The sequence below is a fragment of the Desulfosporosinus sp. FKB genome, from assembly GCF_002196705.1.
Taxonomy (GTDB): domain Bacteria; phylum Bacillota; class Desulfitobacteriia; order Desulfitobacteriales; family Desulfitobacteriaceae; genus Desulfosporosinus.
This window is the reverse complement of record NZ_NADJ01000039.1, coordinates 402,441-459,849: the sequence shown is the minus strand read 5'-3', so window position 1 is coordinate 459,849 and position 57,409 is coordinate 402,441. Positions and strand designations below refer to the sequence as shown.

Below are 57,409 nucleotides of genomic sequence, written 5' to 3'. Positions count from 1 at the left end.
GTAGAATTCTCCTTCTCTGCCTCCTACACCGCCCGTTGAGAGGAAATATTCAATAAAACCTAATTGAAACCGTTGAAAACCTAAGCCGACTTTCCCGCCACTACATGTTGTGGTCTTGTTCTCAAATGCGGCAACACGACCTTTGGCTGCGGCATTTAACATAGAAATTGCGCAGCCCCATTTCCCTTCCTTAAACTGCAATGCTCCCTCTGGTTTAGAGTCGGAACGGAATACGGCAACAGGTTGATACTTAAGTTTTATAGCATCGGCGATCTTACTTTTCATAGTGACCCTCCTTATTCTTATTTCAGTTATTAATCGGCAGGTCATAGAAATCAGGTTATTTCGTGCTAAGTTAAAACAACTAGCGATTGATCATGCAAACGTTATTTATTTAACCGGCTTCGTTATTAGTTCCTCCTTTCCCATTTCCTTTAAGACTTATTACCAAAGCCATTATCATTATGGTTGTCACGACAACTATAATGATAAATAATAACTAATCGAGATTATCATAGATTTGATTTAATAGTTTTATCAAATCTGCAGCTTTCTGTTTTTCTATTCCCAAGGTAGCTTCCTCCAGTAATTGCCTAGCTTTAGGAATTAATTCATCTCTTAATGCCCAGCCACTATTTGTCAAGAAGATCTGATAAGCTCTTTTATCGACGGGATGAGGCTTTCGGACAATCAAATTTTTCATTTGTAACTTTTCAAGAATGCGATTAGTATTTGGTTTATCTTTAAAGATGATATCTGCCAACTCTTTAGGGGTAAGACCTTCTTGTGCCCATAAACAATTTAGTACAGACCATTGTTCCGGCGTAACATTATATTCATTAAATCGTTGAAATAACCTATTTTTAAGTTTTGTATTCGCCTTATTTAGAATAAACCCCAATGAATCCTCTAACTTAAATTCCATCTGCTATCACCTCAGTTGTTACGACAACTATATTATATACGCGTCGTAATTTTCAGTCAATACATAAGTCAGCCTCTCCATTGCTTTCAGCCAATCGTGAGACTCCTACTTTTATAAGTGGGAGTATGTTCAGTTTTAGCTAACGAGTTCACTGGGCAGGAGGTGCTGAATCGGGATAACTATCTCAGTTGATGAGGTAGTTATTTGGCAAATACTTTGTTATATATTTCCCATTGACCCCATTACCCTGGAGGGGTATAATATAAATATCTTAAGTGCTTATTATCACAAGTACGTTCACAGAAAATTGCAAACGGCTATAAAGTTTGCAGTTAAAAGATCAAACTAAAAATATGTAAGATTTATGGAGGAATTTATGATGAAAAAGGTACTCATAGTCGGTGGAGTGGCCGGGGGAGCTTCGGCTGCTGCACGGTTGAGAAGACTGGATGAAAAAGCTCAGATCATCTTGTTTGAAAGAGATGACTATATTTCTTTCGCCAACTGCGGTCTTCCCTATTATATCGGTGAAATGATTAAGGAAAGAGAGAAGCTTCTCGTTCAAACTCCTGAGGCTATGAAAGCAAGGTTTAATATTGATGTAAGGATCAATAGTGAAGTCATTGGTATCGATACGGAAAAGAAACTGGTTACCGTCAGAAGTAAGGAGCAAGGGATTTACGAAGAATCTTATGACGATCTTGTACTTTCACCGGGAGCCAAAGCTCTCCGGCCAAATATTCCAGGGATAGAAAGCACAAAGATATTTACCTTAAGAAACATTCCGGACACAGACAGAATTAAGGCCTATGTTGATCACAAGGGCATAGATAGTGCTATAGTTATCGGCGGAGGTTTCGTCGGGGTCGAAATGGCTGAGAATCTGGTCGAGAGAGGCTTGAAGGTTACTTTAGTTGAAGCCGCTCCCCACATTTTAGCACCTTTTGATTCAGACATGGTGGTCATGGCTGAAAAGGAATTAGTCGAAAATGGCGTGGATCTTATCTTGGCTGACGGCGTTAAAGCCTTTAAAGAGGTTGGAAGCCAAATCGAAGTAACGTTGGGCAGTGCAAAAATGGTTTCTGCCGATCTAGTCATACTAGCCATCGGGGTAGCTCCTGATACTGCTTTTCTAAAAGGCTCGGGTTTAAAGTTAGGGCCGAAAGGTCATATCGTCGTTGATGAAAGAATGCAAACCAATGTCGACGGTGTTTACGCAGTAGGAGATGCTATAGAGGTTGTCGACTTTATTACGGGGGAAAAAACGGCTGTTCCTTTGGCAGGGCCGGCAAACAAGCAAGGAAGAATCGCTGCCGATAATATTGCGGGTTTGAATTCGATTTACAAAGGTACTCAGGGAACCTCGATTCTCAAAGTTTTCAGTTTAACGGCGGCCAGCACAGGAGCAAATGAGCGCACTCTGCAAAAAGCAAATCTGCCTTACCGGGTCGTCTACGTTCATCCTGTGGCTCACGCATCTTATTACCCGGCTGCTTTACAGCTAACCTTAAAGCTGATTTTTAATGATCAAGGCCAAGTATTGGGAGCGCAGGGAATCGGTTATGATGGCGTTGATAAACGAATCGATGTTATTGCTGCTGTCATTCGCTTAAAAGGCACAGTAGACGATTTAGCAGAATTGGAATTAGCCTATGCTCCGCCCTTCTCATCGGCCAAAGACCCTGTAAATATGGCTGGATTTCTGGCTCAAAACGTTCTGTCCGGAAGAACTCATGTGGCAGCCTGGAAGGATATAGAGCTGCCTGAACTTAAAGATACAATCCTTTTGGATGTCCGAACGGAAGAGGAATTCAGCAATGGACACATCCCCGGTTCTCTCAACATTCCTCTCGATAGCTTAAGAGACAGAATGGCTGAGCTCGATAAGAGCAAACAAATCATTGGTTACTGTCAGGTAGGTTTAAGGGGTTATGTTGCTGACAGGATCTTAAGCCAAAATGGCTATAAGGTATTAAATATTACCGGCGGCTATAAGACTGTCTCCCTGCAAGAATTCCAGCCTCAGAACCCGGGCTCTGAGAACCGGCAGTCTGATTCAGGAGTTGGCGAGGTGAATACGCCTCAGGGGTATTTTGATAAAAGTATTGATGCCTGCGGGTTGTGCTGTCCTGGACCATTGATGCAGGTAAAAGCCGCTATGGACACTTTACAGCAGGGCCAGGTACTCAAGATTTTGGCATCTGATCCGGGTTTTTATGAGGATATTAAAGCTTGGACGAAAAGAACTAATAATCAATTGATCGATGTGGCCAAGGCCGGGGGTGTCATTTCAGCCTTCATCAAAAAGGGCACGCAAAAGGACCCGCTTAAGCAAGAGCCGGCAGCAGCTTTAAAGGACAATAAGAGCATGATTGTTTTCAGCGGAGATTTAGATAAGGCCATAGCATCCTTTATTATTGCCAATGGGGCTGCGGCTATGGGGAAAAAAGTAACGATGTTTTTCACATTTTGGGGCCTGAATATCCTGCGTAAACATGAAAAAGTCAACACTCAGAAGGGTTTTATGGATAAGATGTTTAGTCTGATGATGCCGAGAGGAAGCAAACGCCTTAAGTTATCTAAGATGAATATGCTGGGCTTGGGCGGAAAAATGATCAGAAAAGTTATGAAGGATAAAAACGTTTCTTCCCTCGAAGACCTCATCAAGGCCGCAATGTGCAATGGAGTAGAGATAGTAGCCTGTCAAATGTCAATGGATGTCATGGGGATCAAACAAGAGGAATTACTCGACGGCATTAAAGTTGGCGGAGTTGGTTATTATTTAGGAGAAGCAGAGGATTCCAACGTAAATTTGTTTATCTAAGCTTGCAGTTTAAAGCCTGTAAGGCCCGACCGTCATTATATATGACAGTCGGGCCTTTTCTGCGAATTGGGGCTATTTTTATCCACGTTAAGAGAATTTATACTATTGACATAACATCCCAACAAGAAATTATTTTCTTGAAATCACGAATGTGGCAGGGGCTTAGTCCAAATTGTTGAATTCTAAGTTAGAGGAATTAATGGCTTCACATTTATCCAGACTTTGTACCGAATTTTGTTAATAAGCTTGTCTTTAAGGAGATGGTATCTTTGTTGATAGCGGCAATCAACGGCAGCCCCAACCGGGATGGTAACACAGCCTTGCTCCTTCGGGAGGCCTTGTCGGCGGCTCAGAAACTAGGAGCGGAAACCCAGTTAATCAATGTGGCTGAAGTGTTGAATGATCTCGCCCAGCCTTTCTGTGATAGCTGTACCTATCCCTGCAACGCTTCCTGCGCCAAAGGCAACAAGCTGGGCGAGGCGCTCGCAATACTCAGACGGACAGACGGATTGATCATCGGGAGCCCAGTCTACTACGGCACCATCAGCGGGCAGCTGGCGGCTTTCTGGGACAAAACCAATACGCTATGGCAGAGCAAGGCACTTCTGAATGTGGTGGGGGGAGCGGTAACGGTTGCGATGGCTCGCTTCGGCGGTCAGGAAACCACTCTGAAGGCAATCCATGACCTAATGCTGGTACAGGGGATGATCATTGTCGGAGACGGTCACCGGGATTTCGACTGCGGGCATCAAGGAGTCTGCGCTCAGCAGCCGTCCAGGGAAGACGTCAATGCGATAGAACGGGCGCACATTATGGTTCGACGCATTGCGGAGGTAGCCGGAGCAACTCAATCACTTCGTTATCGGTCATGAGAGAAGGATAATTGGCTTGAGTAATAGGAACCAATAGAAACGGATAAGTACAGCCCCTAATACCAAAAACGGCATTAGGGGCTGTTTCACCAGATAATCTTACCAATACCAAGGGCGGCAATAACATGGATAACAACATCTGTAGCCAAAGATTCTATTACCCCAGCACCAAGGATACATATTTGCCATCTCCTTTCATCTGAGATGACAGAAGATAAGATTTCCTAGAATAATTTACGTAGTATGTCCGAGCATTGTGACAAAAATTGATGCTTAATTTGCTTTTTGCTTAGCTACTATACAGCGATGCGATGGCAAGAAAGCACTTATCAATAACTATAATTCTCGATGGCCGAGTAAGTTGCTTTGGCTCCGATATTATCGATGATTTTATTATAAGAGAAGCAGTGGCTATTAATAATATGACGAGATATACAGATCATTTTGATTGACAAAATAGATAATATGACCTACAATTCCAATATACCCATACGGGGTATATTGAGTCTTTATTAATATTATAAAGGGAAAGGATACAGTATGAACCAGACAATAACTATATCCATTATAGTTGGAGTAATAATAATCTGGCTATACGGTAAGTACTCCGACAAAGAAGTTAATAAATTGCGGATCGATCCTTCAGAAGCAAAAAAGAGACTGGATACTGAGAAGGGTATCATTCTTCTGGATGTCAGGACCGAACAGGAATATGTCGAGAACCACATTCCTCGAAGCACGTTGATCCCTTTGAACGCTCTGGCAAGAGAAGCCGGCAAAAAACTTCCCAACAAGCAAGCTACTATTTTTGTTTATTGTAGAAGCGGAAATCGAAGCAAAGCTGCTGTAAAGATGTTATTAAAGCTTGGGTATTCTAATCTTTACAATTTGGGCGGCATAATACGCTGGCCATATAAGACTGTATCCGGTAAGAAGTAGAACAAAGTTTAGGCGCCAATCAGATTTATAGACTGAATGGCGTCTTTTCATAGTTGCCGGAAAATTCGGTGATCGGTGGAAGGAAAAGCGGGAAGTTCGGCGAAAAAGAAAAGTATGAGTCAAAGGTTGCCCGTTTCATTGAGTAAGACGTAGAACTATAATTTACCTAAGATTGATACAGTACCTCTGCCACCATCTACTAGCACTCTATCCCCCGTTTTTAGTTTCAACATTGCATTGCCACAGCCCAAAACTGCAGGAATCCCTAATTCGCGCGCTATCACAGCGGCATGAGAGAGCGGAGCCCCTACATCAGTAATTATCGCACTCGCGCGAGGGAAAAGTGGTGTCCACGCAATATCAGTTTGAGATGTCACAAGAATCTCGCCTTTTTGGAGTTTATCTCCTTCCGTAATACTTTTTAAGCAACGCACAATTCCTTCTGAACGGCCAGCCGATCCCGGTGAACCAACTATGATATTCGTTTTTGATTCTTCAAAATTTGTAATAATATTACTTGAATTTGCATCAAAATAATCATTTCTTTGATTAGGATTTGAAGCCCACTCATACGGATCAAAATGCCCGCAGATCACAGATGGGTAAGCAGGTAGTGCACAATATTTTTGATAGGTATGCTTACGGGCAGGGATTAATTTTATGATGTGCTGACTACCGGTGAGAACATCGAGTAGTTCATCAATGGTCAAGAAGAAAATATCCTCTCTAAGTCCTGTCAATTCTCCGGCCCGAAGTGCAAAATATCGAGCTAACCAGCGATCGCGTACGTACTCGGAGCGGACAGCTTCACGTATGCGGCCCTTTGCCGTGATTTTTTTAATCTGATTTAGCTTACTCTTTGCTTTTCGGGGATACTTTTTTGCAAAACGTCTCCAAGTTCTCTCAAACTCCGATTGCCTTTTGCGTAATAGTTCCTCTACGTCAATCGGCGATGTGTTAAATTGATTTAGCTGGTCATCAAACCAATTTGCATCTTCTGCTGGACGGGGAACAGATAATTCAAATTCATTGGGTCCTCGATGTCCGTAACGCCTTAAATAATCAGTTCGGCTAATCTGCCCTGCTGCAACCTTCGATATACCGAGAACCGGTCCTAAACTCTCTAGGAACTCAGAATTACCATCTATGCTAATACTGCTGCTTAGTCCGGAAATTAGCCTATCGGCATCATCGCTGCCAACCAATTCTGTCATTTCACGACGCAATCTCAGCGCATTATTAGAGAATTGAGTTACACTGCTCATTACAAACCAAACTGTATTTTTAAGATGAGGTAACAGTTCACGTTGCCATAATAAGATGAGATCATTATTAGTTGTGCTCGACTTAATCTTTACTTGCATCCGCTCACAATATTGTTCATTGGATTGTATAAACGATGATGCTGTTTTTTGAGCCTGCCTTTGTTTATAGACAATTTTTACGAGATTACACAGGGCCTGCAAAATTGATAATTTGGTTAGTTTGATAACTGGAATATCAACGCATTCGGGAAGTTGTGTATATAATAACCCTTCAAGAAAACGTAAAATATTGTCTTTACTTCGTCCTAAGCTATGTAAAATAGAGGCAAAGATACTTAAGTTTAGATAAATTCTCCCCCCAATGTTTCCGGAAGAAGGGTATCCAGGGAGAAGTGTCCACGATTCATAAATCTCACGTTGCACCGTCCAAGTCAGCGGTGTCATCACTTCGGGAATCGCCTCGCCAAAATTAACATTTGACCAAAGGAAATTTCCTTTTGCGCTATCATTCCATTCCCCTGTGGCTGGATTATAGCCAATCAGCGTAGTAATTGGTCGAGATTGCAATACATAAAGCGTCTTATCAGCAATGGCCCATTCGATATCTTGCGGGCATCCCAGTTCTTTTTCTAATTGCTTGCCAAGATTTTGTAATTGATGTGCAAATTGTTTAAGTTCTTTTGGTACAGATTGAATAAACCGAGTTCGATCTAATGTAAATGTATATGGATTCACTTTGCCCGAAACAAGGTCTTCTCCCAATCCAAAAACAAAATTCCCCGACATTTCATGGCGATTGCCCGTCACAGGATTAGCCGTAAATAAAACACCGGATATCTCTGCTTGAACCATCATTTGTACAACGATCGACATTTCATGGCACCCATCAATTCCTTTGACCTTGCTATAGATTTGCGCTTCTTTGCTATTCCGCGAGTGACGTATCGTTTCAATACCTTCCTTGATTTCGTCATCAAGGTGCAGGTTAAGTACAGTATCAAACTGACCGGCAAAGGAAGCTGCGATTGAATCCTCGGCAAGGCCTGAAGAACGTATGGCAAAGGACTCTTCCCTAAACTCCTTGCGCAAGGATATAAGGTAATCCTTGATTTGTTTCCATGCCTCCGGCTTTAACTCATCTTGTTTAAATGCCGATGGCAGAATAACAAAACCATTCGGCACTTTATATCCTTTTTGAAATAAGAAGGCCAGTGTGCTGCCTTTTCCGCCAGCAAGGTGCCTATTTTCAACGCTTATTTCACTGAACATATAAACATGAGTCATGTGCTTTCTCCTCTTAGATTATTCTTTTTTAGCCACTTTTTCCGATTCTCTTGGTTTTTGGCATATCAGGTTCTCAATGAGTGTTTGTAATGCCCATTCTAAAGCGTTTTCAGTTTGATTTGCATTCAGTTCAAAACGTTGCCGAAGCGTAATCCATGTCAATGAACTATGAAGATGAGAAAGGATAGCTGCCCGCTGTTTGGCTACATCAGTTGGTATATCTGGAATACGTTCAATTATCAATTCCATGTATTTCTGGTCCCGCTCACGCCTACTCTGAGGCTGAATATTCTGCATAGCCAGTGCTGTGGTAAAGGCCTGAAGAATCAACGAATGTTCCTCAAAGACTTCGGCTGTTCTTTTAGTCACTTCTGGTAGTAGCTCGATGTTTAGTGACTTTAGTGTCAATTTCTGCCCCACAATTCCAGATGCAGATTCATATAGTGCTTCTAAAAGAGATTCTCGTGTTGGAAAATGCTGATAAACGGTGCCATAGGAAACACCGGCTCGATCCGCCACTTCTTTCACACTGAAAGTAAGTATACGCCCTTCGTTAATAATCTCTACTAATGCATTCATGATTTGGTTTCGGGTAAGCTCTCGTTGTTGGCTCCGTAAGGGACTTTGATAATGACGTTTCGGTTCTTGTTTATCCATAGGATCAACTCCGTATAAATTAAATAGTGATATCCTATAATTAATTATGAACTCCTAGTGTAAAATATGCAATAAGAACTTTAATTATAAAATACGGTCATCCTGTTTCAACTGAGTGACCGCTTAAACTATAAAAACCACCACTTGAGACATAGGGTGGTTATATCTGGTAAGGGGAGGCAATAAAATGGGTGAGTTAAAAATTATGAGTCAATTGACTATGCATTGTAAAATTTATTCACATTCTTATTAATCCTGTTATCTCCGCTAAGTACGTCAACACTACTGGCAAGGCTTATGTTCTTTGCCTTCGTTATGAGTTCCCGTAACATAAATTTAATTAACAAAACTTCTCAGGGGTAACGTTGGAATTCATTAAATCGATATCACTTAATGAGATGTACTCTTTCATCGCCTACCAGGTAGATAATGATGTTCTTACCGTGATAGGAAAGGGTAACAAGGAACGAAAGATTTATTGAACCCCTGCCGCAAAGAAGTCAATCAATATATGGTTTCAGATATGAAATAGCCTTGATGTATCAACCAAAGCTTTATTTATTTCACGAAACAAAAAGCGGTCGACAGATGACCAACAATTGCAATCTGCTGTAAAGTACGGTGCCTGATAGACCCTAGTTATTACATAAAAGGCAGACCTGAATTATCTTCAAGTCTACCTTTTAAATATGTGCCATCATGATCGCCATATTGAACTATGAACACTAGAAATCTGTCAATATTCTGCTTGGATTCATCGTTCGGTTGATTTAGGTTTAATGTCCTTGTCTTGGGTACTTCATTGAGTAATTTTGATAAAATCGGAAAGATAGACTTCGTTTCGCACTTTTACATCCCTAGAATTTCGTCGATTATGATAATCTCAGCATCAACACCTTTCATCTTCTTTAGATGAATATTAAGTGTATTGCATATCCGATCAGGACTTGAGCAATTATAGCAGCGATCCCCTTTGACTGCACAAGGTGTTTTATAGCCAAAACGTTTTGCGTTTTGTGGAGCTGCGATATTACGAGCACGCCATATGGCCTTCTCAAGAGTAGGCTCAATTTTATTTGTCCCAAAAACAAAGAAAACTTTTTTGTGTCCGAATAGCGAGCCGGCTATTCGATTCCCTGTCCCATCTATGTTCACCAACTCACCAGTTTCAGCTACGCCATTCACCGATGTGAAAAAAACATCGGTTGTAAGTGTTTTCTTGGCAATTTCGTTAAATTCTAATCCGGAATATTTTGACGGATCGACAACAGAATTATGTTCTGATAATAGCTCTGCAAAATTAATTGAGGCAAGCGTTGCAGAATCACCAAACCCAACAGTAACTCCACTTATGTTTTCCACAACATAGTTTGCTGCATCGTCTGAAGCTTCAAAAAATGAAACCTTATATCCGTTATGTGTCAATGATTGAATTATTTTTTCGTACTTCATAGCTACTCTTCTCCTTTTGAAATAAATTAATCATGTTGACTGAGACCATTCCTAATAAAATCAGAAGTGTTCCCGAGATTCCTGCCAATCCTAATTTTTCTTTTAAGAATATATTCCCCAAGATTGCTGCACCTGCAGGGCTAAGGGCACAAAACAATCCGGCACGTTCAGAAGTTGTACCGCTCTGGGCAAGCGGCTGGAGTGTAAATCCAAAACCACTGCATACGATGGCTAAGGTAAGGATAATTTCCCACTCAGAAAAGGTTGTAGGTAACTGCGGAGTTTCGAATATAAAGGCAGCTATCATACTGTATATCCCCATAAATCCCACCTGCAAAATCCCAAGAGTCAGCGGATCATCTTTTCGGCTGATTCGATCAGTCAAGATAATGGAACAAGCATAAAACACTGCTGCCAATAGGCTTAAACATTCTCCTGCCGACAAAGAGAACATACCGCCTTCCAGTGTTAGCAAGGCTACTCCGCTTAGGGAAATCATTGCACTCATAATTATGGGGAATTTGGGAAAATTCTTGTGCAGGGCTGCTTCAAATAACGGAACTAATATAATTGCGGTATTCTCCAGAAATGCAGTAGTTGATGCATTCGTTGTCTTTAGCGATGAAACTTCGGCGGCCATAACTGCAAAGAAGGATGCTCCCAGCAACATTCCTCTTAGCAATGTTCTACCTGAGACATGGCTCAGTCGCTTCCATGCAAATGGCAGCAGGAAAAGAAATGCTGTCAGAAATCGTACTCCAAGAAGCGAAAAGGTTCCCATATCATGAAGCCCGATTTTAGTCATTACATAAGAAGTGCTCCTGGCTAAAATTACGAGAGCAAGCAATATTTCTGCTTGCCTTCTTGAAAACACTCTACTTCTAATGCCATATCCCTCCCTTACTTTCTTGACAATAGTATATAACCAATATAAATTTGAATAAAACGAAAATTTGTCAATTCATATTTGACAAATCATCAATTAGCGAGGGAGAATATGGACACTGAAAAATGCAAGGCATTACTATGTATATTGGAAAATGGAAGTTTATCGAAGGCAGCAGAGAAATTGGGGTATACGCCTTCGGGAATTAGTCGTATGATTGCTTCATTGGAGCAGGAAACCGGATTTCCACTTCTGGTTCGCAGCCGCCGTGGAATTGTCCCTACTGCTGAGTGTCACAAACTCCTCCCAATTTTTCGCGAACTTAACCATTGGGGGGAACACTACTCTCAAATGTGTGGTCAAATACGAGGGGTGGAACTAGGTGAAATTTGTATAGGAACATCTTATCGAACATACTATCCCTGGCTCACTCAGTTGATTTCGGCTTTTATTCAGTCTTATCCGGAAATAAAAATTCACATTATAGAAGGAAGCAGCAGCGAACTCACTCTTGCCATGGAGAACCACAATGTGGATTTTTGCATTATTAGCCAGCGTGAAGGGGATTTTGTATGGATTCCATTACAAGAAAACCCGGTCGTTGCATGGCTGCCTCCGAATCATCCTAACGCTGATGCGGATTGCTTTCCGCTTAGCGCTTTTGAATCTGAACCTTATATTGACACATATCCGGATCAGGATACGGATAATGCAAGGATATTTAGAAGAAATCATGTCAAACCCAATATTCGGTTTTCAACCACCGATAACCAGGCAACATACAGTATGGTAGAAGCAGGGCTGGGAATCAGCTTGAACAATGGGTTGAACTCTGGTGGGTGGAATGGCAGAGTTGTGATTAAGCCGCTTGATCCACCACAAAAAGTAATGATTGGCATTGCCGTGCCCTCTCTGGGTTCAATTTCTCCATCTGCTAAAAGGTTTATTTCCCTTGCTAAAGAGAGGTTTGACGGCGCAACCAATTAAGAGAATAAAATACTCATGTAAACTTACAAATAGAGATAAAGTACTTTGAGCAATATTGCGCGGAAACGGTCAGCCCCTAATAGCCGAAAGATTAGGGGCTGATTAATCAGATATTGTTTTTGAGACCTGTTTTTGAGAAATAGGGAATACTGAATGAAGGGATATCTTTGTCGATATATTTTCTTTCAGAGGGTTGGTCCTAGTAGTCTGTGGTGAGGACTCATTTAGCGATGGTAGAAAAGGGGGGAGAGTTATTAGTATGAGCATTGAATCTGTGGTTCAAATTCAAACAGAAGCCCAGCTCGAACAGTTAAAGTCCGAAGAAGAATTGATGATTCTTTATTTTTCCTCGAAAACTTGTAATGTCTGCAGGGCTGTTTTTCCTAAGCTGATGGATCTCGTTGCGGGGTATCCGGTTAAGGTCGTCACGATATCTATTGATGAACAGAGGGAAATAGCCGGGCAAGCCTTGGTATTTACAGTGCCGACAGTTTTAATAGTTCATGAAGGCCGGGAAATTCTGCGGGAAAGCAGATTTATTGATTTCCAGAATATAGAGAGAATCTTAAATCATTTTACCTGAAACTACCTGCACGAGCATAACCGGCTTAAAATTCAATTAGACATTCTCATCTGCTTAGTCAATGCGGGTTCTTTAGGACCTGCATGTATAGTTTTGAACCGGAAAAAGGGCTTATTTCCCATAAGTTTCCGGAGATAGTATAATGAATGTCGTCTATTTGTATCCGAAAAATGACAGAATCCCCGAAAGTGGTTTTAGCAGAGCTGCAAAACGAGGTATAATTGAGGAAATGGTAAACCATGGAGGGAGAACTATGAAACAGAAAGTCCTAAAAAAACAACAAAATAGTAGAAAGTGCTTAGTCTGTGGCTTAAAGAATGATATTGGATTAAAAGCTTCTTTTTATGAAACCGACAATAGTGAAGTTGTCGCTATATTTACTCCCCTTGAAGAACACCAAAGTTATCCGGGAAGGCTGCACGGCGGAATTGCCGGAGCAATCCTGGATGAAACGATTGGCAGAGCAATCATGATCCAGGATGATACGATTTGGGGAGTTACCGTTGAATTAAATTTAAAATATAAAAAGCCTATTCCTTTAGATGAAGAATTACGGGTCGTGGGCAGAATTACGAAGGATTCAAAACGATTGTTCGAAGGGACCGGAGAAATAGTATTGCGTAACGGGGATATTGCTGCTACAGCTTGGGGTAAGTACATGAAAATGCCAATCGAGAAAATAGCAGACTTTAACGAAGATGAACAGGAATGGCAAGTTGTGTCCTCAGATAATGACCCCAGTGAAATAGAGATCTAACAACAAGCAAGCCACCGTTCACAGAAAACGGTGGCTTGTCGAAGTTCCAGGCTCTTAAATCAGCAGTTAAAATTTAATGATTTTGGGTTCACCTGCAAAGGAAGCAATCGTAGCTACGGCATCTTTCAAATATAGTACCAGTGTGTTGTCATCGGTTGCGGAATACCGGGATTGAAGTGAAGGATAGCTGTCAAGCATACTTTGCTTTGCTTCAATACGTTCATCCTCTACAGCAAGGGCTTGGATACGAATCCATTCCTGGCCATTAAAAGCACAAATTTCAATTTTGGGATGGGCCATGATTTGTTTGGCAACGTCCTTTACCTTACCGGTCTGAATATAAAGCTTACCTTCAAAAATGTTGGCAGTTCCGAAGGGACGAACCCGTGGCTGATCTCCATCCAGGGTTGCTAAGTAATAAGTCTGGCACTTTTTCAGAAAATCCAAAACTTCTTGCATAAGTTATCCCCTTTCAAAATTCATTACAATAAATTTATAATAAAAGTCTTGAAATGGCAAGTACGACTGTTTATGATATATAGTATTCGAAAAGATACTATTGGGAGGAGATTATGGAGACAGAGAAGGATTTATTTGGGAAATGTCCTTATACAACAGCACAGAAGGTTCTTTCGGGTAAATGGTCAATGCTTATTCTTTACCATCTCGGTAAAAGGACCATGCGTTTTGGAGAATTGCAGCGGCAGTTGCCTGATTTAACCCAGTCAACGCTGACGAAGCAGTTGCGCACTTTGGAAGAGAATGGATTGATCGAAAGAAAGATTTATCCGCAAGTCCCACCGAAGGTTGAATATTCTTTAACTGATATAGGCATAAAGTTTAAAAAAGTGTTAGCTGAATTAGCAATTTGGGGTAACGAATATATCAAAACCTTGAAGGACAAGAATTTACAAATTTAATACCTTTAGATTATAAAGGTCAAATCTCTTGACCCCTAATTGTCTTTACGGTATTTGTTAAGAATGAATTCTGTGAATTCTGCAAGCGATTTTTTCGCTTCTTCGGGCAGATCATCCAGGGGGTCGTCTGAACGGTGGGCGGCTAAAGTACTGTAATCTTGCTGGCTTTCAAGTAAATAAGGTCTTGGGTCAGTGATTCGCCCGAGAAGAAAGTCAACAGAACAATTCAGGCTTTCTGCCAAGATGTTCAAAGTAGAGGGGGTGGGGTATTTTTCGCCTGTTTCAAATTGGGATATGTCGGTTGGAGGTATGTTAAGATTTTCGGCTAATTGGTTTAGGGAGATACCATTTAGTTCACGTATCATCTTTAGTCTGCTGGGAAAATTATTTTCTTCAAGGACAGAATGTTCTGTCCGTCCTAATAAGAAATCGGTAGAGACCTTAAAATAATCCGCAATTCTTTGCAGAGTATCATAATCAGGTTTACGTCTGTCTACTTCATATTGGGCATACGTACTTCGGGACATACAAAGTATTTTTGCCAGCTCCTCTTGTGTGAGTTTAATCTTATTTCTTAGATATAGCAGCCTTTTTCCTAACACTTCAAGCATACCTCCTCTCCTCTATAGTATAGTCGCAATAAGCGACATTTAAAATAAGTGTCGCGAATCTCAACAAAAACATTGACAGTCGCGAATCGCGACTGTATTATTAAGATAAATTTAAGTCGCGTTATGCAACGGGATAAAGGGGGGGAATTGTGGCTGAATTTGGCAAGACGAGGCTGTGGCTGATAAAATATCGGGGGAATTTAACACAGCAGCAAGTTGCAAATAAAGCAGGAATAAGTAGATCATATTATGCAGAAATAGAGTCAGGCAACAAAAACCCTGGTGTCAAAACTGCGAAAAGACTTAGCAGCGTTTTAATGTTTGATTGGACTATTTTTTATAAATCATAAGAATTATGTATCAAAGTAAGGTTCTCATAGTATTAAACTAAAATCTCATCTGAATAAGGGGATAGGTTGAACTGGAGTTAGTGATGAAGAACGTAAAAAAATATATAATATAGAGTCCTCGGAATTGCCGGGGACTTGATTTTTTGGGCGCACTAATCCCCAAATAAAAATTAACGGAGGATAGTATGTCTGAGATCGACGAATTAATAAAGCAAATTGAAGAATTACGCTTGAACCTGATTAATACAAAAGAGGGAAGGGCTTATACAGATGCGGTAGTTGTAACTGCAAGTCAGGAGTTGGATAAAGTATTAAACAGGTATCAAGAGCTGCTGATGGAAAAAGCGGTACCAACAAATGTTTAATAATAGCCGCTGAACAACATCTGAACAGACACTGGGTAAGAGAAAATTTACAACTAGAAATAGGTTCAACAGTCTAAACTCTGCTGAACCTATTTCTGGTTTATGAGAAACATTAAATTATATTATCTGTTATTTCAAACTGAATATATCAATGATAAGCATCTGTTTATGAGATGCTTTTTTGCTAATATTTAACTAGTGTTTGTATTTGTGAAGTTAAACAAACTTATAGACCTATTTTTACAATAAACTGTATGAGTTTACTTAAATAATTTGGCAATAAAACCGCATAAATAATAACTATAATGCAATGTCCATTAATGAAATTGGATTAATCTACAAATTGACCGCTATATTTTACTATGCTATTATAGCGAAGCAACAAAAAATAGAATAAAACAAATAAAATTATAAATAATTCTCAATAACCTTGATTTCACTGAGGTGAACTATGAAAAAAATCCTTTTTATCTTAGCTTTGGTTTTAGTCATGCTAAGTTCAATTGTGGCAGGAACATTGGCTATGTATACTGTCTCCATTGACAACCTGGCTGAAGGCAGTGTCGTTGCTAAAGAGTTCATCTTTGTAGGGGGAGGTACTGATACCTTTCAGCAGGGATTGAAAATAGCGCCGTCTGAGACAACTCAGTGGCAGTTCAAAGTCAAAAACTATGAGGGTGATACAGTATCTGAAACTGATATGTACTACAAACTTACGTTTAATGTGCAAGCCTCGTCAGGAAAAAAGGCAATAGCCCCTTTAGAAATTACCGTTAAAGACTCGAAAGGTAATGCGCTGAACAGTGTGACTGGTGTAGGCACCTTTGATGTTCTGGGATCATTTCCTCTTGCAGTTAATGGGCAGGAGCAGGACTACTTTGTGCAGATATATTGGCCGGATAATGGTTCTTCTGACGCAAAGTATGCAGGCAGTGATTATGGAACGATGATCAATGTTAATGCTGTTGCTTCTCAGATTCCTTTTAGTACATCTCCATCCCAGGGGAAGCAGGTCAGCGTTCACTATGAAACGACAACTCCATGGCAAAACGGACAAAGCGGTGTTTATCAATATAATTATAAAGTTACAATCACTAATAATACCTCTCAGCCAATCAACAATTGGAGCATTGGCTTCTACCTTCCTACGGACACCCTGACCGGCGTCTGGAGTAATGCCAAATTAGTGTCCACCTCGCCGCCGGGAAACTACCAATTCCTTAACCCTGGTTATAACAATCAGGCGACAGATGATATCTTGCCGGGACAAAGCGTTTCCTTTGGAGGTCCGGCACTGGGTATGGGTACTGCGGCAATCCAAAGTATTAGTGTTGGCGGAAGCAATATCAGCGATATTACGAATGTGGATTTAACATGTCAATTTGGCAAGGCATCCTTGAACTAAGGATCCTGGCTGGATTATATGGATGAGATGAGGGAGGGAAAATGAGAAAAAAACTTTTCTTAATTCTTGTTTTGTGTGCCATAGCATTTGTTTCTTTAACCGTGGGCACTCTTTCCAACTATACGAGCGTTACCAGTTTCGGTACAACTATTTACCCTGATTTGCACAAGATAAATAACCACTGAGCCGGAATTTGATCAATAATCAATTGGAATTGGAGGAGAAATGATCTAATGAAAAAAGCACTGACAATTATCGCCCTTATCTTGGTTCTGTCCACGTCTATAGTCGCCGGAACCTTAGCTATGTATACGACAACGATCGATAATGTTGCTGAAGGCAGTGTCGTTGCCAAAGAATTTACCTTAATAAAAGGCGGAACAGATACGTTTACGAAGGATGTAAAAATAGCACCGTCTGAAACAACGAGTTGGCAGTTCAGCGTTAAAAACTATGACGGTGATGTAATAAGTGAGACTGCCATGGGCCTGAATTTTGCTGTGGATGTTGAAGCAGAGGCGGGTAAGAGTGTGATAGCCCCGTTGGTAGTGACTGTCAAAAACTCTGACGGTGATACTGTTGGTACAGTTAACTCAAGTGGCAGAATTGTATTTAACGATGCCTTTGCGCTGAGCCCTACCGGACAAGAGAAAACCTATACGGTATCAGTGAACTGGCCTGGCGACAATAACTCAGATATCAATTATGCGGGAGCAAATTATGGAACAGACGTTAAGGTGTCTGTTACCGGGACTCAGCAATAAATAAGATAATTTATTAATATTTCAACAGGGCGCGAGAGTTAGTATAGTTCTCGCGCCCTGTCTGTTTTCGACGCGCGATGCTTTGATTTTTTACATAGCCATAGGACATAATAAGAAAATCAATCGTTGAGCTGGGCACTATTCCCCTAAAAGAAGGTGAATCCATGACACCAACAAGGTATACGACCCAGGAACAAATCGAAGCAATGCGCCAGGAAATCCTGCATGAAAAAGAAAAACTGGCGGGAATATCTTCTGGAAAAGCCCCGTCTGAGAGCCGGCTGCCCCACGGAAGAAGGGCTTTGAAAACAGTGAGTGGAGCGGCATTTTTAGCGTTGTGTCTACTTCTGGTGTGGTCTATTATTTCCATCCAAATTACCAAGGGCAGGGGAGGAATTCCTAATGTCCTGGGTTTTCAGGTTTTTGCCGTGGAGTCCGGCAGTATGGAGCCTACGCTGGAAGTTGGAACAATGATTGTCAGCCGCATACCTAAAGACCCGGGAAATCTTAAAGTCAATCAAATCGTGACATTCAGAACCTTATCCAACGCTATTGTTACCCATCGGATTATAGAGGTTATTAATAACAACGGCAGTAAAGCTTACCGCACAAAGGGGGATAATCCGATAAATTCACCGGATCAGGATCTGCTCACGCCCAATCGGGTGATCGGGGTATTTTTTGCCAAAATACCGTTTTAACATAAAGCAGACTTAATGGGAGAAATAAACATGGAACATGTTCCGGAGCAGATTGTAGTAATGGAAGGTGTCGCGTCAAGTGAACATTTTTTGGTCGGAGGTGAGAAGCCCCGGCGGGTGCTGGATGATATCAACCTGTTGATCAGAAGTGCGGAAATCTGGGGTATCAATGGGACGTCACTGTTTGAAATCAAGCTGTTGTTGGAAATTATGGCAAATATCAGACCCTATGACAAGGGAAAATGCGTGTTGATCGAGCGTGGCATGATGAGGCTCAAACGGGTGATTCTCAAGCATGTATTTTATATCGGGGGCTCTGAGATGCTTTATAACAATATGAATGTGCTGGAATTTTTGATGTTCGCTGCCGCTAAATCTAAGATTAATCGGGTGGAGCTGCAGGAAGAGATTTTTGAATTAATCATAGCAATCGGATTGGGCCACCTTTCCTTGACACCCAACTATATGCTGACCAAAGAGGAAAAAGCCGTCATTACTTTAATTGCGGCTGCTTTCTCCGACAGCTTGATGATCGTCTTTAATCTTCCTAAATACGTTTGGGATGAAGTGCTTATTGATGCAATCTCCAAAATGACAAGTTTTATTAAGGAGAAAAGAAAAACCTTAATCCTCGCCACACAGAACTGCCTTCTGATCGAGAAGGCCTGTTCGCATACGGCAATAACGAAGAATGGACTATTAATCTACAGCGGCACCGTTGAGAATTTTCGTTTGAGCTTTGACAAGGTGGAAGTGATTATCCGGGATAAAGCCGTTGAGTCAATGAAAGAAAAACTTACCCTGCTGCTTCCAGGTTATGAGCTGGACGTTAAAGGCGGCAGTCTGATGATCAGCCGCAAAACTTCAGAAGTCAGTGACCATGGTATTATTTATAAAAAAATCATAGAGTCCGGCTTTACACCAGATTCTATAGAGATTAATTCTAAAACAGTGCAAAATGCCTATGAGGAGCTTATACGGCAGCATGATTTACAAGAATAGCTATTTCAAAAAAGAACTTCGCCAAGCCTACATGGGAAATAAAATCAGCACAAATCGAAAAATGACCTCGGCTTTGTTTTTGGGTCTTGTTTCATTTGCCCTTTACTTTGTGTTTCAAACATTACAGAAAAGCGTACTTTCTGATGTCGTTCCCGAAATCATGCAAGCCAGTTACTTTTCCACAGTTTACCTTTATATTCACATAGCAGTCGTTTTTAACATTATCTATTTCATTGTCTACTACGATTATCTTTTTTTCTCAGAGATCAGAAAAAACTCCTGGTATCTTCTGATTCAAATGGGCTATCGGCCAATGAGCATGCTTGTTTCCAAGTTTGCCGCTTTAATGTATTCTGTACTGCTAATTTATACCGTTGGTTTTGCGGTTACGATAATCCTCACTTTTTTTCTGAAATACACCTTCATAGCCGCTTATCTGCCAACCCTCTACCTGGTGGGGGTCGGAGACCTGCTCCTCATGACAATCCTTTCTATGACGTTTTCACTTTACGCCAAGACAGTAATTAACGGCCGATATTGGACCTTCTTAACTGCTGTGATTATTTTCGTGATGAAAATAACGTTGGGACAGTATGCAATTATTTCTAATCGTGTATTAATGCAGAATATTTTTATCCTGTTCGATCTGAAGCTTTCATTGTATTGGCCGGTCGAGGCGGCGGCTATGCTGGTCTGCGGGCTGATATGTTTGTTGCGGGGCAAAAATCTGGCTAAGTATTATAATCTTCCTTCCGACTCAGCTATCATTCCGGCAGGTGTAAATTTGGTGGAAATCGATTCCAGAACGGGCAGGCAGAAATTGATTAGCGGCAAGGTGAAAGAAGGATGGCGCGGCAGAATTGTCGATACGGTGACTACTTTATTCCTGATTGCTTTTATTTGTGCCGCCCTGGCCTTCAATGTCTTCATTATCCTGATTAATTCTTCCACCCCAGGTCAAGAGGTCACCATACGTGGAGTGATCCCTTTTGTCTTTAGTACCAGTACTATGGAACCGGAGATTATGATCAATGATCTGGCCTATTTTCAGAAAGTCGATGTCCAGTACCCGATTGTGAAAGGACAAATCATCCTTTTTGAAGAAAATAATGTGCTCTTTGTAGAACGGGTTATCAAGGCAGGAAATCCACTAACCGTGGATATCGACAATTACCCCCCTATGTCCCAAATAGGAGCCATGAAGAAAACCGTCACACGACAGGCGGTCCATGGACTATATTGCGGCAGGAACCGCTGGTTGGGAGCACTGATTCTCTTCGCCAATACTATTGTGGGCAGGATTCTATTCTTGCTGGTTCCAGCCGTTCTGATCTTTTATCAGGGGCAAATTTATAAGTATTTTAGTAAAGAGAATACGTAATGGGCAGGAATGTGGCAACCAAATACTTTGAAGGTGTTATTATAACAATCCTCAGGTGGCCAGAGCCAATGGCGTGGAATTTTCGGATGTCCGGCGCTATGATCCCTTTATTATGTCCCAGAATAAAGGCAAGGGGAAAAAGGTTGTGGTGGTCGGCCATTTTCCATACTTGGAGAATCTGCTGGAACCGGTCTGCGATTTTTCCATCATCGAATGGGAACCGTTAGAGGGAGACTACCCTATGCCGGACTCTGAATATCTGCTGCCCGAAGCGGATTATGCCTATCTAACTTCCTTATCTGCCGTTTTCCGCTTTGATTTTGGCTCTCAGGCTTATATTCCTCACCGTTCCAAGGCCGTCGAACTTAATTAAGTAGGCAGCTTTGTCACGGTTGATATCAATGACTTCGCCGGCACCCATGATGTCGTGCACGATACGGTCGCCGGGTCGGAAAGGAAACTCTGAAGACTTCGCTTCTATTAACTTCTCGCTGCTGGTGATATGCCAATTTGATTCCTTGACCAGACCTTCATCAAGTTCTGCCGTGTAAACCAGCAGATCCTTGGCTACATTGAAAATGAAACGGGACGGATAGCGATAGGAACCGTCCAAGTTCCGTCCCTCCGCATCCGTCAGGTACAAAGCTTTTTCCGCACGGGTGAAAGCGACAAAGGCAAGCCGCCGTTCTTCTTCCATGGCTTCAAGCGTCTTGGTCTTTTTTGAGGGAAACACGCCTTCCCCAAGACCGCAAAGGAACACATAGGGAAACTCCAGGCCCTTCGCCGTATGTACGGTCATCAGTTTAACCGTATTTTTGTTGGAAGCTATATCGGTATTTGTGAGCAGCCCTATATGAGACAAATAGTTTTCTAAGGTGTTTTCCTCTCCGCTTGTGGTCTCGTATTCATAAACCGATTGTTTGAGCTCTGCCAAATTGTCCAGCCGCTCCTGACTTCCTTCCGTCCGGAGCATTGCCTCATAGCCGCTTTGGTCAAGGAGCGAATTTAACAAGTCGGAAATCGGCATCGTCTGATAACCTGTGAAAAAATGCTCGATTAAATTGAGAAAACCCTTGGCCTTCGTGCCCTTGAAAATTTCCTGGTCAATCGTTCTTTCGAGAGCGTTGTAAAGGGAACATTGATTTTGGACGGCATAATCTTGCAAAAATTTCATGCGCCGCACGCCGATATTGCGTTTTGGCACGTTAGCAACCCGCAGGAAGGACAGATCGTCCTTATAGAGAATGAGCCGGAGATAAGCGAGAGTATCTTTGATCTCCATCCGGCCAAAAAATTGTACGCCGCTATAGATCGTGTAGGGAAGTTTTTCTTTCAGAAATACCTCCTCCAGCGTCCGGGAGATGAAATGGGCGCGATAGAGGATTGTCATGTCGCTTAGTTTTACGCCCTGAGCAAGCAGCTCCTGGATTTGCAGCGCGACCCAGCGGGCCTCCGCCTCCGCTGTTTTGGCATGATGGTAAACAACCGGAACCCCGTCCGGCAGCGTAGGAAGCAAGACCTTGTCGATGCGTTTTTTATTGTTTCTAATTAAAGAATTCGCTGCAGCGAGAATCTGCGGTGTTGAGCGATAATTCTCCATCATCATGATGGTGCGGACCTGGGGGAATTCCTGGTCAAAGTCCAGCAGATATTTGAGCCGGGCACCGCGCCAGGTGTAGATCGTCTGATCCGGATCGCCTACGATAAAAAGGTTTTTGTGATAATCACACAGCACCTTCATCAGCCGGTACTGCAGTTCGTCAATATCCTGATACTCGTCAATCATGATGTATTCCAGCCGCTGCTGCCACTTCAGCCGGATCGCAGCGTCCACACTGAAGATGTAGAGTACATATTTAATCAGGTCGTTGTAGTCGAGTCCGAAACATTTCTTTTCCTGATACAGGTATCCCCAGAAAATAATGTCCTCCGCTTCCACGGCATTCTGATACTTGAGGTACAGCTCTTCAAGGGAAAGAGAAACCATAAATTTGTAGTACTCCGGATCTTTAAACAGCTTGCGGATTTCGATCATGTCTCTCGCCTTAGAGAAGGTCATATGCCGCAAGGTGAGGCCCCGTTCTTCATAAATGATCTTCAGCATGTCGTTGATATCAGAATTATCAAGAACAAGAAAGCTTTTCGGATAGTGGACAGCGTTGATGTCCTCCTGCAAAACTGTTACACAGAAGCTGTGGAACGTGCTGATATAGCCGGTATCGTTGTCGCCGCAGAGCAGGCGGATGCGATGCTTCATCTCCTGAGCGGATTTATTGGTAAATGTGACACAGAGGATGTTGGACGGCATAATGCCAATCTCATTGACAAGATAGGCAAAACGATGCGACAGCGCGCGGGTTTTACCTGACCCCGCACCCGCAATCACGCGTATGAAGCCTTCCGTGGCAGTTACTGCCTGTCGCTGCTGTTCATTAAGTCCCGCCAAGATGTCACTCATCCTGTTCGTCACCACTTTCTTCAACTAAATTCATGCATACGTTTGTTTAACCGGTGCAAGCATACAAAATTAAGCTTGCCTATCGAACATGCGTTTGTTATTTTTATTATACATTACTTTGCAAGAACCATCTATAACTTAAACCTTTGCTTGAAGTAGTTTTGCCAACTTAGAAGGGGATAATCAAATGGGTATAAACATCAGAGCCAGTATTTTTGCTAAAAATGGTTATGGTGATATGGGCTGTAATGAGCATTGAAGCCTACGAACGAAAGCTATTCGAAAATGAAATTTACTATAAATTTAAAGAAGCAGAATTGGAAGCAAGATCTACCAATGTGCGCTATACGCACGAAGAAGTATTTTCAGATTTGAGAAGAAGCTTGGTCATATCCTTGGGGATGAAATTTGATGATGAAGATGAGAATCAATTTTTGAAGAATATAGGTTTTAAAATTCAATTTCTTCGGAAGCAGCGAGGTCTTAGTCAGAGTGAGCTGGCCGAAAAATTGGAGTTGAGTTATGCTGCCATTAGCCATCTTGAAAGTACGTCTGTCTATGGTTTATCTGTTATTGCCATTTACAGAATCGCTAAATCCCTTGACGTCGATCCGAGCCAACTTCTAATGTTTAAGTAGTTATTTAGGTTAACGCTTTAATTTGCTATTATTAGTTTGAATTATAAATTGAACTCGGTTTCTGACCGTTACGAAGCTCTACGAATATAAGGGAGTAAGATTTAGTGTAATCTTACTCCCTTAAAAGCATAGGCCTCGCGCCCTTCGGCGCGAGGCCTATGCTGGTGGTGTCATTACTATAATTCTTGGGAGGGAAGGTATCAGCAAGGGGGGGCAGAGTAATTCTAAGCCTTGTCAAATTTGTATCTTTAGTAGATTGCTCAAAAAACTCCATGTATGGATTGTCTGCTTTTGTTTTTGGCGGAGAAGGATATAATTTTAATGTAAGATTAGAAGGAATATTCGGAAAAATGCAGAACGCTTGAAGAGTATTATTTAACGGTTAAACTAATTTAAACGTAGAGAACTTTTAAGGCAAAATAAAAATTTGCATTTGCGCGATATTGAGAAATGTAGCCTATTCGTTTTTGAATACGCTAATATGAAGATTAGAGGTGGCCTTAATGTCAATAAAATTGATTCGAGAATACGAAATGAAGTTGTCATCACCGGGATGTCATCCTGGGGCGAACTGGTATCGTGTCTTCATTGCCATGGCGAATGACATTAGCGAAGTCTTCCCATATCTAAATGCCGACCTGAAGGGACTTGTCGATTATAATCACCAGAGCAGGATCTTGCTTTGGTCGCCTGGTGGAAAAGAAAAGATAGAAAAGATATATGCATTCAGGCCCAAAGAAATTGGAATTACCCCTATCTCGGATAGGGAGGAAGCAAAAGAGTTTACTTGCAAAATTATTAATATCGTCAACGATGTTTGGAATCGAAGAAACGAGATTCAGCCGAAATTTGAGGGCAATAGGCCACTACCTGCTGCGATGGATATCTATAAACTCCTGCCAAGGACAAACTGCAAGAAATGTGGTTTTCTAACCTGCATGGCCTTTGCTGTTGCTTTAAGAAATGATTTTAAAATATCATCTTGTCCGTATATGCTAGAGGATGACTTTTTGAAACTGGTATCGCAAGAGTAATAAGGGACACTTGAAACGACAAGTAGCTTGAAAGGGCGCCAAGCAGATCTATTGACTGATTGGTGCCCTTTTAGTTTTGTTTTGAAATACTTAATCTAGTTTTCAAGCTTCCATAATCCTTTATTTTCCAATAAAAATAATGATCTGTATCTTTGTACAGCTCCCATCCATCCCGTTCACAAAATCGCTTTAATTCTCTCCAGTTAGGCATCAAGCAAACCTCTTACGGCATCCTCATCTTTCTGTATCAGCACCCGCATAACATAAGGGAAATGAACCTTTCTGTTGGGAGCCCCATAATATTTATCGAACTCATCCATATATTCTTGGGCATATTCAATCAGTTCTTTAGTAAGCTCTGTTTTTAACGCCCCCAAACTTGCAGCATTAGCTATGATATCCAGCTCTTTCAGAGAGCCACTTAAACTGCCGTCGGCTTCTTTTTCATATTCAAGAGTGAACCTATATGGTGTTAAAACAACTTCCAAATGCTCTAGAGACATAGCTGCAAGATAGTCTCTGTTCCGTTTTACCAAAGAGGGCTTTAAACGCACAACATTATCAATAAAACGTCCCCAATCTTTCCTGACATCGGTGGCATTAATAACTTCTTGCATAATTACACCCTCCTTTTTCGGAACCATGCTTTTCACTTCCTATTGTATATTACGTACATAGCGTACACAATATGCATTCTGAGAAAAAATAACAACCCGGGTTCATCATCTGGACTCTTGGGTTGTTGCCTATGAAGAGATTCCGCAAGACAGAGGACCCCAGTTTAGTCGATCCCTGACTCACTGCTCTTAGTACACCTCTGTTCGAGTCAATTATCTGTTTTAGCATATGGAAATAGTAGGGCATAATTACATTAAAGTCAGGAAATCCGACTAGATTTCCTGAGATATTTACAGATTTTTTTAAAGTTTTCAGCGTAACTTACGAGAATTTATCTCCAGCCATAGCATATTTTAACACCAAGAAAAGCACATTGACGGGATAAATTCCGCATGCTATGCTGGGGATACCAATAATTGGAGACGGAAAAATGCCAAGTTAATAGTTAAGTTTTTTAATTAGCCAAAGGTATTAAACAAAAAAGTCTTAGATAATGACAAGAAGGTGTGATCTGAATGCCTGGGCAAAATCATCAGATATCTGAATTGGAAAGTATTATGCTTCGAAATAATCTATTTAAGAAATTCAAATTGAGCAAATTGGGAGTATTCGGTTCTATGGCAAGAGGAGAAATGTCTAATGACATAGATATCCTCATTGAAGACAATGTTGATTACCGATCATTGTCAGTGTTTAGAGATGAGCTCCAAAAACTTACAAATAAGCACATAGATATTGTAATTGAAAGGTATGCCAATCCCATAGTGCTGCATAGAGCAAGAAAGGAGATTATCTATGTTACCGAGCATTAAGAACGACCTCATGTATCTGCTTAATATACTTGAGTGCATCGAGAAAATCATACTGTATTTCGCAGATTGTGCCAATGCTGAGGACTTCTTCGAAAAGAACGAGCAGATGAATTTCAACGCCACTCTGAATCTTTTGACGAACATCGGTGAGAATGTTGGAAAAATCAGCAAAGAGCTTAAACAGATATATTCGGATGTGGATTGGCCGTTGATAAAAAGCTTCAGGAATCGGGTAGTTCATGACTATATTAATATTGATACTTTTATGGTGTTTGATATCATCACAAATGATCTCAAAATGCTTAGAGGTACGATTATGAATATTGTGGGGATAGAACTGGATAAGGGTAGTTTCGATACAGAGGAATATGAGGCCGCTAAGAAGAGTTTCTATTATCGGCATATTAAGTTTGATTAAATAAGTACGGAAGTGCTGCCATAATTTCAAGGAATTCGGAAAACTGACAATGTCAGTTTTTTTATACTGTCAGAAAGCATAAGTTTTAGGGATACTAAAGGGTACCTGATTCTAAGCATTCAGATCATCAATAAAAGTACTGATGCTGTTAAAGGCTTTGCTCATATTGCGATTGTTATTGATATCATCGATAGCAGCTAAGGTTTCTGCATTTGGTTGTTCAATGCGGAGGTCAAAAGGAATGCCGCCGTAGCGAACGGAATAACGCAGGAAAATATTTATAGCTGTGGACATATTAAGCCCTAGCTCGGCGAATATGGCCTCAGCCTTGCGTTTTAATTCCTCATCCACACGAATATTTAAGTTAGTTGTATTAGCCACAATACCACTCCTTTCGATACCTTGATTATATAGTATTATATGCAGTTATTTAAAAAATTTGCCGATTTGCTTTACGATGTCATTACAAATCTATAATTCCATAAAACTGCGGAATTAATGAACAACGCAGACCAATTTAAAACAACAGAAGTTATGCCTATTCTAGATTGGATGGCAAAGTCCAATTTGGAATAGGCATTTTTATTTGAGGTTGTTACCTTCATATGTACAACTACATTGTCTGGAACTAAGGGAAGCTAAAGGAGAAGGCGCATTGTCTGCAAGAAGGGCTAGTTCCTGCGAAGACATTGTCTGCAAGAAGGCTAGTATGTGTGAAGACAATGTCTTCGTGTGTGGGTGCAGCCGGGTTTTCTAATTGTCCGGGATCATCTCAGCGAGGCGGATTTTAATGCCTAACTCCAGGAAATAGAAACCCATGCCTCTGGACAGCTCGGCATTAGACCCTCTTGTCTGCAGATAAGCGATTCCCAGTGCCCATAAATCCCGGTAGCTGCGTTTGGAAAAAACGGAATAACGTTTGCGCACGTACTTATAGCCGATCTCAAAATCAGTAAGTTCTTGTCTGCCCATTGTTTTCCTCCCGCTGTTTGGGGGATTGTTCTTCGATGAGTTCGGAAATACTAACACCGAGGGCGGCAGCGAGTTTCTTAAGGATGGGATAGGTCGGCTGCTTCTTGTTGGCTTCCAGTTCAGAAATATAGGTTTGGGAAACCTTTGAGCGTCTGGAAAGCTCAGCTTGAGAAAATTTTTGTTTGGTTCGGAGATTGAAAAGATTTTGCATAAAGGCATACTTCCTTTTGACAATAATTATAATTGCTTTAACGGTTTTTTACAACCGCTTTAGCGTGCTATGGGACAGCTTTTTTATTTGCTATAATTGCTTTAGCGATAGGGAGTGAAAGAATGGGAATCAATTATGGCGCTAAATTTTTGGAATTACGAAAGAAGAATAAATTAAGTCAAAAGGATTTGGCCGGTATTGCGGAAATCGGTCAAACTACGATTAGCGATATAGAGGCCGGAAAGAAATCACCCAATGCTGTCACCATTGAAAAGATCTGTTTGGCTCTCAATATTACCCTCACAGAATTTTTCGCCGAAGAGCGCCCGCAGCTGGAGCCGGAACTTCGTCGTTTGGTAGAAACGGCCAGAAAACTTTCACCGGAACAAATCGACCGTCTTCAGAAGTTACTGGAGTCTATGAGTAAGGATTGATTTTCTCTGAAGTAACAACATAAAGGGGCGCAGTCAAATATGACTGGCGTCCCTTTATGTTGTTGAAATATTCCGTGATTAATGGGAGGAAAAGCAGGAAGTTCGGCGAAAAAGAAACTATATGATAAATGTTGTCCAAAAGACCAGAATCGATTGAAGAGTGACTTAAAGCTAAGGGCTTTTGGGGGTAAATAAATGCGTTATATCGGAATTGACTTAGCCTGGACCTATGCCAATGAATCGGGAATTTGTGTGATCGCTGACAATGGGGAAATCATCTATTGTGAGTCTAAGGTTTTCAGCGATGAAATGATTGCGGACATCGTTGCAGAATATGCTCAGGAGGGAGCCATCGTAGGGATTGATGCTCCTTTAATCGTGAATAACGAAACAGGTGCCCGGTACTGTGACAGTGCCATTATGAGAGAAAAAATTCATGGCAAAAATCTGTCCGTTTTCACCTGCAGCAGACGCTTTATGCTCAAACACTTCGGGGCAGTCAGGGGAGAAGAAGTGGTCAAAGCCATTCGAAAACGGATGCCGGCTTTTGCCCTCACAGGCGGCTTAAGCAATGAAAAGCATGTGATTATCGAAACCTTTCCCACGGGCATAACATTAGGCCTTTTTCCCGACGCTTTTCCAGTTAAATATAAAATCAAATATAAGATTGCCTTTGAAACAACCAAGACAGAAATGGGGCGGATGGTCAGCCTTTTGCAAAGGCTGGGGGACTTTAATCCTCCCGTCCACAATATCGAAGATTTCTTTAATCATTCACCGAGCATTCAGGCTATGTCTAAGAAGGAGTATAAGAACCTTGAAGACAGGCTGGATGCTTTTTTATGTGCTTACGCCGCCTATTGGCTGGCCAGGCATAAGGGAAAGGTGGTCGGCGATGACCGGGATGGCTTTATTACCATTCCTGTAATAGATGATAAGGATGTCCGTGACGGCAAATCAGAAAGGATAAAAATCTACAACAAATTGATTCGGGACAAGATCCCCCAGATTATCGAAGACAGCGGCAAGAAAGCCATGATCGCAAAGGTTCCGGGACCAGAGTACCTGGGCTTATTAAACGCCAAGTTAGGTGAAGAACTTCAGGAGTATCTGGATAGCCAAGAGGTTGAAGAACTGGCGGATTTAGTGGAAGTGGTCTACGCCATCCTGGATTATCAAGGGGTTTCCCGGCAGGAATTTGAGAGTATCAGGAAGCAAAAGGTTGAGAAGAGAGGCGCTTTCCGGGATAGGCTCCTGCTCAAAGAAGTTAGGGACGACTGAGAGGTTGAAGGAAATTGACAGAAAAGATCAAGCAGAAGGGAAGCCTGGGCAGCATCGCCGAAGATCTCTTTATCGAGCTGTTCTGTGATACCTTTGGTCCGGATCAAGCGGAGTATCTATTTCTTCAGTATCCGGTCACAGATATTTATGGACATAGACGCTCCATTGATTTTGCTCTGGAAAGCGAAGACTTAAAAATCGCCATCGAGATTGACGGTGAAACCTATCATAATCCCAACAAGGTTTCTTCTAATAAATATTATGATGACCTTACCAAGCAAAACAGCCTGATCTATCAGAACTGGAAGGTTTACCGCTGGGTTTACAACCAGCTGAAGCATCATCCTGAAAAGGTCAAGGACGAACTGCGGATTTTTGTGGGAGAAATGCCCGCTTTTAGAATGCTGGAGGATTATCTGCCTAAGCAGAAGGGCAAGGTCATAGAACTGCGGGAGCATCAGCAAGCAGCTTTAGACAGCCTGCAGGCCATGCGCGACAAAGGGGAGAGTATCGCTCTGCTTTATCATGCTACGGGAACCGGAAAAACTGTGACCGCAGTCAGTGATGCCAAACGTCTGGGGAAACGAACCCTGTTTTTGGCTCATACCAAGGAACTAATCACCCAGGCCAAAGACACCTTCGCAGAACTTTGGGATCAGGCTGAGACTGGTCTTTATGTGGCTGAAGAAAAGGCTGCAGACGCTTATGTTGTCTGCAGCAGCATTCAGAGTGTGGCCAGAAATCTGGAAGGGTTCAAACCCGATGACTTTGGCTATATCATCGTCGATGAATGTCATCATGGAACAGCAGATACTTATAGGAAGGTTTTGAGTTATTTCAAACCTGAATTTACTCTGGGTCTCACGGCTACCCCGGACAGAGCTGATGGCGAGAGTATCCTGGAGGACTTTAAAAATGTGGCCCATAAGCTGGATTTGCAGCAAGCCGTGGAATTAGGGGAACTTGTTCCCATCAGGTGTATCCGGGTCAAGACCAATGTGGATCTTTCCACGGTGAGAATCAACGGCATTAAATATTACGCCCAGGACTTAGAAAGCAAGCTCTTTGTGCCGGAAAGAAATAAGCTTATTGCAGAAACCTATCTCAACTATGTTAGGGATAAGAAAACTGTGGTATTCTGTGCCTCCGTACGCCACGCTCAGGAGATTTCTGCCTTGTTCAAAGAAAAGGGAATTCATTGCGAGGCTGTTTCCGGTTCCATGAAATCCAGAGAAAGGGCGGAGATTTTAGATCGTTATGAAAATAGGGATATCCAAGTTTTATGTGCCTGTGATCTCTTAAACGAGGGATGGGACAGTCCGAAAACAGAAGTTTTGTTCATGGCCAGGCCGACGCTTTCCAAGACACTATATGTTCAGCAGCTGGGCCGGGGGATGCGCAAGTGCGTGGGTAAGAACTACCTGATGGTCTTTGATTTTATTGATAATGCCGGCTTGTTTAACATGCCTTACTCCCTGCACAGGATGTTTAACCTGAAGGAATATAGGGCGGGAGAGTACGTTGTTGCTTCCCAGAAGCAGTTTGAGCTGGACAGAGATTTAATCGCCAGAGGAGAAAAACCGTCTGTCTTTCTGGATTTCCCGGTGAATGCGGCGGATTATGAGTTGATTGATCTCTTTAACTGGCAGGATGAAGTGAAAGGGATGATATCACAGCTAGAGTTCGTGAGGTTGGTGGATGTGCAAACTGAAACCATTGAACGGTACCTGCGGGAAGGAAAGATAACCCCTGATTTAGAGGTACCCTTCGGGGATAAAAGGAGCTTTAAGTATTTTAAGGAAGCAAGCGTGGAGAGCTATGCTAAACAGTACGGCTGGGAGCTGATCAATCCTGCCAATATGAAAGATAAGTTTATGGACATGGTCAGGACGATGGATATGAGTTTTTCCTATAAGCCGGTATTGCTCAAGGCCATGCTTGAGCATGTTGACGATAGGGGAAGAGTTAGGGTCGAGGACATGGTTAATTACTTCATGGATTTTTATAGGGCTAGAAAAGAGAATGGGCTGGTGGTTGAGAAGAAATCCAGTCTGTACTCTAAAGACGGATATACCCGAAAGGACGTTGAGAGAAATATCTTTAGCAATCCCTTTAAGCGGTTTGAGGATATGCGCTTTATGAGCCGGTGCAGGGATATTGAGTATGTGGAGTTTAATCGGCATGTTTGGAAGAGGCTGACTCAGAAGGAGAAGGAGAAGGACTGGATTGTTGGGCGGTGTGATGAGAAGTTGGAGGAGTATTATAGGAAGCGGGTTTAGAAGCCTGACTAGAGTTCTTTTCGCCGTACCTTAGGAAGAGGCTATAGAGTTCGAAGACGATTATAGGCTTTATGCCGAGAGGGAAAGAGGGGGGAGGACGCTCAAATGATAAAGACTTTCGTGGAGCTATGGTATTTGTGGCTTTTAGTTTTAGTAGTTTTTATTTATCGATTGTATAAGGCCAAAATCAAAGGAATCGTTGGCGAGAAAACAATAGCGTCGTTCCTGATGAGGTTAGATCATGATCTAATGTGAGAGCTGATGGGAAGACGTCCCAGATAGATCATGTAGTCGTGTCAAATTACGGGATTTTTGTAATAGATACAAAGAACTATAAGGGCTAGATTTTGGGAGATGAGTACGGGGAGTATTGGACACAAGTAATTTACAAGCGGAAGGAGAAGCTCTTTAATCCGATAAGACAAAACTATGGGCATATTCAGGCTCTAAAGCAGAATTTGCAAGAATACCCAGAGTTGAATTACGTGCCAATTATCGTCTTTTCAATAAATGCTGATTTAAAGATTAAGACAAATACCAGGGTTATATATACAGTAAAGTTGCTTAAAACGATAAAAGAGTTTACAGCGGAAACCATTACTGAGCAGCAAAAGGAAGAGATATATTCGAAATTGTTGGCTCTAAATGTAAGAGATAAGGAAGTCAGAACCCAGCATGTCGAAGGAATACATAAAAAGAAAGCTGACGTGGCGAACCAAGTAAGCGCTAATATTTGTCCAAAATGTGGTGGGGAGTTAATTATGAGAAAGGGTAAATATGGAGATTTTACAGGGTGTAAGAATTATCCGAAGTGTAGGTTTACAATTAGCAACTAGGTGATGAATCTTGATTTCGGTGAAATGGAGCTATTAAGTATCATGGCTGATAATGTCTATCCTGAAAACATTAGTACTTGGGCCTAAAAAACAAAAAAAATCCAACTAACCTCAAGTGGATTCTTGAGAAATCGTAGATTAGGCCTTTGAAGATCAATTAGTGACTAAACGCTGTGGGGTTAACGCCTGTTCAATAGTCACGGTATAACCGAGTGTTTCTAGTCTTTTTACGGATTTCTTAACGATCTCAGCTTTGCGCCGTAGTTCAAAGAAATCAGGCCCTAGTTCTTTGTATGATGTATTGTTTTTGAGCATTAGGTACGCTATTTTGAGAATTGCATGAGCTACTGCTACTGTAGCACGGTTGGTACCACGTCTTGCTGCAATTCTTTTGTATTGAGCACTGAAATAGGTATTTTTTAAATGTCCGGCTACTTTAGCACATTCTATTAGAGTGGCTTTTAGTATGTCACTGCCTTTACGCGTTTTACCGCTTTTACGTTTGCCCGCGCTCTCATTGTTACCGGGGCAAAGGCCAGCCCATGAAACTAGGTGGGAAGCCGAAGGAAATTGATTCATATTGGTACCTATTTCGGCAATGATGATTTGCGCGCTACGTTCACCAACTCCAGGGATAGAGTCGATAAGAGACACTTGTTCATAGACAGGTTTCATTCTTGCTTGAATTTCTCGATCAAGTGTAAGAACTTGTTCTTCGAGAATATCAATATGTTTGAGCATCATACGTAACATAGTCTTTTGATGATCACCCATGAAACCGCGAAGCGCTTCTTCTATTTGAGGTATTTTTTTACGCATTTGTCTAAGTGCTTTATCTGCTATTGATTGAACGTCAGTACAACCAGATATGAGCATATCAAGCATTCGACGAGATGATTTACCATCAATGTCACTAATAACAGAAGCTAGCTTGATATTCGCGCCCTCAAGCACTTTTTGGATGCGGTTTAACTCTCTGGCGCGCTCCTGAACCATACTTCTTCGGTAACGAACCAGTTCTTTAAGTTCGCGCTGCTCGCGTTTGGGAATAAAACTGCCATTTAGTAAACCGTGACGAAGTAAATCAGCGATCCATTCAGAGTCTTTAACGTCAGTTTTTCGACCAGGCACAGCTTTGATATGTTGTGCGTTCACAACTAATGTTGGTATTTCCTCCATTTCTAAATGATTGTAGATTGGTTTCCAGTATGGACCAGTCGCCTCCATTGCAACACATTCACAGTCAGCGCTCTTCAGCCAGTCAATGAGTCCGAGAAGCGATGAAGTCATCGTACTGAAAGTTCTAATCTCCTTCTTTTTGCCTTTAATTAGGCAGGCCGCGATAGTATTCTTGTGAATATCCATACCACAACAACGCTCGTAAATAACATTCATTGAAAGACCTCCAATGATCAAAATTTACGGCGGGCTTCCTGTAAAGTATTAATCTACCCTGCGTGCTCATGGCAACAATTTGTGGTGCAAGCAGGAAGCCTTAATCAGTCTATAACGACGGGCTCAAAGCACCAAGACATTTCGACCTTTTGCCGTAGCAAGAGTATTGACATTAGAACCCAGTTTTCATTCATTTGATGGTGTGGCACGAAGGCCACATGGAGGTCTATTATGCGAAGTTGGCAATGTATATGGATGCTAAGAATGAACGTTTATATGCCACAAAATGATTGTGGCATATTCGTAAGCAGTACTGAAATAAAGTGAATTAGTTTTTGAGAAAGGGGAAATCTTCGAAATAAACTTCGGATATTCCTCCAAATAGTAGGAATACCCGAACTAAATATTCGGGAATCCCGTAGTTCTACGACATATCGTGCAAAGGACGCGCCATTCTTTGGCTTGGAAAACGAATCTGGAATATATTCTGTTGCGTTAGGTCTCTGTGCAAAGCAGAGGAAGATATTCCATGAAAATAAAGAATCTATTATCAATAAGGAAGTATATTTGAAAGCTATTCAGTTGAAACGAGGATTAACTTGAGAAATGAGGGATATATGTATGGGAAGTATTATTGATTCGTTTTGTTTATGGTGTGACTTACTTGGATATTCTACTCCGTTTATTGATACGAAATGGGACTTAAACACAGAAGCTTCAGAACGAAATTTTAAAAGAATAGAAAAATTGCAGCTTGAATTTACAAATATAGACAATTATCACGTTGAGCGTGTTTTAGTATTAAATGACGGGTTCGCCAGAACTATTGATCTAGTTTATGGTAGTCGTTCACCCCAGCAATATTTATATTGGTTTGATGCAGTCCTATCAAATTATTTTCTGTTAAATAAAATAGATAAAGCCGATTCTAATCCAGGAGCTAGAGCTGTACTAACATTTGGACAAAGATATCACTATATGAAAAGTAATATGACTGCCGCAGAAGTAGTACAAACTAGTGAAGAAAGAAAAAAGGAATTGGAAAAGCAGATTGTTGTCTATTCACCAAGAGAGTTTCAAATGAATACTGCTTTTTCAAAGGCTTATATTATTGAAGGAGTCGGTACAAAGGTAGGTATTAAAGGATCAAATATTTATATCGATAACGAGTTTCTTAAACATTTGGGTGCAATTTTAACAGAAGCTGAAGATGCAGCTTATTTTTTTATTGATGACCAAAAACAAGATTCAGAAAACCCCAATTTATATGTTGGCAAAATAGGTGAAGAAAAAGTTAACTTTGAAGTTGAGTTTTATACTGAAGAAAATTATATTATTTGGGATGTTATACAAATTGTTGGGCAAAACAGAAAAGTGTTGTTTAGGCTCTGGTTTGATTCCTTCCCTATACAATTTAATCAAAAGGGCATAGATACAACTCTATATAAAGTGATTAAATATAAACCTTGGTACGAAAATGAAATGGATTCAGTCATAGATTTTAGAGACACATCAGAAATTTAGCATACTTTATAGACCAGTTAACGTATTTACCAACCACTCTTTTTTAAGTTTATGGCATCGCCATCCGTGGCGCTTATGAATCTGGGGGCACGATACGTCGTAGAACAGAGTGCTCCCAAAATCTGAGAGACGTAGTAACCAGACTTCGGGAACACGCGGGAGGTTATGTGAAAGAAGTGGTTTAAGCACTATTTAGAAAATTGATGGAGGAAGCTTAAATGTGTAGCCGAAGAAGAACCGATGGTGATGAAACATGGAACAGGCTAAGAGAATGGACTAAGGGACAGAAGCCTGCAGAAAGATTAGCTAGTCATATTATTAGTTCTGATGGGTTTGAATCGATAGACCCCTCACATCCATTGGGAGGAAGAGACGGGTTAAAAGATTTAGTTTGCTTAAAGGATGGTCTTCGATGGATTGGTGCAGCATATTTCCCTCGAGGGCAACAAACTTTTCAAGTAATAAAGGACAAATTTATACATGACTTAGATGGTGTAGTAAAGAATGATGCAAATGGTATTCTTTTCATCACTAACCAGGAATTGAGCCTAGCTGAGAGAAAGAACCTAATTTCTTGTGGAGAGTGTGAAGTTGAGATTTATCACCTTGAGAGATTAGTACACATATTAAACAGTCCATCTAATTATGGGATTAGATTAGAGTTTTTGGATATCGAGGTTACTAAAGAGGAACAGCTTGCATTTTTTGCGGAAAGAGATAAGAGTTTTGCAATAATCAATGACCGACTGGAACGGTTAAGCAAGGACTATGAATCGTTTAAGGAAGAGATGCTTGATCATTCCTATGATTTAGTGAGATCTGAGGAAGAAATCGTCAAAGTTATTGAGGAATTACTAGATAAAATTTGGTTTGATAGACACATGGTACTAAGGGAAAGGATAGATCAAGGTTTTGAAACGGTGAATCCAGAAATATGGCAAGGTGCCCTAAAATCAGCTCAAAAGGTAATAGCTAAGTATGGGAGAAAAAATATAGGTCCATGGTCTAAGTTTGAATGGGGTATGTTAAATGGAAAGTTGTCTGCTTTACGATGGGTATTAGGGGATGATTGGGATATGTTGGATACTTGAGCCTTATGAATGCCCATTTCCTTCACGAAACTAGTCAAGATGCAGGTAGTATGACGCTTGGTGAATGCCCAACATTACATGACTTCGGTTCAGATTAGGCTAATAATGTACGGTTGCTGCAGTTGTGAATTGTGCGTATTTTAGCAATAATGGGCAATTCGGAAAACTAAATTAATTTGGCTATCAACTATGAACGAAGCAATAATAATTATCTTCATTTTACAAAATCATTACTTGAATCTGGAGGTTTACAGGAGGCAAGACGATGAGCTATTTTGCGGATCAATACAGTAATCTACAATATCCACATGCATGCACAGACCCTAGCTCTGAACAACTTGGTTTACGAAACGCACAGATTGGTGCAATTCATGCAGTTGCTTCTCATGCTACACTCGAAAGTAATGCACCAACAGTTATTGTAATGCCGACCGGCAGTGGTAAAACGGCTGTGTTAATGATGACTCCTTATGTTTTACGGAAGAATAAGGTGTTGATTGTTACACCCAGTGCAATGGTGAGAGGCCAAATCTGTGATGATTATAAGAAACTAAAAACATTAAAGAAAATTGGCGTATTTACAACTGAGGTACAAAATCCAATTGTTTTTGAAGCTTCACATGAGTATCCTGCAGAAGAAGCCTCACAAGATGAGTATAACAAAAGCATAAATGAGTCAGATATAGTCATCGCAACTCATCCAGTTGCTGTTACAATTTCAGGAGCGAAAATTAGTAATGCCTTCGACTATATCATGATAGACGAAGCGCATCATGTCCCGGCTCCAACATGGCAAAAGATATTGCTTAACATGGAACATGCTAATTCCTTACTTGTGACTGCTACACCATTTAGATTAGATAACAAAGAAATCAAGGGCGACTACGTATATAATTACCCTTTGTCAAAAGCATATAGAGATGGCATTTTCGGTGAGATTGTGTATATTCCAATCGAAGAGGCTCCGGATAAAGACAAGCTGATAGCATTAGAAGCAGAGCGCGTATTCCTAAATGATAAAGAGCTAGGATATAAGCATTGCTTGATGGTACGAACTGACACTAAAGAGAAAGCAAAGGGATTAGAGGAACTGTATCGAGAAAATACGACGCTTCGATTGAAACGTATAGATAGTACCATGTCATATGCTACAATGAAAAGAGCCATTGAGCAAATGAAAAGCAGTACATTAGATGGTGTTATTTGTGTAAATATGCTCGGTGAGGGATTTGATTTCCCTAATCTGAAAATTGCAGCTATTCATGAACCTCACAAATCATTGGCAAACACATTACAGTTCATAGGCAGATTCGCGAGAACCAATGCAGAGAACATTGGTGAAGCAAAGTTTATTGCCATGAACGATGGTTCACTTAAAATAGAAAATCGTGAATTGTATTCCGCTGATGCTGTTTGGCAAGACATGATAATTAATATGTCGGAAAATAAGATTAGCGCTGATTTGGAGGGAAGCGAAACAATAAAGCAATTCACGAGACCTGAGGCTGAGGATGATGCGCAGCTTTCGTTACACAATGTAAGACCTAATTGCCATGCGAAAATCTATAAGGTCGATAGTTTTAGTTTTGATGCAGACTTTCCTGAAATGTGTCGCGTAGAAAACAGAGTATATAGAAACAGAAAAAACAATACCATTGTTGGTATCTCATATGTTAAAGAATCTCCGCTTTGGCTTGAAGGAAATCAGGTAAGCAATCTGGATGTTCATTTATACATCGTACACTTTCAGAAGGAGACGGGGTTGCTTTATATTTATTCGCAAGCTAAAAGCGAATATGTTTATGATTCTATTGTTGAGTCGTTCACAACTGATTATCAGAAATTACCTAGAAATGAGATGAATAAAGTTTTAGGTGAATTGCAGAATTATGAGTTCTTCAATACTGGTATGCAAAATAGATATGCAGAAGCTGGTGAATCTTATAGAATAATAGCTGGCTCAAATACGGCTGCTTCTATTGATGAGACAACGGGAAAAATGGTTTCAGCTGGGCATGCTTTTTGTAAGGCGCGAAAAGGCGACGAGGAGATTACCATCGGCTATAGTAGTGGTTCGAAAATTTGGAGTAGCTCATATTATTCAATACCAGATTATATATCTTGGTGTGATGAAAATGGAAAGAAAATTGTGAATAGTTCTCTTGTTGTAAAGACAGGCACCAATTACGATTTACTTCCTATGCCTAAGAAAAATATAAAGTATCCATCTAATACAATGTTTTGCTTTTTATCGGAGAGAACATATTTGTCACCTCCATTGATAAAAATCCATGGACAACCAAATGAACATTTTTTAATCACAGATTTGGATATTATTATTGTGGAGGTCAAAGATAATTATATTTCGATTGAGGCAACAGTTGAAAATGTCTCTGAGAACCTAATCTGTGATTTAGAAGGAAAATACAGTACAGACGATGAGAAACTAGTTGTTAAAGATGGAAAGACTCAGGTACCACTTGCTAGATATTTGACTTCGCATCCCTTGACATTCAAAACAACTGATGACACGATGATAATTGGAGCAGAGATTTTTACTGGAGATAAAGACGCAATAGTGTTTTCACCAGAGCATATTACAGTGGTTGATTGGAGATACCTGGGAACTAACATCAATAATGAATGCTCAAAAACAACTAAAAAAGGGAAATCAATACAAACTGTTTTAAAAGAAATTCTCGTTGCAGACACCTCATTTTCACATATTGTATTTGATCATGGTTCAGGTGAAATGGCAGATTTCGTTACTTTCTGTGTTACTGGGTCTCCCAATATAATAAACGTGAATATGTATCATGTGAAGGCAATGAAAGGTGCTGGGTACAATACAAACGTCAATGACGTCTATGAAGTTTCACAACAAGCGATAAAATCAACAATTTGGATTAAAGATAAAAATATTCTGTTGGACAAGATTATTATGAGAATTCGAAATAGTTCTGATCCAAATAAGAAATTTGTTAAAGGAGATCTAAATTCGCTCAAAACTTTGATGCGAGGGAACAAAAAGATGGAGGTTACGATTTATATCGTGCAGCCTGCCATTAGTAAGAAAAAAGAGATCCCAGACAAAATTGGAGAGGTTCTTGCAGCTGCGACACACTATATAAAACGAAGTGGAAGAGCTAAGGAACTGAAAATTTGGGGAAGCCTTTGACAACTGATAACCAACAAGGAGAACAAGTGCGAATACTACTTCCAATTATATGGTCACAGGCGAACTGCTAGTTATGTTTATTACATCAAGCTAGACCCATCTGTCCAACTTCATGTAAGGCTAATAATGCACAGCTCGGATAACAGAAGGTAATAGGGAAAGTTGAAATAGTGGGTGAGCACTTCTTCATGTAGTATTTTTTACAGCTGAGCTATTGCTTTAGATAGTGAAAACGCGACTATGAAAAGCAATGTAACATGTGATATACGATTGAGAAGGGTGGAAGAATGCAGACACATATACTTACTGATAACGAGTATAAGTCATATTTGGAATTTTCCCAAAAATACAATATTCCTTATAAAAGAGGAACAACAGGTATTTTAGATTTCTTTAATAAAATATGCGATAAATACAGAATGGAAATCTCATCTGTATTTACAGATCCGAATTGGAAAGTGTTTATCGACACTGGAATTGAACTGTTTGATGAAATGCGTAGTATTATAAGCAAAATTCTATGTTGGGAATTAAAAGATGACAACCATAGTGTCATGGTGCTGTTGGATGATACTATAAAACAATTTATTAAAAAGGGATATTTCTTTGAATTTGAGATCCCAGCTGATCAAAACTTTTACCGAATTCGAAAGAGTAATACAATAGTGAAAAAAACCGGAACACTACATATACCATTTTCCAAAAAAGCTTATGCGGCGCAAGAGAGATTCAGCATTATGAATGAACCGATGCTCTATTTAGGAAACACAACATATATTTGCTGGGAGGAATGTAATAGACCGGATTTTTCTTCCGCTTATGTGAGTTTATACAGTTTAAAAGTGCCACTAAAAGTTATTGGAATTGAGGAGGTAATCCCCAATTTATTTCCTCAGATATCCAAAGCAAATGTGACTGCGTATTTTATTACCAGGTGTATTGCATTTTTTCCGTTTGTTGCCGCAATGTTTATGAAGGCAACTCCAGCAGTGAATGGTAAAATATCAGAATATATCTTTCCCAACATGTTTATGAAAGCCCTTATGAGACTGAGAGATGCGGACGGTATTATCTTTCATTCAACCAAATATAACTTGATTGAAACATCGAGCATGTTATGCAAAAATTTAGCCTTAAAGTGCCCCGAAGAGCTTACACGTGATTTTTCGACTTATATTCTTGATAAATTTACAATAACAACGCCAGTTCCATTAAATTCTTATCCTATACCTAAGCAGTTTTATTATAAGTGCGGATATAATGGTATGCCATTGAGTCTTGACGACCGATTTGTGATTAATTATGAGGATTCTTTGTTTGCCTTTGCAGAAGACGAAATGAAGCATATGTGCTGTAGTGGAGAGGTTCTTGACAAAAGCGACTACTATTAATAATTGTCGAATTCATATCTCAAAAATTAATTTTTAAATCCGTTGGAGACAAATTGGGACGTATATCATTAGTAAACATTATTTATTGCAACTGCACATTATGTTTACCGACTTATCCTGACGATTTATAAACTGTGTTTATCCATATTTAGATACAAGCAGCGAAGAGGAGAAAATATGTTTGTGCCTACTTGGGAATCTGTTCTTGATATGAGTCCAACTGATTTTGAAAAATACTGTGTGCAGTTGCTTCAAGAACAAAGTGCCGGATTAGAAAACTGTATATTCCAGCACAACAAAATCATTACAGTAGATGATGGCAATTACCAGATTGATGGATTTATTGAGTTTTCTGCGATGGGAGTAACATACAAAACTTTAGTGGAGTGCAAACACTATAAAAATAGTATTTCGCGAGAAAAAGTACAAATACTTTATGATAAAGTTAGGGCAACAGGTGCACAAAAAGGCATCTTGATGTCTATATCGAATTTTCAATCAGGCGCTATTGACTATGCAACCAAACATGGAATCGCCCTTATTCAGATTATTGAATCTGGGAAACAGTTTGATGTGCGTGTAAAACCTGGTACTATTGTTGCCTCGTCACATATCCCTCATAATAACGGATGCCCATATATCGGGGTTTTGCAATATGGGAAGGTTGGAATGACTCATTGTTCATATCTACGTTTGGGTAACATGAGCTTACAAAACTTTTTGCTTAATGGTTTAAATAAAAAGCATGATGGCAGCTGAAATCGCCCTATAAACATTCTTGATATCTGGATTAAGCTAAGGCTAGACTGACAACTTGGTTACGACAATAGCATTTTGCAGGATTATAATTCGGAGTTGATATAATCCATAAAAAACGAACTATAAATTGAGGGAGGTATATAATGCCAAGAGGTGATAAATACGTCGGACTAAAAATGTATTTACAAAACTCAGCAGTGCCTATTATCACCCTGTCTTTTAAGGACATTGAGAAAATCATTGGTGACGTTTTACCAAAATCGGCTTATGTTCACGGCGAGGCATGGTGGTCAAATAATTACGATCATTCACAGGCAATAGCATGGATGGATGCTGGTTATGAAACCGATTATGTAACAGATACCTACAAAGCTGAAAAAATCACTTTTGTAAAACGCTAGAATAAATAACACTAAATTCACACCTTACCATTATCTATATACTTAGCTCTCAAGGATTTAACTAATTCTATTCCTGAACTAGAGGTGTATCATGACCGAAATCATCTATGGCCTATACGAGCAAATCATTAACAGAATCATCAATGAAAACCTGAATAAAGTAGATCAGCAACTTATCATAAAAGATACTCAGCCCCTAGATTCGGCTGAGTCTTCTAAGATTCTGGCAGAATACCTAACGAAAATTCTGCGTGAGATTTTGGATTATATCAATGATGGCGACTCTGTCGTTAGAGACCGTGTCAATTTATGTAATGGTATCTTACAATACATAGCCGAGTGTATTCAGAAAGGGAGCTTTAGCTTCAAAAAGGATCAAGAGACCTTCAAACGAGTTGAGAGTTTCCTAATAAATCAGGATGCCCAGCTCTTATTAGCCCTAGTCGACAAGAAAGCAAGCAAACCAAAAGCTTTACATGTCTCGGAAAAGATCGTAAGGCCAGAGACTTCTATCGCAGAGAATTCCCTCTTCACTGGGGCAGTCCATGAGCCAAGCATGATCTCCGAACTTAAAAAGGAAATCTTAAGCAGTGACAGAATCGATTTTCTTGTTTCCTTTATCAAGTGGAGCGGCTTGCGTTTAATCATCAATGAGCTGACTCGGTTTACCATGGGCGGCGGCAAACTGCGGGTTATCACCACCTCCTATCTGGGAGCTACGGATTTTAAAGCCGTGGAACAACTCAGTAAACTAACCAACACGGAAATACATATTTCCTATGATACGGAACGGACCCGCCTTCACGCCAAAACCTATGTCTTCTGGAGAGATACCGGCTTCAGCACCGTTTATATCGGATCGTCAAATATCTCTGAGTCGGCTATGACCAGCGGCTTAGAATGGAATATCAAGCTATCTCAATATGACTCCGGGTATATCTTAGAGAAAATCCGGGCCACCTTTGAAGGGTATTGGAATAATCCTGAGTTTACCCCTTTTATTCCGGCCCTTGATTCTAAGCGCCTTAGAAAAGCCTTAAAGTCTGAGCGAAGAAACAGTCAGGATGAAGCGAATGCCTTAGGGTTTCACTTCGATCTGAAACCTTACTATTACCAGCAGGAAATTCTGGACAAATTGAAGGCTGAACGGGAAGTGCATCACTCGTTTAGAAACCTGGTAGTCGCGGCCACAGGGACGGGTAAGACCGTTATCGCTGCCTTTGATTACCGGGACTTTTGCAGGGCAAACCCCAATCGACCCAACAAACTGCTCTTTGTTGCCCATCGAAAGGAACTATTAAGTCAGAGTTTGGCTTGCTTTCGCGGGATACTCAAGGATCTTAACTTTGGCGCCATGATGGTGGGAGGGCTGAAGCCGGATAGTTTTGATCATTTATTTGTCTCTATTCAATCCTTTAACTCGAAGGATTTAACGGAAGTCACTTCCCCTGATTTCTACGATTATATTGTCATTGATGAATTCCATCATGCTGCCGCCCCATCTTACCAGGAACTTTTAGAGTATTATCAGCCGAAGGTGTTGCTCGGACTGACGGCAACTCCTGAGAGAGCGGATGGCCGAAGCATCTATACATATTTCGAAGGCAGAGTTGCTGCCGAAATCCGCTTATGGGAAGCTATTGAACGGAAATTGCTCAGTCCTTTTCATTATTTTGGGATAACCGATAATGTTGATCTTAGTCAGGTTCACTGGGTTGCCGGCAATTACGATGAGCGGGAACTGGAGAACCTCTATGTGTTTGAAAAAGCCGTTGCCGAAAAACGAGTTGGTTATATTATCGGCGCCCTGGGAAAGTATTGTCTGGAACTTGGGGAGATTATAGGAATTGGTTTTTGTTTAAATAAAAGGCATGCTGAATTTATGGCTCAGGTTTTTAACAAAGCGGGGATTCCTTCAGAATTTCTGGTGGCAGAATCGGAGAGCGCTGTGAGGGATAGCGTGAAGCGGCGTCTGGTCACGAAGGAAATCACCTTTGTTTTTGTGGTGGATATCTATAATGAAGGAATTGATATTCCTGAAGTGAATACGGTTCTTTTTCTGCGGCCCACGGAAAGCTTAACTGTCTTTTTGCAGCAGTTAGGCAGGGGGCTAAGACTCTGTGAGGGAAAAGAAGCCCTGACGGTCTTGGACTTTGTGGGCCAAGCCCACCAGAAGTATTCTTTTGAAGACCGTTTTAAAGCTTTGTTATCAAGGAGTCGCAAAACCATTGAGCAGGAAATTAAGATGGGCTTTGTCAATGTGCCCAGAGGCTGCTCTATTCGACTGGAAAAACAAGCTCAGGATTACATTCTGGAGAACATTCGCAATGCCATTAATACTAAGCGTAATATTATCAGCAAGCTCTATGATCTTATAGAGACGAAACAGGAGCTCAAGGTCAGAGAGTTTTTCGAGGGTTATCATGTGACACCCCAAGACGTCTACAGCAAAAAAGTGACGGTTGTGGGACTGGCAGCTCAAGCCGGTCTGCTCAAGAGATATCAGGTGGATACCGAGAGGGAACGATTGCTGGCTGCAGCACTAGGAAGATTATCATTTGTAAATTCCAGACGCTGGATTGTTTTTATGCAGAAAATTCTACCGCTGATTCTTTTAAATAAAGGCTCTTTATTGCATTCTTTAACTACGGTGGAACGGACAATGCTCACCATGGTTCACTATACACTATGGGGTAAGGGGCTTGGTGATCTGGGCAAGAGGTTTGCTTCAATAGAAGAGGCGATTTATTGGGCCATTAATGATCCGCGGCTTTACCAAGAACTGATGGCTTTACTGGACTATCAATTCGACACTATTGATTTCGTGGATAAGCCTTTGGTCGGATTTGAGGATGAATACCCACTCGACTTATATTGTGCTTATACTTTTGATCAGATTTTGGTGGTTCTGGGAAAACATACGGAACAAAAGAAGAGCTCTTTCCGGGAAGGAGTTCTCTATCTGGCTGAGAAGAAGCTGGATGTCTTTTTCGTGACCTTGAACAAGTCGGAAAAGGACTATTCTCCGTCAACCATGTATCAGGATTATTCCATCAATGAAGAGCTATTTCATTGGCAGTCTCAAAGTCGAACGACGGTGGAATCCCTGACAGGACAGAGGTATCTTAACCAAGCAGCCAGTGACGGGAACGTGTTGCTTTTTGTGAGAGAGTATAAGAAAGAGGGGGCTTTTGCCTCTCCCTTTACTTGTATCGGGTTTGCCGATTTTCAAAGCCACTATGGTTCAGCTCCAATCAGTATCGTCTGGAGGATGAAGGAACCGCTGCCGGGGTTTGTGATGAAGAAGACGATTAAAGTTTAAATTTCTGCTGTTATTGAGCAGGGATTGTCATTGCCGTGAAGAGGTTAAATAGATATAGCTCTAAGACCTGATTGTTAATGTACAGAGGATCATAGCTGTAAAATTGTTTTGCTATGATCGGGTCGGGAATATTACTCATCTCGGGGAGGTTCACCGCAAGATGCTAACAGAAGGCGCAGCTCACTAAGTTAATAACGCAAAGGAATATGCAACTAATATTTAGTTGCATATTTTGATCTTTGATAATATAGTTAAGGTAAGAGGTGCACAATGAGCAAAAGAGATAAACTTATAGATAGATTGTTTAATAGACCTATCGACTTTGAATATGATGAAGCAAGAAGTCTGTTAGCAAAATTCGGTTACAAAGAAGACAACAGGGGGCGTACTTCGGGGTCGAGGGTTGCTTTCGTCCATTGGGAAACAGGACATATTATAAGACTTCATAGACCGCATCCAGGGAATATATTGAAGAACTATCAAATCGTGCAGTTGATTGAAGAGTTGAAAAATCAGGGAGTGGTTTGATTATGAAAGATGTGATGATATACAAAGAATATATTGGTTCAGTACATTACAGCACAGAAGACGAGATTTTCTATGGCAAGATTGAAGGCATAAATGATTCAATCAGTTATGAAGGCAGTAGTGTCAGTGAACTAAAGTCAGCATTTGAAGAAGCGGTTGAGGATTATCTTGAACTGTGCAATTTGAACGGTAAAGAACCTGAAAAGATGTATAAAGGCAGCTTTAATGTAAGAATAACCCCTGAGCTTCATAAACAAGCAGCACAAAGGGCCTTGATAGAGGGCAAATCATTGAATCAGTATGTTGAAGAGGCGATAAAGCAGTATTCAGCAAAAGAACAAAAATGAAGAAGAACTTATAATTCGGGCTAACCCCTTGGATAGACAATCTGCTGGACTGGCGTGCAGGCAACACGTCAGTCCTTTTGTTTTGCCTGCTTTTCTTAGGTTATCTTTAAGTCGTTAATTATGCATTCTGTAAGAAATAGCAAGAGCTGCAGCAGGGTTTAGTAGAAAAAAGCAGAAATTATGTATGAGTAAACAGTGTTAAAAACCTGTGCAAAAGACAATTTGCTGATTGGCTTGCTCAAAGATCCAGAGAAATAGGAGGAGAGTCCAATGAGAGCCGTGTGCATAGATTTTGAAACTGCGAATGGATTTATTGGCAGCGCCTGCTCGGTTGGAATTGCAGTTTTAGAAGAAGGACAGATTGTCGATACTAACTATTGGCTTATAAAACCTCATCCCCGGTATAATTATTTTGACCCTTTGAATGTCTCAATCCATGGAATTAAAGCGCAAGATGTAAAGGACGCTCCGGAATTCGATCTTATTTACGGGCAGATTAGTCCTCTCTTTGAGAATGCCTATGTTATTGCTCACAACGCTTCCTTTGATATGTCGGTGCTGCGTCATGTTTTGGACTTGTACGAAATTCCTTATCCTGAAGTAAACTATTTATGTACCTATAAAACGGCACTTAAGACGTGGAGTGGCTTAGATAACTATAAACTTGATACGGTTTGCAAATTTCTAAACCATGATTTTGCCCATCATAACGCTTTAGAAGATGCCATAGCCTGTGGTAATGTTCTATTATCAGCCTTATCTGCCAGGGGAGTGACCACAATAAAAGAGCTCGCAGCTCTTGTGGGGATGAGGCTTGGTAAATTGTACACAGGAGGATATAAACCGTGCAGCATAGCGAAGCGCACATCTAGAAAGGCTTAGAATCTCGTCTAATAGATATAGGATTAAGTTCTTGGACTTAGGAGGGAAAAAATGCAAATATGCTGTACAAAAAAACTAAATGACGAGATGGGGATAGTGCCTGGGAAAGGGACTGAAGAAAACGATTTATTTTGTTGGAGCGTGCATTTAATCACGGTGAAGCGCAGAAAGACACTTGTCGCAGTCAATGACAGCAATCGCTATGGGTTTGTTCTGCATGGTTTGAAAGCAAACGATTTCAAACACATCAATGAGTTACTTATCCAAGGAATTCGAAATTGTTTGAGAGACGAGAAAATAAAGAGCGAAATCATCGAAAGGTATTTGGAAGCAGCCGGAGAGTTAGTTTTCTCTAAGACCAGAGGTGCTAAATATGTTGCTCGTCTCAATAAAGCCTGTGAACAGGTAAACATATTCGATGAGAGTTTAGAAACAAAGGAACTTTATCAGACTAATGTTGCCAAAAGGATGAATAATGATCTCATGAAAATCCCCCGGGAATCTGATTATACCTACCCCCATGCTCTTTTATACAGGGATTTTAAGATTTTTGCCGGGGAAGAAATCATTAAGTGTGAGGCAGTCGATATAATGGTCAAGCTGAATTTAGATCGCCACACAGTCTGGAGACGAGTAATTACTCCTATAGATATTACGTTCAAACAGCTTCATAGTATATTACAAGCAGTTTTCGGTTGGAAAAGTTATCATCTGTATGATTTTAATATTTTTGACGAGGCAGGTAAGTGCATTTTAAAGGTGATTAGTGAATTTGAAGAAGTTTTTGAACCAAGGCCGGACTGCCCAATGCGTTTAGATTCAGAGGTCAACTTCTCGGAATATGCCAAGCAGCCTTATAAAATAACTTATTGCTATGATTACGGCGACAACTGGGAGCATGAAATTACCATTCGAGGGACAAATACTGAGTATAATAAAACCTATCCGGTTTGCTTAATGGGAGAAGGTAACGCACCACCGGAAGATGTAGGGGGCATTCCGGGATATGTGGAATTTTTAAAAATCATGGCAGATCCGAACCATGTTGACTATGAATTGATGCAGAATTGGGCTAAGAACCAAGGGTATAGAAACTTTGATATGGAATTAATCAATAGAAGGTTAGAAACTATTTTGCGTGTATCCTCGCCCCATATTCTGTGAATAAAGTAACAGAAAGGGCGACAGGTTCCGCTGATTCTGAACGAAGAGTGGATAAAATCATCAAAAGGGGCTCCATCATGAAAAAATGCCAAAAATGCAAAACAAATGAAGCGACGATTTTAAATGCAGACATCGGTGATTTCTGCTTGGATTGCCATAATGAATATATGGCTGAGTTACTTGGTGTCAGTATAACAGATGATTTTTCAAAGATTGTATCGTTCTATGATGCCGAGGGGATTATGCATCAATTTGAGATTTCAAATATGATTATGCCGGGATTTTCTGTATGGAAAGCAGAAGAAATCGACGGCGGCTATCACTTTAAAATACTCCTAAAGCCGGAAGAAAATCGGGCATGGGCAATTGAACAATTGCATCACAAGATACTGACTGGTCTCGGATACCAAACGCTATTACGTTGGTTGGATAGAAACTTTATTGATAATGCGATTCACCTAAATAATGAGCAATATAGCCTTAAGAGTGTTGGCACGTGTCGGATTCAATACTCTGAAAAAGAAAATATAAGTCTCGTTATGGATGGAAAAGAAGTTTCTTTAGAGGATTTTGGACGAGCACTAACGGCTTTTGAGGGCTTTAATCTGGATTTTCAGATAAGGGATCTGTCCGATGAAGTCCTTGGTAAAGATGCAGTATTACATAGGGTAAGTATCAACCCCAACGTTATTATCGAGCGGTTTGAAAGAACTTTAGGGTGGTTTTTGGAGCATAATTTTTTAAGTTACAAATATAAAAGTGCTTGTGAGGAAGCCCTATTTGAACGGATAGATGAATTGGAGCTGCTATGCAAGTATGGCAGCCGGGATAATGCGGAAGAGGTTGGGAGAAAGATGAAAAGGCGGCTCGCAGCTATTGATAATGACACAGATGATTTCCCAGATTATCTTTTAGAGATGATTGACCAAACGATTAGGAAAAATAAGCTATAAATAATCACACGAATGTCATAAGAATCTTCACCTAAGTAAGATGGTTTAAAGGATTATAGAACAGAAGAGCAAATTAAATTTAAATGATGTTCAACTGAAAAATTGCAGTTTGTAAGAGCGCCAATCAGGTTGTAAGACTGACTGGCGCTCTTTTGCGTTGTTTTGAAATATTCTGTAATTAATGGAAGGAGAAGCAAGAAGTTTGGAGAAAAGAAAGTATATGGCATATGTTATCCAAAAGGCCAGAATCGCTTATGCAAAATCTTTCGTTGAAAAAAATAACCAAGAGACTAGTCCGAACAACAAAACAAGAGGATAGGGCTTTTATGAAGAAGCGTTGGTTTATCTATATTATAATTGGAGTTTTGTTTGGAGTGTTTGACTTTTACTATCAAGAGTTTACAGAAGGAATATCTTCCTCATCATATGTAACGTGGTTTGTGGTTGCATGGGGAATTTGGTTAGTCCCAATAATACCTATAGATTTGTATGAAGCATACGTCTCCGAATCAAGAGTGAAGTCGGCATTGGCGAATGTCTTGACATGGAGCATCTCAGTTATTTCTTATTATTTGTATATGGCTTTTAAACTCATTTTTATTGGACAAACATCAATGCAATTTTTACATATTTCCCATTACAGAGATGAATTTTACTGGAGTAATTTAAAAAGTATATTTTTGGGCGATGTTTTAGGAGGTAGTATTCCATGGATTTTTGTTGCAGTAATTGGAGGTTTCATTACTGGGTTTTTAATTAGTTTTTTCTGTATTCGTTGTAAAAAACTTATATGCTTGTATTCCTCGGAACAAGTAAGGTGGTTCATCAAGTACTGATGAATATAAAAGATGCAACTTTAAAGACTGCCTGCTGTTTTTCGGAACTCCCCACGAGATATTTTCTTATTAGGTTTGACGAAAAAATGCAGTGAGCTTGAAGCGGGTACAGATAGAACGGTTGGTCAATTTAATTGAAACTATGGGAGTTACCCATTTCATCAGCGGTGTTGATTTAGGTGTTGAGCGGTTTGTCGCGGAAATCGTCCTTGGCCTTAAAAGAGACTATCCCGAAATTATTCTGGAATGTGTTATTCCCTATGAAGACCAAGCGGCAAATTGGACCATAGCGCAGCGTAACAAATACTTTTCTATTATGGAACGATGTGATAAGGAAACTCTATTACAGCACCGTAACAGTAAGGACTGCATCAGAAAGAAGAAAGAATACATGGTCAAGAAAAGTAATAATGTGCTTGTGGTAGGGAACTGATTTATAAACACCAAGCTTGAAGCCTAATGAATCGGATTATAGATCTTACGTAGGAATTGCCCCAGAAGGTTACTGACAAATGGAAGGAAATATCTTGAGGTAAATGTTTTAGGAGGTCTTAATTTGCTGAACAAAGCGATTGAAATTGCCGCTCGTGCTCATGCAGGACAAGTTGACAAACCTGGAGAACCTTACATACTTCATCCGTTAAGAGTTATGCTGTCAAGAGAAAACGAACTTGAAAGAATATGTGCTGTGCTGCACGATGTTGTGGAAGATTCAGATATTTCCTTTGATGATTTTCGTAAAGAAGGATTTTCGGAGGAAGTAATAGTTGTTTTGGACTGTCTGACCAAGCGCAAAGGTGAAAGCTATGATGAGTATATTGCTAGAATACTTGGAAATGAAACTGCCTGTCATGTTAAGCTTGCGGACTTATGTGACAATATGAATCTGAGCAGGATTGTAAATCCCACTGAGAAGGACGAAGCTAGAATAAAAAAATATAATGAAGCCGCTGAACGAATTATGGATGTTTTGTCTTTGCAGGACGAAATAAAGAATGAAAGGGTTATTAAAGTTGAAGGTTGTGTCTCTATACAGCCTTTTATGAGCCAAGATGACTTCATAGACAGATTCATTAGTTTTATTGAGATGCAAGGTTGGTATTTTGGTGGTGGCACAGAGGATGTAACAGATAAAGAAGACTTATAATTTGCAAACAAAGAAGACAATTATAGTAGATGCGATATCACTGATATTTTTAGTTCGCGGGTAGAAATGCTTTACAAATAATATTTAAGGAGCAGTTGAGTACTATGGGTCAGTACTTACATATTGGTCTGTGTTACAAGGTAAGGGTTAGGCGCAAGCTTCTATCCGACCAAAAAATTACAGAGGCGGAACTCTTTCAGGGAATGAATAGATTGTTGGATTTTACTCTTTATGAAAGACTGGATACAGAAAGTGAATTGATTTTAGTGCTTAGCCATGAAGTGTTAAAAAAGAATTTAAGTATGTTTTTAGCGCAGCAATTTCAATTCTATAAACAATCCAAGTTTAAACGAGAACACGTGCTGCGTACGCTAGATGCGATTGACAAGTGTGCAACTGCGGCTGAAATTATTGAACTTGCGAATACTAGGGATCTACTTAATCTTCAACGCCTTGATCTTGTTGATTCTATGATCATAGGAACTTGGAACAACTATCTAGAAATCAATATTACATTATTGACATTTGAATCCGTTGGAAAAGTGTTTATGGAAGAATATAAGGATTTTTTAATCTATCTTGTTAACTTGATTCGCAGTGCATCGAAAGGGAATCCTTTGGCAGGGGCTGTATATGCGACGATTTGTTGACAAGACACCTTTTACCTGTCTGGCTCGGCTGACTTTCAAAGTCACTATAGTTCGGCACCCATCAGTATTGTCTGGAAGATGAAGGAGCCGCTGCTGGGGTTTGTGATGAAGAAGACGGTTAAAGTTTAAATTTCTGTTGTTAATGCAGCCTGCCCCAAATTCGAAGGCACCTTCCAATTTGGGGCAGGCTTTCTTAAACGAGTCCGAAGGTAAGCAAAGTGCTACAGTGAGATAATGTTATAATGGTTTGAAATTTGAAATTGAACAGCGAGGATACAGAAGCTGTATGGATCATTACCGGATTAGTGGTTCCGTCGAATCGTAATATACACTCCATTCAGAATCCAATCTATAAATAAATACAAGGATTTCAGCCACGGCTTTATAGAGTTCTGGTGGGATCTCTTGACCAATATCAATTTTAATTAAAGCTTCGACTAATTGGGTATCCGATTGTATCGGAATACCTAGTTCCTGAGCGGCTTCGATCAAATAACGTGCAACTTCACCTTGCCCAGAGGCTACTATCTTTGTGGCCCCGATCTGATCGTAAGCTAATGCCACTGCTTTTTCTTTCATGTCAATACATCCACTCCGTTCTTTGCTTCTCCTCTGAGCAATGTATGAAATCCCGAATTATCTAAAGGTTTGAGATGAATAGAGGTTAAGCTAACGCCTATCCTTTGAAAGTCCCTTTTTACTTCGGCCATCAGACCATCAATAAGTACTGATAAAGTGTCTGGATTTTTCGTTAATAGACTTAACGAAAGTTGATTCGTAGAAAAGAAAGCATCAATGCCAATCGGGCCGAGATTAGGTGTTTCAGTTTGTAACGCGATGCGACAATGGTTAGGATCAAGCTTACCATTTTTACGACTTCCCTGAATGGCAAGTTTAATTGATTTGATTTTCTGGTCTTGTCTAATAGGAATTTCGGCTAACATATAACCATTACCATCTACACCGGTATCGTGCCATAATTGCTGGCCTGTGATCTTATCTAATAATTGATTAATAACCGATGAAGAGGAATGAGTGTTCGTCAGGCTAAGAAGCTGGGCTTTTAGGGTATCTTTTAACTGAGTAAGTTCCTCAGAATCTCCCCCTTGTCCTTTGATTAAAATATCAAACAATCGGTGCTCATAATTTATCCCAAGTTGTTTTAAAAAGGATTTTAATTGTTCTGCTGTTTCTTGAGTTGACAGCCCTTTTAAGCTGGGTATTAAATCATTAAATTTTTGTACTAGTTCTTCCGGAAGATCAGAATTTTTGAGGATTTCTGGATAGGAAGCAGTCTGCGCATCGTTTAATAAATAAACAAATAACTCATTATTAGGTAAACCGCGATTAGCCAATACTGTATTTAACGTGTTTGCCAGGACGGATCCCACCGGTTTCTGAACTTCAGTATCCCGGCTTAGAACTAACATGTTGTTCATAAAATTTTTAACAACAGCCTGAAATTTATCCCCGGGTTTGGCTGCGAAATCTAAAAAAGCTTGAGCTGATTTTCCATTAGCTAAAATAGACACTTTGCCATCATCTTCCTGGCTTAACATTTCAACTATTATCTTTTGTCCTATTTGAAACGTGCCTTTGCCGGGCATAGCTGCCATAGGTTTCTGAACGTCAGTATCCCGGCTTAGAACTAACGTGTTGTTCATAAAGTTTTTAACAACAGCCTGAAATTTGTCCCCAGGTTTTGCTTCGAAATCTAAAAAGGCTTGAACTGATTTTCCATTAACTAAAATGGACGCCTTGCCATCATCTTCCTGGCTTAACATTTCAACTATTATCTTTTGTCCTATTTGAAACGTGTCCTTGCCAGGCATAGCTGCCATAGGTTTCTGAACGTCAGTATCCCGGCTTAGAACTAACGTATTGCCCACAAGGTTTTTAACAACAGCCTGAAATTTGTCCCCAGGTTTTGCTTCGAAATCTAAAAAGGCTTGAACTGGTTTTCCATCAGCCAAAATAGACGCTTTGCCATCTTCTATCTGGCTTAACATTTCAACTATTATCTTTTGCCCTATTTGAAACGTGTCCTTGTCAGGCATAGCTATAATAGGTTTCTGAACTTCAGTATCTCGGCTTAAAACTAAGGTATTGTTCACAAAGCTTTTAATAACAGCCTGAAATTTATCCCCAGGTTTTGCTTGGAAATCTAAAAAAGCTTGAACTGATTTTCCATTAGCCAAAATAGACGCTTTGCCATCTTCTAACTGGCTTAATATTTCAATGATTATCTTTTGCCCTATTTGATACAAATCATTACCAGGCATTGCTACAATAGCGTTAGGAATTGATCCGATTTGCACGTTAACACCTCGAAACTTATACATTTACTTTTAATTATACCAGTTTTTGATTCCCTTTTAGACAAATTTAGACCTCGTTTTTACCGTGGTCTCTACAATTAGGTCTAGAAGTGGCGGCCACGCGGCCGCCGTTCTTTTTTGGCTCCATCTAAACTTGCGTAGGGTCGTAGAAGTCGTTGATCGTGGTTCCAACAACCTTAATATCCCGCTTTCCGATCAGTTCGCCGCTGGACGGAAGGAATACATTCTTCTGAATGATCGTGTCCATAACGGCCTCGGCCTGAGCCTTATCCAGGTCTTCCCTCGGATCGGGGAGACGACGAAAGCAGGGGTATGCAGCAAAAAGACGGCGGATTAGCAGTAAACATCGCCAATGTCGGAAAATGCGCTGAGCTATTCATATGGCAATTCATTCGAGCAAAAGGCTATTGCTCTGACCAATCAGTTCCGGCAAAGCCAAGGACTGCCAGCTCTGACTTCTGTTCTCAATGCGCAGGAAATGTCATCACTGTGAAGAAGTTTTGCTGTAGGACGAATTGTTAGGATATTTTACCTCAAGATAAGGAGCAACTTAAATGATTGAAAAAAGATCAAGAATTGTCTTCTTAGATATACCATAATATTCCACATTGAATTAACTTTTCCGAAAAGGTTTATGATATAATATTGTAAATAGTGCTATTGACGTAACATAATTCAAAGGAGGTAAGACCAATGTCAGTTAAAAAGGTTACGATAGAAGAAATCAAAGCTATTGTCGAACCGATCGCACGGAAATATGGTGTTGAACGAGTGTATCTATTTGGCTCTTATGCTCGTGGAGATGTTACAGAAAATAGTGATGTGGATTTACGAGTGGATAAGGGGTCTCTTAAAGGGATGTTTGCTTTATGTGGGCTGTATACGGAAATTGAGGAAGCTTTACAGATAAAAGTCGATGTTCTGACAACGGGAAGTCTGGAAGAAGATTTTCTTCGTAAAATCCAGAAGGAGGAAGTGCTTTTATATGCAGAATAACCGAAACGCTGATGTACTGCGGCGTATCATTTTCTATTGCAGTGATATTTCTGAGGCAATTCAGCGGTTTGGAAAGGATTATACGGTGTTTACCCAAGATTCTGTTTATAAGAATGCCACGGCTCTTTGTGTTTTACAAATTGGAGAACTGACCACTCATCTTTCTGATGATTTTAAGAATACCTATACTGGAATTCCATGGACACAAATTAAGGCATTACGTAATGTAGTTGCTCATAGCTATGGTAAAATTGACGATGAGGGTCTATGGGAAACGATTACAAGTGATATTCCGAAACTTAAGGACTATTGTTCCGGTATTCTTCAACAGCTTGATATTCTTACGTAAGGTGACATTAGGGGAAGGTCTAAATAATAGATGGGATATTCGTGCGCCCATACATCTACAGCTAATATCTGAGATGGATGGGCGCTTTTGTTATTTGCGGGATGAATCCTTAGCTGTTCATATAACCATACTCGCGTAACGTCTCCCGTTGGTCGCCGTTTCAGAAAGGTTCCTGGATCCTCTCTTACTTTTCGATCATTGTCATGAGCAGATTAGAATAGTGGTTGCGGCTAATTATGCCTGGGCAAATTGAAACGCCGGGTATAAAACCAGATCTTTCCAGGGAAGACTTCGCCTGATATGAAATTACAATAAATATAGTTAAAAACACTGGAGGAGATTGCAATGCAAGATCCCGTTTTGCACCAGGCCATGGCTTCGTGGGAGAAATCAAGTGATGATCCTAATGTGAGAGAAGAGTACTTTGCGAGACGCAAGGCAGTTTTAGATGAGAAAGCGGCCGTCAGAGAAGCAGAACTCCGGTTGAGGGAAGCAATCCAGAAGGGAAAGGCAGAAGGAAGGGCAGAAGCAAAGGCAGAAGTTGCGAAGAATCTTTTGGACTTGGGAATGGAGATTTCGAAGGTAGCTAAAGCAACAGGTATGACGGAAGACGAAGTTAAAGTGCTAAAAGATTGAAACTACAGATCGTGTCCTGAAAAATCTGCATATGAAGTAAGCATAAAAGGTAGATCGATAGTTTTGGACTATTAATGAAGTACCGCCAATTTTCGGCTGGGAACTTTCTTTAAGATTTTGTGGAATAGGCTGCCAGGATTTGTTGGACGAGCTCCTGCCGGCTTTCAGGGATTTCAATTTTGAAATGCTCAAGATAATCAGATACTTGCTTGGGAGAACCTCTTCGACCGACGATTGCATAAGCTAAGTAGAATAAAGAGGTGCCCCAATTGACTTTCTCGCCCTGTTTGTTTTTGAGTCCATTGCGAGGGAAGTTTAAGAGATCATCGCCAATGTCTTTAACGATTTCATCGAGTTCCCCAATGGTCTTCACTCCCAGGTAACTAAAGACTGTCGTGAGATAGCCAAAAAAACGGTCCTTTAATTCCAGATCAGCGTTGACGATATGACTAATCTTTTGGTCGAGGCTGCGGATGTGTTGGGATTTCTGAACATAGGATTTTAGCGATGCCTGATTGATAAGTACCATAGTGGGAGTATTCTCGATTTGAGCTTCAACTTCAGCTTCGTAATTAGCGAGGTTGGAACGGATTTTAATAA

Annotated in this window: 57 protein-coding genes and 5 pseudogenes (2 of these 62 only partly in view); 44 read left to right on the top strand and 18 right to left on the bottom strand. The window is 40.5% G+C overall.

What is annotated here, in order from left to right:
- Positions 1-285 carry the beginning of a DUF169 domain-containing protein gene (locus B5Y67_RS20920; RefSeq protein ID WP_088228314.1) on the bottom strand. The gene continues 435 nt to the left of window position 1, outside the view, so the window shows 285 of its 720 coding nt (coding positions 1-285); it begins with the start codon at positions 283-285; its stop codon lies off the left edge, out of view.
- A 214-nt stretch (positions 286-499) separates the two neighbouring features.
- The gene (locus B5Y67_RS20915) at positions 500-925 is read right to left on the bottom strand and encodes a MarR family transcriptional regulator (protein ID WP_088228313.1); all 426 of its coding nucleotides are present in this window, start codon (positions 923-925) and stop codon (positions 500-502) included.
- A 376-nt stretch (positions 926-1,301) separates the two neighbouring features.
- Here B5Y67_RS20915 and B5Y67_RS20910 point away from each other — a divergent pair, with 376 nt between their 5' ends.
- From B5Y67_RS20910 to B5Y67_RS20900, 3 genes are all read left to right on the top strand, one after another.
- Positions 1,302-3,749 (top strand): DsrE/DsrF/DrsH-like family protein, encoded by a 2,448-nt coding sequence (locus tag B5Y67_RS20910; RefSeq protein ID WP_088228312.1) that lies wholly within the window; start codon positions 1,302-1,304, stop codon positions 3,747-3,749.
- A 260-nt stretch (positions 3,750-4,009) separates the two neighbouring features.
- On the top strand, positions 4,010-4,621 hold the full coding sequence (locus B5Y67_RS20905) for a flavodoxin family protein (RefSeq protein WP_348982314.1): 612 nt from the start codon (positions 4,010-4,012) through the stop codon (positions 4,619-4,621).
- Between the two features lie 540 nt (positions 4,622-5,161).
- A complete protein-coding gene (locus tag B5Y67_RS20900; RefSeq protein WP_088228310.1) occupies positions 5,162-5,560 on the top strand; it encodes a rhodanese-like domain-containing protein in 399 nt (132 codons plus the stop codon).
- Positions 5,561-5,715: 155 nt separating this feature from the next.
- Here the strand turns inward: B5Y67_RS20900 and B5Y67_RS20895 are convergent, their stop codons facing one another.
- The 4 genes from B5Y67_RS20895 to B5Y67_RS20875 form a co-directional block, all read right to left on the bottom strand.
- Entirely contained in the window at positions 5,716-8,109 is a 2,394-nt protein-coding gene (locus tag B5Y67_RS20895) for a PEP/pyruvate-binding domain-containing protein (protein WP_088228309.1), read from the bottom strand.
- A gap of 18 nt (positions 8,110-8,127) precedes the next feature.
- A complete protein-coding gene (locus B5Y67_RS20890) occupies positions 8,128-8,766 on the bottom strand; it encodes a TetR/AcrR family transcriptional regulator (protein WP_088228308.1) in 639 nt (212 codons plus the stop codon).
- Positions 8,767-9,615: 849 nt separating this feature from the next.
- Positions 9,616-10,218 carry a lactate utilization protein gene (locus tag B5Y67_RS20880; protein WP_088228307.1) on the bottom strand — a complete coding sequence of 201 codons (603 nt, stop codon included), beginning with the start codon at positions 10,216-10,218 and terminating at the stop codon, positions 9,616-9,618.
- Positions 10,181-11,092: a DMT family transporter gene (locus B5Y67_RS20875; RefSeq protein WP_088228306.1), complete on the bottom strand. Its 912-nt coding sequence runs from the start codon at positions 11,090-11,092 to the stop codon at positions 10,181-10,183. The genes B5Y67_RS20880 and B5Y67_RS20875 overlap by 38 nt, the downstream gene beginning before the upstream one ends.
- Positions 11,093-11,215: 123 nt before the next feature.
- On the opposite strand from B5Y67_RS20875, the gene B5Y67_RS20870 reads away from it, so the two are divergent.
- The 3 genes from B5Y67_RS20870 to B5Y67_RS20860 all read left to right on the top strand — a co-directional run bounded on the left by B5Y67_RS20870 (position 11,216) and on the right by B5Y67_RS20860 (position 13,431).
- Positions 11,216-12,091 (top strand): LysR family transcriptional regulator, encoded by an 876-nt coding sequence (locus B5Y67_RS20870; protein ID WP_088228305.1) that lies wholly within the window; start codon positions 11,216-11,218, stop codon positions 12,089-12,091.
- 259 nt (positions 12,092-12,350) lie between these two features.
- Entirely contained in the window at positions 12,351-12,674 is a 324-nt protein-coding gene (locus B5Y67_RS20865; RefSeq protein ID WP_088228304.1) for a thioredoxin family protein, read from the top strand.
- 142 nt (positions 12,675-12,816) lie between these two features.
- Positions 12,817-13,431: a PaaI family thioesterase gene (locus B5Y67_RS20860; protein WP_348982313.1), complete on the top strand. Its 615-nt coding sequence runs from the start codon at positions 12,817-12,819 to the stop codon at positions 13,429-13,431.
- Between the two features lie 66 nt (positions 13,432-13,497).
- Here B5Y67_RS20860 and B5Y67_RS20855 read toward each other — a convergent pair whose 3' ends face one another.
- Positions 13,498-13,890 (bottom strand): pyridoxamine 5'-phosphate oxidase family protein, encoded by a 393-nt coding sequence (locus tag B5Y67_RS20855; protein WP_088228303.1) that lies wholly within the window; start codon positions 13,888-13,890, stop codon positions 13,498-13,500.
- A 113-nt stretch (positions 13,891-14,003) separates the two neighbouring features.
- On the opposite strand from B5Y67_RS20855, the gene B5Y67_RS20850 reads away from it, so the two are divergent.
- Positions 14,004-14,351, top strand: coding sequence for a helix-turn-helix domain-containing protein (locus tag B5Y67_RS20850; RefSeq protein WP_088228302.1), 348 nt, complete (start codon positions 14,004-14,006; stop codon positions 14,349-14,351).
- Between the two features lie 35 nt (positions 14,352-14,386).
- Here the strand turns inward: B5Y67_RS20850 and B5Y67_RS20845 are convergent, their stop codons facing one another.
- Positions 14,387-14,962: a helix-turn-helix transcriptional regulator gene (locus tag B5Y67_RS20845; protein WP_242976063.1), complete on the bottom strand. Its 576-nt coding sequence runs from the start codon at positions 14,960-14,962 to the stop codon at positions 14,387-14,389.
- A 149-nt stretch (positions 14,963-15,111) separates the two neighbouring features.
- On the opposite strand from B5Y67_RS20845, the gene B5Y67_RS20840 reads away from it, so the two are divergent.
- The 8 genes and pseudogenes from B5Y67_RS20840 to B5Y67_RS20805 all read left to right on the top strand — a co-directional run.
- Complete coding sequence (locus B5Y67_RS20840; protein WP_088228301.1) at positions 15,112-15,312, top strand: helix-turn-helix transcriptional regulator; 201 nt, start codon at positions 15,112-15,114, stop codon at positions 15,310-15,312.
- Positions 15,313-15,497: 185 nt separating this feature from the next.
- A complete protein-coding gene (locus B5Y67_RS20835; RefSeq protein ID WP_088228300.1) occupies positions 15,498-15,677 on the top strand; it encodes an aspartyl-phosphate phosphatase Spo0E family protein in 180 nt (59 codons plus the stop codon).
- A gap of 451 nt (positions 15,678-16,128) precedes the next feature.
- Positions 16,129-17,082, top strand: a complete 954-nt coding sequence (locus B5Y67_RS20830) for a cellulose binding domain-containing protein (RefSeq protein ID WP_088228299.1) — start codon at positions 16,129-16,131, stop codon at positions 17,080-17,082.
- A gap of 233 nt (positions 17,083-17,315) precedes the next feature.
- On the top strand, positions 17,316-17,846 hold the full coding sequence (locus B5Y67_RS20825; RefSeq protein WP_088228298.1) for a hypothetical protein: 531 nt from the start codon (positions 17,316-17,318) through the stop codon (positions 17,844-17,846).
- 164 nt (positions 17,847-18,010) lie between these two features.
- Positions 18,011-18,547, top strand: coding sequence for a signal peptidase I (locus tag B5Y67_RS20820; RefSeq protein WP_088228297.1), 537 nt, complete (start codon positions 18,011-18,013; stop codon positions 18,545-18,547).
- A gap of 30 nt (positions 18,548-18,577) precedes the next feature.
- Positions 18,578-19,549, top strand: a complete 972-nt coding sequence (locus B5Y67_RS20815) for a hypothetical protein (RefSeq protein WP_088228296.1) — start codon at positions 18,578-18,580, stop codon at positions 19,547-19,549.
- On the top strand, positions 19,533-20,930 hold the full coding sequence (locus B5Y67_RS20810; RefSeq protein WP_088228295.1) for a S26 family signal peptidase: 1,398 nt from the start codon (positions 19,533-19,535) through the stop codon (positions 20,928-20,930). Before B5Y67_RS20815 ends, B5Y67_RS20810 begins: the two co-directional genes overlap by 17 nt.
- Positions 20,931-20,967: 37 nt before the next feature.
- Positions 20,968-21,222 (top strand): annotated as a pseudogene (locus B5Y67_RS20805) (DUF364 domain-containing protein); the annotation flags it as partial.
- Between the two features lie 3 nt (positions 21,223-21,225).
- On the opposite strand, the gene B5Y67_RS20800 reads toward B5Y67_RS20805, so the two are convergent.
- Positions 21,226-23,388 carry a UvrD-helicase domain-containing protein gene (locus B5Y67_RS20800; protein WP_088228294.1) on the bottom strand — a complete coding sequence of 721 codons (2,163 nt, stop codon included), beginning with the start codon at positions 23,386-23,388 and terminating at the stop codon, positions 21,226-21,228.
- 248 nt (positions 23,389-23,636) lie between these two features.
- Between B5Y67_RS20800 and B5Y67_RS26060 the strand changes: the two genes are divergently transcribed.
- Both B5Y67_RS26060 and B5Y67_RS20780 read left to right on the top strand, forming a co-directional pair.
- Complete coding sequence (locus B5Y67_RS26060; RefSeq protein ID WP_242976061.1) at positions 23,637-24,026, top strand: helix-turn-helix transcriptional regulator; 390 nt, start codon at positions 23,637-23,639, stop codon at positions 24,024-24,026.
- Between the two features lie 503 nt (positions 24,027-24,529).
- The gene (locus B5Y67_RS20780; RefSeq protein ID WP_088228292.1) at positions 24,530-25,060 is read left to right on the top strand and encodes a (Fe-S)-binding protein; all 531 of its coding nucleotides are present in this window, start codon (positions 24,530-24,532) and stop codon (positions 25,058-25,060) included.
- Positions 25,061-25,263: 203 nt separating this feature from the next.
- On the opposite strand, the gene B5Y67_RS20775 is transcribed toward B5Y67_RS20780, so the two are convergent.
- Entirely contained in the window at positions 25,264-25,677 is a 414-nt protein-coding gene (locus tag B5Y67_RS20775) for a hypothetical protein (RefSeq protein WP_242976060.1), read from the bottom strand.
- A 516-nt stretch (positions 25,678-26,193) separates the two neighbouring features.
- Here B5Y67_RS20775 and B5Y67_RS20770 point away from each other — a divergent pair.
- Positions 26,194-26,490 (top strand): nucleotidyltransferase domain-containing protein, encoded by a 297-nt coding sequence (locus B5Y67_RS20770; RefSeq protein WP_088187057.1) that lies wholly within the window; start codon positions 26,194-26,196, stop codon positions 26,488-26,490.
- Positions 26,474-26,908, top strand: coding sequence for a HepT-like ribonuclease domain-containing protein (locus B5Y67_RS20765; RefSeq protein ID WP_088228290.1), 435 nt, complete (start codon positions 26,474-26,476; stop codon positions 26,906-26,908). The genes B5Y67_RS20770 and B5Y67_RS20765 overlap by 17 nt, the downstream gene beginning before the upstream one ends.
- Positions 26,909-27,019: 111 nt before the next feature.
- On the opposite strand, the gene B5Y67_RS20760 is transcribed toward B5Y67_RS20765, so the two are convergent.
- From B5Y67_RS20760 to B5Y67_RS20750, 3 genes are all read right to left on the bottom strand, one after another.
- Positions 27,020-27,289 (bottom strand): type II toxin-antitoxin system RelB/DinJ family antitoxin, encoded by a 270-nt coding sequence (locus tag B5Y67_RS20760; protein ID WP_088228289.1) that lies wholly within the window; start codon positions 27,287-27,289, stop codon positions 27,020-27,022.
- Positions 27,290-27,661: 372 nt separating this feature from the next.
- Positions 27,662-27,880 (bottom strand): hypothetical protein, encoded by a 219-nt coding sequence (locus B5Y67_RS20755; RefSeq protein ID WP_088228288.1) that lies wholly within the window; start codon positions 27,878-27,880, stop codon positions 27,662-27,664.
- On the bottom strand, positions 27,858-28,091 hold the full coding sequence (locus B5Y67_RS20750) for a helix-turn-helix transcriptional regulator (protein ID WP_088228287.1): 234 nt from the start codon (positions 28,089-28,091) through the stop codon (positions 27,858-27,860). Before B5Y67_RS20750 ends, B5Y67_RS20755 begins: the two co-directional genes overlap by 23 nt.
- Positions 28,092-28,213: 122 nt before the next feature.
- Between B5Y67_RS20750 and B5Y67_RS20745 the strand changes: the two genes are divergently transcribed.
- The 6 genes and pseudogenes from B5Y67_RS20745 (at position 28,214) to B5Y67_RS26045 (ending at position 32,921) form a co-directional block, all read left to right on the top strand.
- Positions 28,214-28,525, top strand: a complete 312-nt coding sequence (locus B5Y67_RS20745) for a helix-turn-helix transcriptional regulator (protein WP_088228286.1) — start codon at positions 28,214-28,216, stop codon at positions 28,523-28,525.
- Positions 28,526-28,720: 195 nt separating this feature from the next.
- Positions 28,721-29,806 (top strand): DUF429 domain-containing protein, encoded by a 1,086-nt coding sequence (locus B5Y67_RS20740; RefSeq protein WP_088228285.1) that lies wholly within the window; start codon positions 28,721-28,723, stop codon positions 29,804-29,806.
- A 14-nt stretch (positions 29,807-29,820) separates the two neighbouring features.
- Positions 29,821-32,085: a DEAD/DEAH box helicase family protein gene (locus B5Y67_RS20735; RefSeq protein ID WP_088228284.1), complete on the top strand. Its 2,265-nt coding sequence runs from the start codon at positions 29,821-29,823 to the stop codon at positions 32,083-32,085.
- 105 nt (positions 32,086-32,190) lie between these two features.
- Positions 32,191-32,340 carry a hypothetical protein gene (locus B5Y67_RS26055; protein ID WP_242976059.1) on the top strand — a complete coding sequence of 50 codons (150 nt, stop codon included), beginning with the start codon at positions 32,191-32,193 and terminating at the stop codon, positions 32,338-32,340.
- Positions 32,337-32,531, top strand: a pseudogene (locus B5Y67_RS26050) (nuclease-related domain-containing protein); the annotation flags it as partial. The gene B5Y67_RS26055 and the pseudogene B5Y67_RS26050, both read left to right, overlap by 4 nt.
- Positions 32,532-32,846: 315 nt before the next feature.
- On the top strand, positions 32,847-32,921 hold the full coding sequence (locus B5Y67_RS26045; protein ID WP_242976080.1) for a topoisomerase DNA-binding C4 zinc finger domain-containing protein: 75 nt from the start codon (positions 32,847-32,849) through the stop codon (positions 32,919-32,921).
- Positions 32,922-33,074: 153 nt separating this feature from the next.
- Here the strand turns inward: B5Y67_RS26045 and B5Y67_RS20725 are convergent, their stop codons facing one another.
- Positions 33,075-34,316 carry an IS110 family transposase gene (locus B5Y67_RS20725; protein ID WP_088228283.1) on the bottom strand — a complete coding sequence of 414 codons (1,242 nt, stop codon included), beginning with the start codon at positions 34,314-34,316 and terminating at the stop codon, positions 33,075-33,077.
- Positions 34,317-34,937: 621 nt separating this feature from the next.
- On the opposite strand from B5Y67_RS20725, the gene B5Y67_RS20720 reads away from it, so the two are divergent.
- From B5Y67_RS20720 to B5Y67_RS20645, 16 genes and pseudogenes are all read left to right on the top strand, one after another.
- Positions 34,938-35,840: a hypothetical protein gene (locus tag B5Y67_RS20720; RefSeq protein ID WP_088228282.1), complete on the top strand. Its 903-nt coding sequence runs from the start codon at positions 34,938-34,940 to the stop codon at positions 35,838-35,840.
- Positions 35,841-36,058: 218 nt separating this feature from the next.
- Positions 36,059-36,931 carry a hypothetical protein gene (locus tag B5Y67_RS20715; RefSeq protein WP_088228281.1) on the top strand — a complete coding sequence of 291 codons (873 nt, stop codon included), beginning with the start codon at positions 36,059-36,061 and terminating at the stop codon, positions 36,929-36,931.
- Positions 36,932-37,196: 265 nt separating this feature from the next.
- The gene (locus B5Y67_RS20710) at positions 37,197-40,109 is read left to right on the top strand and encodes a DEAD/DEAH box helicase family protein (protein WP_088228280.1); all 2,913 of its coding nucleotides are present in this window, start codon (positions 37,197-37,199) and stop codon (positions 40,107-40,109) included.
- 287 nt (positions 40,110-40,396) lie between these two features.
- Positions 40,397-41,500 (top strand): hypothetical protein, encoded by a 1,104-nt coding sequence (locus B5Y67_RS20705; protein WP_088228279.1) that lies wholly within the window; start codon positions 40,397-40,399, stop codon positions 41,498-41,500.
- Between the two features lie 177 nt (positions 41,501-41,677).
- A complete protein-coding gene (locus B5Y67_RS20700) occupies positions 41,678-42,259 on the top strand; it encodes a restriction endonuclease (protein ID WP_088228278.1) in 582 nt (193 codons plus the stop codon).
- 143 nt (positions 42,260-42,402) lie between these two features.
- Positions 42,403-42,660, top strand: coding sequence for a hypothetical protein (locus tag B5Y67_RS20695; RefSeq protein ID WP_088228277.1), 258 nt, complete (start codon positions 42,403-42,405; stop codon positions 42,658-42,660).
- Between the two features lie 91 nt (positions 42,661-42,751).
- Entirely contained in the window at positions 42,752-45,982 is a 3,231-nt protein-coding gene (locus B5Y67_RS20690) for a DEAD/DEAH box helicase (RefSeq protein ID WP_088228276.1), read from the top strand.
- A gap of 270 nt (positions 45,983-46,252) precedes the next feature.
- Positions 46,253-46,510 (top strand): type II toxin-antitoxin system HicA family toxin, encoded by a 258-nt coding sequence (locus tag B5Y67_RS20685; protein ID WP_088228275.1) that lies wholly within the window; start codon positions 46,253-46,255, stop codon positions 46,508-46,510.
- Between the two features lie 2 nt (positions 46,511-46,512).
- Positions 46,513-46,857, top strand: coding sequence for a type II toxin-antitoxin system HicB family antitoxin (locus B5Y67_RS20680; protein ID WP_088228274.1), 345 nt, complete (start codon positions 46,513-46,515; stop codon positions 46,855-46,857).
- Between the two features lie 270 nt (positions 46,858-47,127).
- Positions 47,128-47,739 carry a 3'-5' exonuclease gene (locus tag B5Y67_RS20675; protein WP_088228273.1) on the top strand — a complete coding sequence of 204 codons (612 nt, stop codon included), beginning with the start codon at positions 47,128-47,130 and terminating at the stop codon, positions 47,737-47,739.
- A gap of 51 nt (positions 47,740-47,790) precedes the next feature.
- Positions 47,791-48,903, top strand: coding sequence for a plasmid pRiA4b ORF-3 family protein (locus B5Y67_RS20670; RefSeq protein WP_088228272.1), 1,113 nt, complete (start codon positions 47,791-47,793; stop codon positions 48,901-48,903).
- Between the two features lie 77 nt (positions 48,904-48,980).
- Positions 48,981-49,856, top strand: coding sequence for a hypothetical protein (locus tag B5Y67_RS20665; RefSeq protein ID WP_088228271.1), 876 nt, complete (start codon positions 48,981-48,983; stop codon positions 49,854-49,856).
- 326 nt (positions 49,857-50,182) lie between these two features.
- Positions 50,183-50,692 (top strand): hypothetical protein, encoded by a 510-nt coding sequence (locus B5Y67_RS20660; RefSeq protein WP_088228270.1) that lies wholly within the window; start codon positions 50,183-50,185, stop codon positions 50,690-50,692.
- A 91-nt stretch (positions 50,693-50,783) separates the two neighbouring features.
- Positions 50,784-51,125, top strand: coding sequence for an SLOG family protein (locus tag B5Y67_RS20655; protein WP_140419129.1), 342 nt, complete (start codon positions 50,784-50,786; stop codon positions 51,123-51,125).
- Positions 51,126-51,248: 123 nt separating this feature from the next.
- A pseudogene (locus tag B5Y67_RS20650) lies at positions 51,249-51,671 on the top strand (GTP pyrophosphokinase); the annotation flags it as partial.
- A gap of 272 nt (positions 51,672-51,943) precedes the next feature.
- Positions 51,944-52,489: a hypothetical protein gene (locus B5Y67_RS20645; protein WP_088228268.1), complete on the top strand. Its 546-nt coding sequence runs from the start codon at positions 51,944-51,946 to the stop codon at positions 52,487-52,489.
- 294 nt (positions 52,490-52,783) lie between these two features.
- On the opposite strand, the gene B5Y67_RS20640 is transcribed toward B5Y67_RS20645, so the two are convergent.
- From B5Y67_RS20640 to B5Y67_RS20630, 3 genes and pseudogenes are all read right to left on the bottom strand, one after another.
- Positions 52,784-53,068 carry an EscU/YscU/HrcU family type III secretion system export apparatus switch protein gene (locus B5Y67_RS20640; protein ID WP_088228267.1) on the bottom strand — a complete coding sequence of 95 codons (285 nt, stop codon included), beginning with the start codon at positions 53,066-53,068 and terminating at the stop codon, positions 52,784-52,786.
- The gene (locus tag B5Y67_RS20635; RefSeq protein WP_088228266.1) at positions 53,065-54,807 is read right to left on the bottom strand and encodes a hypothetical protein; all 1,743 of its coding nucleotides are present in this window, start codon (positions 54,805-54,807) and stop codon (positions 53,065-53,067) included. The genes B5Y67_RS20640 and B5Y67_RS20635 overlap by 4 nt, the downstream gene beginning before the upstream one ends.
- Positions 54,808-54,955: 148 nt before the next feature.
- Positions 54,956-55,123: pseudogene (locus tag B5Y67_RS20630) on the bottom strand (DUF2922 domain-containing protein); the annotation flags it as partial.
- 398 nt (positions 55,124-55,521) lie between these two features.
- On the opposite strand from B5Y67_RS20630, the gene B5Y67_RS20625 reads away from it, so the two are divergent.
- The 3 genes and pseudogenes from B5Y67_RS20625 to B5Y67_RS20615 form a co-directional block, all read left to right on the top strand.
- Positions 55,522-55,824 (top strand): nucleotidyltransferase domain-containing protein, encoded by a 303-nt coding sequence (locus B5Y67_RS20625; RefSeq protein ID WP_088228264.1) that lies wholly within the window; start codon positions 55,522-55,524, stop codon positions 55,822-55,824.
- A complete protein-coding gene (locus B5Y67_RS20620) occupies positions 55,814-56,173 on the top strand; it encodes a HepT-like ribonuclease domain-containing protein (RefSeq protein WP_088228263.1) in 360 nt (119 codons plus the stop codon). Before B5Y67_RS20625 ends, B5Y67_RS20620 begins: the two co-directional genes overlap by 11 nt.
- A 321-nt stretch (positions 56,174-56,494) precedes the next feature.
- Positions 56,495-56,809 (top strand): annotated as a pseudogene (locus B5Y67_RS20615) (Rpn family recombination-promoting nuclease/putative transposase); the annotation flags it as partial.
- Between the two features lie 109 nt (positions 56,810-56,918).
- Here B5Y67_RS20615 and B5Y67_RS20610 read toward each other — a convergent pair.
- A protein-coding gene (locus B5Y67_RS20610; RefSeq protein WP_088228261.1) for a hypothetical protein crosses the window boundary here: on the bottom strand, positions 56,919-57,409 show its 3' portion. It continues 586 nt past the right edge of the window; the window shows 491 of its 1,077 coding nt (coding positions 587-1,077); its start codon lies beyond the right edge, outside the window; the stop codon is at positions 56,919-56,921.

Excerpts from the sequence above, each read along its gene's own strand:
- B5Y67_RS20915 (WP_088228313.1), bottom strand. The coding sequence starts at position 925 with ATGGAATTTAAGTTAGAGGATTCATTGGGGTTTATTCTAAATAAGGCG.
- B5Y67_RS20910 (WP_088228312.1), top strand. The coding sequence starts at position 1,302 with ATGATGAAAAAGGTACTCATAGTCGGTGGAGTGGCCGGGGGAGCTTCG.
- B5Y67_RS20905 (WP_348982314.1), top strand. The coding sequence starts at position 4,010 with ATGGTATCTTTGTTGATAGCGGCAATCAACGGCAGCCCCAACCGGGAT.
- B5Y67_RS20900 (WP_088228310.1), top strand. The coding sequence starts at position 5,162 with ATGAACCAGACAATAACTATATCCATTATAGTTGGAGTAATAATAATC.
- B5Y67_RS20895 (WP_088228309.1), bottom strand. The coding sequence starts at position 8,109 with ATGACTCATGTTTATATGTTCAGTGAAATAAGCGTTGAAAATAGGCAC.
- B5Y67_RS20890 (WP_088228308.1), bottom strand. The coding sequence starts at position 8,766 with ATGGATAAACAAGAACCGAAACGTCATTATCAAAGTCCCTTACGGAGC.
- B5Y67_RS20880 (WP_088228307.1), bottom strand. The coding sequence starts at position 10,218 with ATGAAGTACGAAAAAATAATTCAATCATTGACACATAACGGATATAAG.
- B5Y67_RS20870 (WP_088228305.1), top strand. The coding sequence starts at position 11,216 with ATGGACACTGAAAAATGCAAGGCATTACTATGTATATTGGAAAATGGA.
- B5Y67_RS20865 (WP_088228304.1), top strand. The coding sequence starts at position 12,351 with ATGAGCATTGAATCTGTGGTTCAAATTCAAACAGAAGCCCAGCTCGAA.
- B5Y67_RS20860 (WP_348982313.1), top strand. The coding sequence starts at position 12,817 with ATGAATGTCGTCTATTTGTATCCGAAAAATGACAGAATCCCCGAAAGT.
- B5Y67_RS20855 (WP_088228303.1), bottom strand. The coding sequence starts at position 13,890 with ATGCAAGAAGTTTTGGATTTTCTGAAAAAGTGCCAGACTTATTACTTA.
- B5Y67_RS20850 (WP_088228302.1), top strand. The coding sequence starts at position 14,004 with ATGGAGACAGAGAAGGATTTATTTGGGAAATGTCCTTATACAACAGCA.
- B5Y67_RS20845 (WP_242976063.1), bottom strand. The coding sequence starts at position 14,962 with ATGCTTGAAGTGTTAGGAAAAAGGCTGCTATATCTAAGAAATAAGATT.
- B5Y67_RS20835 (WP_088228300.1), top strand. The coding sequence starts at position 15,498 with ATGTCTGAGATCGACGAATTAATAAAGCAAATTGAAGAATTACGCTTG.
- B5Y67_RS20830 (WP_088228299.1), top strand. The coding sequence starts at position 16,129 with ATGAAAAAAATCCTTTTTATCTTAGCTTTGGTTTTAGTCATGCTAAGT.
- B5Y67_RS20825 (WP_088228298.1), top strand. The coding sequence starts at position 17,316 with ATGAAAAAAGCACTGACAATTATCGCCCTTATCTTGGTTCTGTCCACG.
- B5Y67_RS20820 (WP_088228297.1), top strand. The coding sequence starts at position 18,011 with ATGACACCAACAAGGTATACGACCCAGGAACAAATCGAAGCAATGCGC.
- B5Y67_RS20815 (WP_088228296.1), top strand. The coding sequence starts at position 18,578 with ATGGAACATGTTCCGGAGCAGATTGTAGTAATGGAAGGTGTCGCGTCA.
- B5Y67_RS20810 (WP_088228295.1), top strand. The coding sequence starts at position 19,533 with ATGATTTACAAGAATAGCTATTTCAAAAAAGAACTTCGCCAAGCCTAC.
- B5Y67_RS20800 (WP_088228294.1), bottom strand. The coding sequence starts at position 23,388 with ATGAGTGACATCTTGGCGGGACTTAATGAACAGCAGCGACAGGCAGTA.
- B5Y67_RS26060 (WP_242976061.1), top strand. The coding sequence starts at position 23,637 with ATGAGCATTGAAGCCTACGAACGAAAGCTATTCGAAAATGAAATTTAC.
- B5Y67_RS20780 (WP_088228292.1), top strand. The coding sequence starts at position 24,530 with ATGTCAATAAAATTGATTCGAGAATACGAAATGAAGTTGTCATCACCG.
- B5Y67_RS20775 (WP_242976060.1), bottom strand. The coding sequence starts at position 25,677 with ATGCAAGAAGTTATTAATGCCACCGATGTCAGGAAAGATTGGGGACGT.
- B5Y67_RS20770 (WP_088187057.1), top strand. The coding sequence starts at position 26,194 with ATGCCTGGGCAAAATCATCAGATATCTGAATTGGAAAGTATTATGCTT.
- B5Y67_RS20765 (WP_088228290.1), top strand. The coding sequence starts at position 26,474 with ATGTTACCGAGCATTAAGAACGACCTCATGTATCTGCTTAATATACTT.
- B5Y67_RS20755 (WP_088228288.1), bottom strand. The coding sequence starts at position 27,880 with ATGGGCAGACAAGAACTTACTGATTTTGAGATCGGCTATAAGTACGTG.
- B5Y67_RS20750 (WP_088228287.1), bottom strand. The coding sequence starts at position 28,091 with ATGCAAAATCTTTTCAATCTCCGAACCAAACAAAAATTTTCTCAAGCT.
- B5Y67_RS20745 (WP_088228286.1), top strand. The coding sequence starts at position 28,214 with ATGGGAATCAATTATGGCGCTAAATTTTTGGAATTACGAAAGAAGAAT.
- B5Y67_RS20740 (WP_088228285.1), top strand. The coding sequence starts at position 28,721 with ATGCGTTATATCGGAATTGACTTAGCCTGGACCTATGCCAATGAATCG.
- B5Y67_RS26055 (WP_242976059.1), top strand. The coding sequence starts at position 32,191 with ATGATAAAGACTTTCGTGGAGCTATGGTATTTGTGGCTTTTAGTTTTA.
- B5Y67_RS20725 (WP_088228283.1), bottom strand. The coding sequence starts at position 34,316 with ATGAATGTTATTTACGAGCGTTGTTGTGGTATGGATATTCACAAGAAT.
- B5Y67_RS20720 (WP_088228282.1), top strand. The coding sequence starts at position 34,938 with ATGGGAAGTATTATTGATTCGTTTTGTTTATGGTGTGACTTACTTGGA.
- B5Y67_RS20715 (WP_088228281.1), top strand. The coding sequence starts at position 36,059 with ATGTGTAGCCGAAGAAGAACCGATGGTGATGAAACATGGAACAGGCTA.
- B5Y67_RS20710 (WP_088228280.1), top strand. The coding sequence starts at position 37,197 with ATGAGCTATTTTGCGGATCAATACAGTAATCTACAATATCCACATGCA.
- B5Y67_RS20705 (WP_088228279.1), top strand. The coding sequence starts at position 40,397 with ATGCAGACACATATACTTACTGATAACGAGTATAAGTCATATTTGGAA.
- B5Y67_RS20700 (WP_088228278.1), top strand. The coding sequence starts at position 41,678 with ATGTTTGTGCCTACTTGGGAATCTGTTCTTGATATGAGTCCAACTGAT.
- B5Y67_RS20695 (WP_088228277.1), top strand. The coding sequence starts at position 42,403 with ATGCCAAGAGGTGATAAATACGTCGGACTAAAAATGTATTTACAAAAC.
- B5Y67_RS20690 (WP_088228276.1), top strand. The coding sequence starts at position 42,752 with ATGACCGAAATCATCTATGGCCTATACGAGCAAATCATTAACAGAATC.
- B5Y67_RS20685 (WP_088228275.1), top strand. The coding sequence starts at position 46,253 with ATGAGCAAAAGAGATAAACTTATAGATAGATTGTTTAATAGACCTATC.
- B5Y67_RS20680 (WP_088228274.1), top strand. The coding sequence starts at position 46,513 with ATGAAAGATGTGATGATATACAAAGAATATATTGGTTCAGTACATTAC.
- B5Y67_RS20675 (WP_088228273.1), top strand. The coding sequence starts at position 47,128 with ATGAGAGCCGTGTGCATAGATTTTGAAACTGCGAATGGATTTATTGGC.
- B5Y67_RS20670 (WP_088228272.1), top strand. The coding sequence starts at position 47,791 with ATGCAAATATGCTGTACAAAAAAACTAAATGACGAGATGGGGATAGTG.
- B5Y67_RS20665 (WP_088228271.1), top strand. The coding sequence starts at position 48,981 with ATGAAAAAATGCCAAAAATGCAAAACAAATGAAGCGACGATTTTAAAT.
- B5Y67_RS20660 (WP_088228270.1), top strand. The coding sequence starts at position 50,183 with ATGAAGAAGCGTTGGTTTATCTATATTATAATTGGAGTTTTGTTTGGA.
- B5Y67_RS20645 (WP_088228268.1), top strand. The coding sequence starts at position 51,944 with ATGGGTCAGTACTTACATATTGGTCTGTGTTACAAGGTAAGGGTTAGG.
- B5Y67_RS20640 (WP_088228267.1), bottom strand. The coding sequence starts at position 53,068 with ATGAAAGAAAAAGCAGTGGCATTAGCTTACGATCAGATCGGGGCCACA.
- B5Y67_RS20625 (WP_088228264.1), top strand. The coding sequence starts at position 55,522 with ATGTCAGTTAAAAAGGTTACGATAGAAGAAATCAAAGCTATTGTCGAA.
- B5Y67_RS20620 (WP_088228263.1), top strand. The coding sequence starts at position 55,814 with ATGCAGAATAACCGAAACGCTGATGTACTGCGGCGTATCATTTTCTAT.